The 54,799-nt window shown below is 59.8% G+C and carries 51 protein-coding genes and 1 pseudogene (1 of these 52 only partly in view); 28 read left to right on the forward strand and 24 right to left on the reverse strand.

Annotation, left to right across the window (positions count from 1 at the left end):
• The 6 genes from fadB to NTD89_RS02790 all read left to right on the forward strand — a co-directional run.
• Positions 1 to 766 carry the end of a fatty acid oxidation complex subunit alpha FadB gene (gene fadB, locus NTD89_RS02765; protein ID WP_124416715.1) on the forward strand. 1,382 nt of this gene lie to the left of the window's left edge, so only the last 766 of its 2,148 coding nucleotides appear in the window; its start codon lies beyond the left edge, outside the window; the stop codon is at positions 764 to 766.
• 29 nt (positions 767 to 795) lie between these two features.
• A complete protein-coding gene (gene fadA, locus NTD89_RS02770) occupies positions 796 to 1,971 on the forward strand; it encodes an acetyl-CoA C-acyltransferase FadA (protein WP_106576936.1) in 1,176 nt (391 codons plus the stop codon).
• Positions 1,972 to 2,067: 96 nt separating this feature from the next.
• Complete coding sequence (locus NTD89_RS02775) at positions 2,068 to 2,304, forward strand: DUF1653 domain-containing protein (protein ID WP_021490990.1); 237 nt, start codon at positions 2,068 to 2,070, stop codon at positions 2,302 to 2,304.
• Between the two features lie 114 nt (positions 2,305 to 2,418).
• Positions 2,419 to 5,040: a type I DNA topoisomerase gene (gene topA, locus NTD89_RS02780; RefSeq protein ID WP_119739192.1), complete on the forward strand. Its 2,622-nt coding sequence runs from the start codon at positions 2,419 to 2,421 to the stop codon at positions 5,038 to 5,040.
• 127 nt (positions 5,041 to 5,167) lie between these two features.
• A complete protein-coding gene (locus NTD89_RS02785; protein WP_145163040.1) occupies positions 5,168 to 5,689 on the forward strand; it encodes a DUF6586 family protein in 522 nt (173 codons plus the stop codon).
• A 262-nt stretch (positions 5,690 to 5,951) separates the two neighbouring features.
• Positions 5,952 to 6,185, forward strand: a complete 234-nt coding sequence (locus NTD89_RS02790; protein WP_053255041.1) for a hypothetical protein — start codon at positions 5,952 to 5,954, stop codon at positions 6,183 to 6,185.
• Between the two features lie 353 nt (positions 6,186 to 6,538).
• On the opposite strand, the gene sulA is transcribed toward NTD89_RS02790, so the two are convergent.
• Positions 6,539 to 7,012, reverse strand: coding sequence for an SOS-induced cell division inhibitor SulA (gene sulA, locus NTD89_RS02795; protein ID WP_106576933.1), 474 nt, complete (start codon positions 7,010 to 7,012; stop codon positions 6,539 to 6,541).
• 10 nt (positions 7,013 to 7,022) lie between these two features.
• Positions 7,023 to 7,631 carry a transcriptional repressor LexA gene (lexA, locus tag NTD89_RS02800; RefSeq protein ID WP_017137423.1) on the reverse strand — a complete coding sequence of 203 codons (609 nt, stop codon included), beginning with the start codon at positions 7,629 to 7,631 and terminating at the stop codon, positions 7,023 to 7,025.
• A gap of 263 nt (positions 7,632 to 7,894) precedes the next feature.
• Here lexA and NTD89_RS02805 point away from each other — a divergent pair, with 263 nt between their 5' ends.
• Together NTD89_RS02805 and nagZ are read left to right on the forward strand one after the other, a co-directional pair.
• Complete coding sequence (locus NTD89_RS02805) at positions 7,895 to 8,602, forward strand: TetR/AcrR family transcriptional regulator (RefSeq protein WP_053255043.1); 708 nt, start codon at positions 7,895 to 7,897, stop codon at positions 8,600 to 8,602.
• A gap of 144 nt (positions 8,603 to 8,746) precedes the next feature.
• Positions 8,747 to 9,757 carry a beta-N-acetylhexosaminidase gene (nagZ, locus tag NTD89_RS02810; protein WP_262206388.1) on the forward strand — a complete coding sequence of 337 codons (1,011 nt, stop codon included), beginning with the start codon at positions 8,747 to 8,749 and terminating at the stop codon, positions 9,755 to 9,757.
• Between the two features lie 101 nt (positions 9,758 to 9,858).
• Here the strand turns inward: nagZ and NTD89_RS02815 are convergent, their stop codons facing one another.
• The 3 genes from NTD89_RS02815 to mfd are packed head-to-tail and all read right to left on the reverse strand — an operon-like array spanning position 9,859 to position 16,589.
• The gene (locus tag NTD89_RS02815) at positions 9,859 to 12,549 is read right to left on the reverse strand and encodes a DEAD/DEAH box helicase (RefSeq protein WP_145163044.1); all 2,691 of its coding nucleotides are present in this window, start codon (positions 12,547 to 12,549) and stop codon (positions 9,859 to 9,861) included.
• Between the two features lie 9 nt (positions 12,550 to 12,558).
• Complete coding sequence (locus tag NTD89_RS02820) at positions 12,559 to 13,128, reverse strand: peptidoglycan binding protein CsiV (protein WP_262206389.1); 570 nt, start codon at positions 13,126 to 13,128, stop codon at positions 12,559 to 12,561.
• A gap of 11 nt (positions 13,129 to 13,139) precedes the next feature.
• On the reverse strand, positions 13,140 to 16,589 hold the full coding sequence (mfd, locus tag NTD89_RS02825) for a transcription-repair coupling factor (RefSeq protein ID WP_106576928.1): 3,450 nt from the start codon (positions 16,587 to 16,589) through the stop codon (positions 13,140 to 13,142).
• Positions 16,590 to 16,929: 340 nt separating this feature from the next.
• Between mfd and NTD89_RS02830 the strand changes: the two genes are divergently transcribed.
• Positions 16,930 to 18,393, forward strand: coding sequence for a glyceraldehyde-3-phosphate dehydrogenase (locus NTD89_RS02830; protein WP_023659083.1), 1,464 nt, complete (start codon positions 16,930 to 16,932; stop codon positions 18,391 to 18,393).
• Positions 18,394 to 18,557: 164 nt separating this feature from the next.
• Here NTD89_RS02830 and NTD89_RS02835 read toward each other — a convergent pair whose 3' ends face one another.
• Complete coding sequence (locus tag NTD89_RS02835) at positions 18,558 to 19,856, reverse strand: MFS transporter (RefSeq protein WP_262206391.1); 1,299 nt, start codon at positions 19,854 to 19,856, stop codon at positions 18,558 to 18,560.
• 307 nt (positions 19,857 to 20,163) lie between these two features.
• Positions 20,164 to 20,655, reverse strand: coding sequence for a chalcone isomerase family protein (locus NTD89_RS02840; RefSeq protein WP_262206392.1), 492 nt, complete (start codon positions 20,653 to 20,655; stop codon positions 20,164 to 20,166).
• Positions 20,656 to 20,890: 235 nt separating this feature from the next.
• Between NTD89_RS02840 and sthA the strand changes: the two genes are divergently transcribed.
• Positions 20,891 to 22,285, forward strand: coding sequence for a Si-specific NAD(P)(+) transhydrogenase (gene sthA / locus NTD89_RS02845; protein WP_005786183.1), 1,395 nt, complete (start codon positions 20,891 to 20,893; stop codon positions 22,283 to 22,285).
• A 42-nt stretch (positions 22,286 to 22,327) separates the two neighbouring features.
• Here the strand turns inward: sthA and NTD89_RS02850 are convergent, their stop codons facing one another.
• Positions 22,328 to 23,050, reverse strand: a complete 723-nt coding sequence (locus NTD89_RS02850) for a glycerophosphodiester phosphodiesterase (RefSeq protein ID WP_106576925.1) — start codon at positions 23,048 to 23,050, stop codon at positions 22,328 to 22,330.
• A gap of 44 nt (positions 23,051 to 23,094) precedes the next feature.
• Positions 23,095 to 23,679 (reverse strand): PilZ domain-containing protein, encoded by a 585-nt coding sequence (locus tag NTD89_RS02855; RefSeq protein ID WP_242193941.1) that lies wholly within the window; start codon positions 23,677 to 23,679, stop codon positions 23,095 to 23,097.
• Between the two features lie 94 nt (positions 23,680 to 23,773).
• On the opposite strand from NTD89_RS02855, the gene NTD89_RS02860 reads away from it, so the two are divergent.
• From NTD89_RS02860 to NTD89_RS02870, 3 genes are read left to right on the forward strand one after another with little or no spacing between them, the layout of a single operon-like run.
• Positions 23,774 to 25,024, forward strand: a complete 1,251-nt coding sequence (locus NTD89_RS02860) for a lipoprotein-releasing ABC transporter permease subunit (protein WP_145163052.1) — start codon at positions 23,774 to 23,776, stop codon at positions 25,022 to 25,024.
• 7 nt (positions 25,025 to 25,031) lie between these two features.
• Complete coding sequence (gene lolD, locus NTD89_RS02865) at positions 25,032 to 25,715, forward strand: lipoprotein-releasing ABC transporter ATP-binding protein LolD (RefSeq protein WP_017477213.1); 684 nt, start codon at positions 25,032 to 25,034, stop codon at positions 25,713 to 25,715.
• 60 nt (positions 25,716 to 25,775) lie between these two features.
• On the forward strand, positions 25,776 to 27,020 hold the full coding sequence (locus tag NTD89_RS02870; protein WP_262206393.1) for a lipoprotein-releasing ABC transporter permease subunit: 1,245 nt from the start codon (positions 25,776 to 25,778) through the stop codon (positions 27,018 to 27,020).
• Positions 27,021 to 27,126: 106 nt separating this feature from the next.
• Here NTD89_RS02870 and NTD89_RS02875 read toward each other — a convergent pair whose 3' ends face one another.
• Complete coding sequence (locus NTD89_RS02875; protein ID WP_262206407.1) at positions 27,127 to 28,482, reverse strand: heavy metal sensor histidine kinase; 1,356 nt, start codon at positions 28,480 to 28,482, stop codon at positions 27,127 to 27,129.
• A complete protein-coding gene (locus tag NTD89_RS02880; protein WP_262206394.1) occupies positions 28,479 to 29,159 on the reverse strand; it encodes a heavy metal response regulator transcription factor in 681 nt (226 codons plus the stop codon). The genes NTD89_RS02875 and NTD89_RS02880 overlap by 4 nt, the downstream gene beginning before the upstream one ends.
• 156 nt (positions 29,160 to 29,315) lie before the next feature.
• Here NTD89_RS02880 and NTD89_RS02885 point away from each other — a divergent pair, with 156 nt between their 5' ends.
• Both NTD89_RS02885 and queF read left to right on the forward strand, forming a co-directional pair.
• Complete coding sequence (locus NTD89_RS02885; protein WP_262206395.1) at positions 29,316 to 29,837, forward strand: cupredoxin family protein; 522 nt, start codon at positions 29,316 to 29,318, stop codon at positions 29,835 to 29,837.
• Positions 29,838 to 29,903: 66 nt separating this feature from the next.
• Positions 29,904 to 30,734 carry an NADPH-dependent 7-cyano-7-deazaguanine reductase QueF gene (queF, locus tag NTD89_RS02890; protein ID WP_262206396.1) on the forward strand — a complete coding sequence of 277 codons (831 nt, stop codon included), beginning with the start codon at positions 29,904 to 29,906 and terminating at the stop codon, positions 30,732 to 30,734.
• Positions 30,735 to 30,869: 135 nt separating this feature from the next.
• Here queF and NTD89_RS02895 read toward each other — a convergent pair whose 3' ends face one another.
• The gene (locus tag NTD89_RS02895) at positions 30,870 to 31,136 is read right to left on the reverse strand and encodes a DUF4404 family protein (RefSeq protein ID WP_106576917.1); all 267 of its coding nucleotides are present in this window, start codon (positions 31,134 to 31,136) and stop codon (positions 30,870 to 30,872) included.
• A 110-nt stretch (positions 31,137 to 31,246) separates the two neighbouring features.
• A complete protein-coding gene (locus NTD89_RS02900) occupies positions 31,247 to 31,855 on the reverse strand; it encodes an HAD family phosphatase (protein WP_262206397.1) in 609 nt (202 codons plus the stop codon).
• Positions 31,856 to 32,051: 196 nt separating this feature from the next.
• Between NTD89_RS02900 and NTD89_RS02905 the strand changes: the two genes are divergently transcribed.
• A complete protein-coding gene (locus tag NTD89_RS02905; protein ID WP_106576915.1) occupies positions 32,052 to 32,741 on the forward strand; it encodes a VacJ family lipoprotein in 690 nt (229 codons plus the stop codon).
• A 60-nt stretch (positions 32,742 to 32,801) separates the two neighbouring features.
• Here NTD89_RS02905 and NTD89_RS02910 read toward each other — a convergent pair whose 3' ends face one another.
• Positions 32,802 to 33,098, reverse strand: coding sequence for a PilZ domain-containing protein (locus tag NTD89_RS02910; RefSeq protein ID WP_145163063.1), 297 nt, complete (start codon positions 33,096 to 33,098; stop codon positions 32,802 to 32,804).
• A 276-nt stretch (positions 33,099 to 33,374) separates the two neighbouring features.
• Here NTD89_RS02910 and rssB point away from each other — a divergent pair, with 276 nt between their 5' ends.
• The gene (gene rssB, locus NTD89_RS02915) at positions 33,375 to 34,556 is read left to right on the forward strand and encodes a two-component system response regulator RssB (RefSeq protein ID WP_145163067.1); all 1,182 of its coding nucleotides are present in this window, start codon (positions 33,375 to 33,377) and stop codon (positions 34,554 to 34,556) included.
• Positions 34,556 to 35,038, forward strand: coding sequence for an anti-sigma factor antagonist RssC (rssC, locus tag NTD89_RS02920; protein ID WP_003172602.1), 483 nt, complete (start codon positions 34,556 to 34,558; stop codon positions 35,036 to 35,038). The genes rssB and rssC overlap by 1 nt, the downstream gene beginning before the upstream one ends.
• Before the next feature lie 196 nt (positions 35,039 to 35,234).
• Here the strand turns inward: rssC and tal are convergent, their stop codons facing one another.
• Positions 35,235 to 36,161: a transaldolase gene (gene tal / locus NTD89_RS02925; protein ID WP_145163069.1), complete on the reverse strand. Its 927-nt coding sequence runs from the start codon at positions 36,159 to 36,161 to the stop codon at positions 35,235 to 35,237.
• Between the two features lie 455 nt (positions 36,162 to 36,616).
• Complete coding sequence (dusA, locus tag NTD89_RS02930) at positions 36,617 to 37,603, reverse strand: tRNA dihydrouridine(20/20a) synthase DusA (RefSeq protein ID WP_262206398.1); 987 nt, start codon at positions 37,601 to 37,603, stop codon at positions 36,617 to 36,619.
• A 941-nt stretch (positions 37,604 to 38,544) separates the two neighbouring features.
• Between dusA and NTD89_RS02935 the strand changes: the two genes are divergently transcribed.
• The 4 genes from NTD89_RS02935 (at position 38,545) to NTD89_RS02950 (ending at position 41,772) form a co-directional block, all read left to right on the forward strand.
• On the forward strand, positions 38,545 to 40,089 hold the full coding sequence (locus NTD89_RS02935) for an S-type pyocin domain-containing protein (protein ID WP_410017200.1): 1,545 nt from the start codon (positions 38,545 to 38,547) through the stop codon (positions 40,087 to 40,089).
• A 1-nt stretch (position 40,090) separates the two neighbouring features.
• Entirely contained in the window at positions 40,091 to 40,366 is a 276-nt protein-coding gene (locus tag NTD89_RS02940) for a hypothetical protein (protein WP_242193924.1), read from the forward strand.
• A gap of 678 nt (positions 40,367 to 41,044) precedes the next feature.
• Complete coding sequence (locus NTD89_RS02945; protein WP_242193920.1) at positions 41,045 to 41,404, forward strand: DUF6124 family protein; 360 nt, start codon at positions 41,045 to 41,047, stop codon at positions 41,402 to 41,404.
• A 146-nt stretch (positions 41,405 to 41,550) separates the two neighbouring features.
• On the forward strand, positions 41,551 to 41,772 hold the full coding sequence (locus tag NTD89_RS02950; protein WP_262206400.1) for a hypothetical protein: 222 nt from the start codon (positions 41,551 to 41,553) through the stop codon (positions 41,770 to 41,772).
• A gap of 107 nt (positions 41,773 to 41,879) precedes the next feature.
• On the opposite strand, the gene NTD89_RS02955 is transcribed toward NTD89_RS02950, so the two are convergent.
• On the reverse strand, positions 41,880 to 43,067 hold the full coding sequence (locus NTD89_RS02955; RefSeq protein WP_242193917.1) for an MFS transporter: 1,188 nt from the start codon (positions 43,065 to 43,067) through the stop codon (positions 41,880 to 41,882).
• A gap of 493 nt (positions 43,068 to 43,560) precedes the next feature.
• On the opposite strand from NTD89_RS02955, the gene mqo reads away from it, so the two are divergent.
• Positions 43,561 to 45,216, forward strand: coding sequence for a malate dehydrogenase (quinone) (gene mqo / locus NTD89_RS02960; RefSeq protein WP_124416773.1), 1,656 nt, complete (start codon positions 43,561 to 43,563; stop codon positions 45,214 to 45,216).
• Between the two features lie 72 nt (positions 45,217 to 45,288).
• Here the strand turns inward: mqo and NTD89_RS02965 are convergent, their stop codons facing one another.
• The gene (locus tag NTD89_RS02965; RefSeq protein WP_262206401.1) at positions 45,289 to 45,954 is read right to left on the reverse strand and encodes an NADPH-dependent F420 reductase; all 666 of its coding nucleotides are present in this window, start codon (positions 45,952 to 45,954) and stop codon (positions 45,289 to 45,291) included.
• Between the two features lie 99 nt (positions 45,955 to 46,053).
• Here NTD89_RS02965 and NTD89_RS02970 point away from each other — a divergent pair, with 99 nt between their 5' ends.
• Positions 46,054 to 46,950, forward strand: coding sequence for a LysR family transcriptional regulator (locus NTD89_RS02970; protein ID WP_106576904.1), 897 nt, complete (start codon positions 46,054 to 46,056; stop codon positions 46,948 to 46,950).
• 4 nt (positions 46,951 to 46,954) lie between these two features.
• On the opposite strand, the pseudogene NTD89_RS29375 reads toward NTD89_RS02970, so the two are convergent.
• A pseudogene (locus NTD89_RS29375) lies at positions 46,955 to 47,803 on the reverse strand (LysR substrate-binding domain-containing protein).
• A gap of 98 nt (positions 47,804 to 47,901) precedes the next feature.
• Here NTD89_RS29375 and NTD89_RS02985 point away from each other — a divergent pair.
• Positions 47,902 to 48,801, forward strand: coding sequence for a DMT family transporter (locus tag NTD89_RS02985; protein WP_262206403.1), 900 nt, complete (start codon positions 47,902 to 47,904; stop codon positions 48,799 to 48,801).
• A gap of 131 nt (positions 48,802 to 48,932) precedes the next feature.
• On the forward strand, positions 48,933 to 49,262 hold the full coding sequence (locus NTD89_RS02990; protein WP_106576901.1) for a YXWGXW repeat-containing protein: 330 nt from the start codon (positions 48,933 to 48,935) through the stop codon (positions 49,260 to 49,262).
• A gap of 56 nt (positions 49,263 to 49,318) precedes the next feature.
• Here the strand turns inward: NTD89_RS02990 and NTD89_RS02995 are convergent, their stop codons facing one another.
• From NTD89_RS02995 to NTD89_RS03005, 3 genes are all read right to left on the reverse strand, one after another.
• Positions 49,319 to 49,693, reverse strand: a complete 375-nt coding sequence (locus NTD89_RS02995) for a hypothetical protein (RefSeq protein ID WP_145163093.1) — start codon at positions 49,691 to 49,693, stop codon at positions 49,319 to 49,321.
• A gap of 70 nt (positions 49,694 to 49,763) precedes the next feature.
• Positions 49,764 to 50,159: a PIN domain-containing protein gene (locus NTD89_RS03000; protein ID WP_242193902.1), complete on the reverse strand. Its 396-nt coding sequence runs from the start codon at positions 50,157 to 50,159 to the stop codon at positions 49,764 to 49,766.
• Entirely contained in the window at positions 50,156 to 50,413 is a 258-nt protein-coding gene (locus NTD89_RS03005) for an AbrB/MazE/SpoVT family DNA-binding domain-containing protein (RefSeq protein WP_262206404.1), read from the reverse strand. Before NTD89_RS03005 ends, NTD89_RS03000 begins: the two co-directional genes overlap by 4 nt.
• 154 nt (positions 50,414 to 50,567) lie before the next feature.
• Between NTD89_RS03005 and NTD89_RS03010 the strand changes: the two genes are divergently transcribed.
• The gene (locus NTD89_RS03010) at positions 50,568 to 50,960 is read left to right on the forward strand and encodes a RidA family protein (protein WP_262206405.1); all 393 of its coding nucleotides are present in this window, start codon (positions 50,568 to 50,570) and stop codon (positions 50,958 to 50,960) included.
• Position 50,961: 1 nt separating this feature from the next.
• Here NTD89_RS03010 and ppnN read toward each other — a convergent pair whose 3' ends face one another.
• Together ppnN and NTD89_RS03020 are read right to left on the reverse strand one after the other, a co-directional pair.
• Entirely contained in the window at positions 50,962 to 52,335 is a 1,374-nt protein-coding gene (ppnN, locus tag NTD89_RS03015) for a nucleotide 5'-monophosphate nucleosidase PpnN (protein ID WP_145163099.1), read from the reverse strand.
• A 149-nt stretch (positions 52,336 to 52,484) separates the two neighbouring features.
• Positions 52,485 to 53,309, reverse strand: a complete 825-nt coding sequence (locus NTD89_RS03020; RefSeq protein ID WP_145163100.1) for an aspartyl/asparaginyl beta-hydroxylase domain-containing protein — start codon at positions 53,307 to 53,309, stop codon at positions 52,485 to 52,487.
• A gap of 273 nt (positions 53,310 to 53,582) precedes the next feature.
• On the opposite strand from NTD89_RS03020, the gene fabV reads away from it, so the two are divergent.
• Positions 53,583 to 54,776 (forward strand): enoyl-ACP reductase FabV, encoded by a 1,194-nt coding sequence (gene fabV / locus NTD89_RS03025; RefSeq protein WP_262206406.1) that lies wholly within the window; start codon positions 53,583 to 53,585, stop codon positions 54,774 to 54,776.
• Positions 54,777 to 54,799: the final 23 nt, after the last annotated feature.

Raw genomic sequence — 54,799 nt, forward strand, 5'->3', positions numbered from 1 at the left:
GGTGGAAGTGATCCGTGGCGAGAAGTCCAGCGAGCTGGCGATTGCTACTACCGTTGCCTACGCGAAGAAAATGGGCAAGAACCCGATCGTCGTTAACGACTGCCCGGGCTTTTTGGTCAACCGCGTGCTGTTCCCGTACTTCGGCGGTTTCGCCAAGCTGGTCAGCGCCGGTGTGGACTTTGTGCGTATCGACAAGGTTATGGAAAAATTCGGCTGGCCAATGGGCCCGGCGTACCTGATGGACGTGGTCGGCATCGACACCGGCCACCACGGTCGTGACGTCATGGCTGAAGGCTTCCCGGACCGCATGAAAGACGACCGCCGTTCGGCGATCGACGCGCTCTACGAAGCCAAGCGCCTGGGCCAGAAGAACGGCAAGGGCTTCTACGCTTACGAGGCCGACAAGAAGGGCAAGCAGAAGAAAGTGGCCGACCCTTCGGTGCACGAAGTGCTCGCGCCGGTCATCTACGAGCAGCGTGAGGTGTCCGATGAGGACATCATCAACTGGATGATGATCGCCCTGTGCCTGGAAACCGTGCGTTGCCTGGAAGACGGCATCGTTGAAACCGCCGCCGAAGCCGATATGGGCCTGGTGTACGGTATTGGTTTCCCTCCATTCCGTGGTGGTGCGCTGCGTTACATCGATTCGATCGGTGTGGCCGAGTTCGTTGCCCTGGCTGACAAATACGCTGATCTTGGCCCGCTGTACCACCCGACCGCGAAGCTGCGTGAAATGGCCAAAAATGGCCAGAGCTTCTTCGGTTAAGCGCCCAGACGACTAGAGCGAGAATATTTATGAGCTTGAATCCAAGAGACGTGGTGATTGTCGACTTCGGTCGCACACCGATGGGCCGCTCCAAGGGCGGCATGCACCGCAACACCCGCGCCGAAGATATGTCGGCGCACCTGATCAGCAAATTGCTGGAACGTAACGTCAAGGTCGACCCGAACGAAGTCGAAGACGTGATCTGGGGCTGCGTCAACCAGACCCTGGAGCAGGGCTGGAACATTGCGCGCATGGCGTCGTTGATGACCCAGATCCCGCACACCGCCGCTGGCCAGACCGTCAGTCGCCTGTGTGGCTCCTCGATGAGCGCGCTGCACACCGCTGCCCAAGCGATCATGACCGGTAACGGCGATGTGTTCGTGGTCGGCGGCGTGGAGCACATGGGCCACGTCAGCATGATGCACGGCGTCGACCCTAACCCGCACATGTCGCTGTACGCGGCAAAAGCCTCGGGCATGATGGGCCTCACCGCAGAAATGCTCGGCAAAATGCACGGCATTACCCGCGAAGCCCAGGACGCGTTCGGCCTGCGCTCCCACCAACTCGCCCACAAGGCGACGGTGGAAGGCAAGTTCAAGGATGAAATCATCCCGATGAACGGCTATGACGAAAACGGTTTCCTGAAACTGTTCGACTATGACGAAACCATTCGTCCGGACACCACCCTGGAAAGCCTGGCGGCCTTGAAACCTGCCTTCAATCCAAAGGGCGGCACCGTGACAGCCGGTACTTCGTCGCAAATCACCGACGGTGCTTCGTGCATGATCGTGATGTCGGCGCAGCGTGCCCAGGACCTGGGTATCCAGCCGATGGCCGTGATCCGTTCGATGGCCGTGGCGGGTGTGGACCCGGCAATCATGGGCTATGGTCCAGTACCGGCCACACAAAAAGCCTTGAAGCGCGCGGGCCTGACCATCTCCGATATAGACTTCTTCGAGCTCAACGAAGCTTTCGCCGCACAGGCCCTGCCAGTGCTGAAAGATTTGAAAGTACTCGACAAGATGAACGAGAAGGTTAACCTGCACGGCGGTGCGATTGCCCTGGGCCACCCATTCGGTTGCTCCGGTGCACGTATTTCCGGCACTTTGCTTAACGTGATGAAGCAAAATGGCGGCAACCTTGGGGTTGCAACCATGTGCATTGGTCTCGGCCAAGGCATTTCCACCGTCTTCGAACGCGTCTAAGCGTTGCGTTGACGGAAGCCGGGGCCCAGTGCCCCGGTTTTTGTTTTTTGGAATTTTTAATATTTTTTTCAACAAATTTTACAAGAGGGCCAGAGCATGAAAGTCGAACCAGGGCTCTACCAACATTATAAGGGGCCGCAGTACCGCGTTTTTAACGTGGCGCGGCACTCCGAGACCGAAGAGGAAGTGGTGTTTTACCAAGCACTGTATGGCGATTACGGCTTTTGGGTGCGCCCATTGAGCATGTTCCTGGAGACTGTCGAAGTTGACGGCGAGCAGGTCCCGCGCTTTGCTTTGGTCCAGGCCGAACCCAGTCTTTTTTCAGGGCAATAACGGCAGGTCGCGCAGAATGCTGCGCTTGACCTCACCTTGTTGCCACTATATATAGCGTTGCCGCGACAGGCGCCAACTGCCTTTCACTTCTCGAATTCAGGAATTTTCCGATCCATGGGCAAATCGCTGGTCATTGTGGAATCCCCGGCTAAGGCCAAGACCATCAACAAGTACTTGGGCAACGAGTACGTGGTGAAGTCGAGTATCGGCCATATCCGAGACCTGCCCACCAGCGGTTCGGCTAGCGCCAGCAAGGAGCCTGCCGCCAAGCGCGGCAAGGCGGCTGCGGGCGAAGGTCCGGTGCTCACGCCTAAAGAGAAAGCGCGCAAGCAGCTGGTCTCGCGCATGGGTGTAGACCCGGAACATGGCTGGAAGGCCAAGTACGAGATCCTTCCCGGCAAGGAAAAGGTCATCGAAGAGCTGCGCCGGCTCGCCAAGGATGCTGACACCATCTATCTCGCAACCGACTTGGACCGCGAAGGGGAAGCCATTGCCTGGCACCTGCGCGAAGCCATCGGCGGTGATGACAGCCGCTACAAGCGTGTGGTGTTCAACGAAATCACCAAAAAAGCCATCCAGGAAGCCTTCTCCAAGCCGGGCGAACTGGACATCGACCGTGTAAACGCCCAGCAGGCCCGTCGTTTCCTCGACCGCGTCGTGGGTTACATGGTCTCGCCGCTGCTGTGGGCCAAGATCGCCCGTGGCCTGTCGGCCGGTCGTGTGCAATCGGTGGCGGTAAAGCTGGTGGTAGAGCGTGAGCGCGAGATTCGTGCGTTCAACCCCGAAGAATACTGGGAAGTCCACGCTGACCTCGGCACCGCCAAGGGCGCCAACGTGCGCTTTGAAGTGGCCCGCGAGAAAGGCGAGGCCTTCAAGCCGCTGAACGAAGCCCAGGCCATGGCCGCGCTGGAGAAGCTCAAGGCTTCCAGCTACAGCATCGTCAAGCGTGAAGACAAACCGACCAGCAGCAAGCCGTCGGCGCCGTTCATCACGTCTACCCTGCAACAGGCCGCGAGTAACCGCCTGGGCTTTGGTGTGAAGAAAACCATGATGATGGCTCAGCGTCTGTATGAAGCTGGCTACATCACGTATATGCGTACCGACTCCACCAACCTGTCGCAAGACGCGGTGGCGATGGCGCGTACTTATATTGAAACCGAATTCGGCAAGAAGTACCTGCCGGAGAAGCCGAACGTCTACAGCAGCAAGGAAGGCGCACAGGAGGCTCACGAAGCGATTCGTCCTTCCGATGCCAATACCGAGCCAAGCAAGCTGACCGGCATGGAGCGCGACGCTGAGCGCCTTTACGAGCTGATCTGGCGCCAGTTCCTGGCCTGCCAGATGCTGCCGGCGCAATACCTGTCCACCACCGTCAGTGTCGGTGCGGGCGACTTCGAGCTGCGTGCCAAGGGCCGTATCCTCAAGTTCGACGGCTACACCCGCGTGATGCCGCAAATCGCCAAGCCAGGCGATGACGATGTGCTGCCGGACATGGCCCAGGGCGACACGTTGAAGCTGATCAAGCTCGACCCGTCCCAGCACTTCACCAAGCCGCCGGCGCGTTATTCGGAAGCCAGCCTGGTAAAAGAGATGGAGAAACGCGGTATCGGTCGTCCTTCGACTTACGCGGCAATCATTTCGACCATCCAGGACCGTGGCTATGTCGCGCTGCACAACCGTCGCTTCTACTCGGAAAAGATGGGCGACATCGTTACCGAGCGCCTGTCCGAAAGCTTCTCCAACCTGATGGACTACGGCTTCACCGCCGGCATGGAAGAGAACCTCGATGACGTGGCCCAGGGCGAACGCGACTGGAAAAACGTACTGGATGAGTTCTACGGCGACTTCAAGAAGAAGCTCGAAGTAGCCGAAAGCCCTGAAAGTGGCATGCGTGCCAACCAGCCGGTGATGACCGACATCCCGTGCCTGACCTGCGGCCGTCCGATGCAGATTCGTACCGCGTCTACCGGCGTGTTCCTCGGTTGCTCGGGCTACAGCCTGCCGCCGAAAGAGCGCTGCAAGGCCACCGTCAACCTGGTGCCGGGCGATGAAATCGCCGCTGACGACGAGGGTGAATCCGAGTCGCTGGTATTGCGTGGCAAGCACCGCTGCCCGATCTGCAGCACGGCAATGGATGCCTACCTGCTCGACGAGAAGCACAAGTTGCACATCTGCGGTAACAACCCTGATTGCGACGGCTACGAGATCGAAGAGGGCAGCTACCGCATCAAGGGCTACGAAGGCCCGAGCCTGGAATGCGACAAGTGTGGCAGTGAGATGCAGCTCAAGACCGGCCGTTTCGGCAAGTTCTTCGGTTGCACCAACCCGACGTGCAAGAACACTCGCAAACTGCTGAAAAGCGGTGACGCGGCGCCGCCGAAGATGGACCCGGTGAAGATGCCTGAACTCAAATGCGAGAAGGTCAACGACACCTACATCCTGCGTGACGGCGCCTCGGGCTTGTTCCTGGCCGCCAGCCAGTTCCCGAAAAACCGCGAGACCCGTGCGCCGCTGGTGCTGGAAATCGTGCCGCACAAGGACGAGATCGATCCCAAGTACCACTTCCTGTGTGAAGCGCCGAAGAAGGATCCCGACGGTCGCCCGGCCGTGATCCGCTACAGCCGCAAAACCAAGGAGCAGTACGTGCAGACCGAAGTGGACGGCAAGCCTACGGGCTGGAAAGCGTTCTACGACGGCGGTAAGTGGAAGGTCGAGGACAAGCGCCAGGGCGCTTGATCGACTACGTTGCGAAATACAAAGGCCGCCTGCATAGGCGGCCTTTTTTTGCGCTTGCAGGAGTCTCGGCTGATCCGTGACACTGTTGAGCCAGCATCCGGCTTATTTCGTTGTGGAGACTGCCGTTATGGCCAACGAACTCTATACCCGTACCAATCAGAAAATTTACTTCGCGGGTTTGTCCCTGGAAGCCCTTGGTCGTGCCGAGGAAGGGAAGGAGATGAATGCCATCGCGCTGGTCCAGGCGGGGCGTGAGGCTGCATTGTTCCATCTCTACGGCGCCCTGTTGGGGCTGTGCCATGAAATCGCCGGGTTCTACCGTTTGCCCCAGGCCGGTTCGCCGCGTGCAGAACTGATCATGAACCGCGAAGTGCTGGAAAGCATGGCCATTCCTGAGCTGGCCGAGCTGGTGGAAATGGCCCAAAGCCCCGACAGCTGGGTCGCCCGCTTGCTCAAGGCGCATGCCGACATGTTCCAGCCGCCACGCGTGCCGCATGTGCCCAAGGGGGACGTGACGCAGCCGCTGATTGTCGCTGTTGCGGTGGAGGAGGATGAGCCCAAGCCGTTGAGCCGCGAAGAACTGGAGAGCTGGCGCCAAGAGCTGAAGAAGATGGCGTTGCGGTTTCGCGAAGGTTTGAACGAGTGCTGAGAAGTCGTCACTGACTGAGTGCGATCAAAAATGTGGGAGCGGGCTTGCTCGCGAAAGCGGTCTATCAGCCGGCCTATGCATCAACTGACAGATTGCTTTCGCGAGCAAGCCCGCTCCCACAGTTGAACCGAGTTGCACAGAAAGTCCAGCACGAGGCTCAATGAGCACCATTCATCAAACCGTAGAGAAACCTGTTCAGATCCTCTGCGAGGCTGGGTGGATGACTGATATAATCCCGGCCTTTCGTGGAGAACAGACTTTTATGCCAACGTCCTTTCTGGAAATTGTTGAATTGCCTGACGGCCGAATCGAGCTGCGTCGGGCTGAGGACGAGGGTTCTCTGGTTATCTTGGATTTTTCCGAAGACGCAAAAGCATTCCTGCAAGGCCAGCACGTGGAAGTGGCGAAAGCCATGTTGAGCGTCGGTGTGCAGATGGCGGGTCGCCTGGCAGAAGGCGAACCGGAGAAGGACGACGGGCCGCGGGTTCTGCACTGAGTTTTGCAGTTAAGTGCACTTTTCGTTGTAGGCGGGCTTGTTGTAGTGACCAGGGCTATGCAGTAAGCAGGCCTCTGAGGTGAGTAGGCTCGCTGTTGTGGGCGGGCTTGCTGTGGTAAGCGGGCTTGTTGTGGCGAGCGGGCTTGCCCCGCGTTGGGGCGCGAAGCGGCCCTGATGGATTAACGCGGTATATCAGGTATTCCACGGTGCTTGGTTTGGGGCTGCTTCGCAGCCCAACGCGGGGCAAGCCCGCTCGCCACAACAAGCCCGCTCGCTACATCAGTCCGTTTTGCCACAGAAGCAAGCTCTGCACAGATACCTGTCTGTCACCTACGCAATCAGCCAGCTCCCTGTTACCCCAATCGAATATTCAAGCTCTGCGCATCGCCCGTCCGTGCGGCGCTGATCAGTTGTTGCTTGGCCGCAGTGTTCAACGGGTTCAACCAACTCACCACCGTATGGCTACGGCCCAGACGCAAGGCTTCGCAGGTCAACTGTTGAGCACTTTGCGCGCCGCGCGGTTGCAGCAGCAGGATACGCTCGCGGTTGAGGCCGGCGTCTCGCAGCCAGGCCTGGGTCAGGCTGGCAGGTGGAGCGATCAGCGTCAGCCAGCGTGCGTCCTGCTCCTCGCTCAGTTCACGAAGGATCGGCGCCAGCAGGCTCAGGCAGCTTCCAGCTGCACCGCGCAACGACAATTCACTGAACGCCTCAGGTTCGGAGCCCCACGGGGCCTCGACCGTTTCCTTGAGGATAGGCGCAAGAGGTTGAGCCATGAAGGCCTCGAACAGCGACAGTTGTGTGTGTTGTGGGGTGTGCACGAGCTGCATGGTGCCTCCTTTAGCGGCGAATGACGCCGACGCTCAAGCCTTCGATCACCAGGTCCTGATCTTTCAGGTTCACTTCAATCGGGGCGAACTCAGGGTTTTCGGCCATCAGCCAGACCTTGCTGCCTTCGCGCTTGAAGCGTTTGACGGTGACTTCATCGCCGATACGCGCAACGACGATCTGGCCATTACGGGCTTCACGGGTGGTGTGGACGGCCAGCAGATCGCCGTCGAAAATGCCCACGTCCTTCATACTCATGCCGTGTACACGCAACAGGTAGTCGGCGCGCGGATGGAAGAAGGTCGGGTTGATGTTGCAGGATTCCTCGACGTGCTGTTGCGCCAGAATCGGCGCACCGGCGGCGACGCGGCCAATGATCGGCAGGGTCGATTCGTCGGCCTTGGCTTCAAAGCCAGGGATGCGAATACCGCGAGAAGCCCCTGGGGTCATCTCGATCGCGCCTTTGCGAGCGAGGGCCTTGAGGTGTTCTTCAGCGGCGTTTGGGGACTTGAACCCCAGCTCCAGCGCAATTTCTGCTCGTGTCGGCGGGTAGCCGTTGTCATCGAGGCAGCGCTTGATAAAAGCCAGAATCTCAGCTTGGCGTGGCGTCAGTTTTAGCATGTTGATCGCTCTGTCTTTTTATACAGTGACTGGGATTATATACAGTGAACTGCGCTTGGCAATCATCCTTTTTGAGCACACCGCTGGACGGTCATTCGTCACCCGTCCTACAAGGCAGAAACAGCGCTGCCTACAGACCAGGAAGGATGTGATTAAATAGCGGTTAAATAGATGACTGCCCGGCCGGAAAACGGACTCGCAGGCTTGACAAGACACACCCTGAAACGTATGTTTCAAACAAGTGTTTGTCAGGCGGAGTAGCCATGGCCCAGTCGGAAACCGTTGAACGCATTCTCGATGCTGCCGAGCAATTGTTCGCGGAAAAAGGATTTGCTGAAACTTCATTGCGGCTGATCACCAGCAAGGCTGGGGTTAACCTTGCCGCAGTGAATTACCATTTCGGCTCAAAGAAAGCCCTGATCCAGGCGGTGTTTTCGCGCTTTCTGGGGCCGTTCTGCGCCAGCCTCGACCGTGAGCTGGAGCGCCGCCAGACCAAGCCTGAGAACAAGCCGAGCCTGGAAGACCTGCTGGAAATTCTGGTTGAGCAAGCGCTGGTGGTTCAACCACGCAGCGGCAATGACCTGTCGATCTTCATGCGTTTGCTCGGCCTGGCGTTCAGCCAGAGCCAGGGCCACTTGCGGCGTTATCTGGAAGACATGTACGGCAAGGTGTTCCGCCGCTACATGTTGCTGGTCAACGAAGCCGCGCCGCGTATTCCGCCGATCGAACTGTTCTGGCGCGTGCACTTCATGCTCGGTGCTGCGGCGTTCAGCATGTCCGGGATCAAAGCCTTGCGCGCAATTGCCGAGACCGATTTCGGTGTGAACACCTCCATCGAACAAGTGATGCGCCTGATGGTGCCGTTCCTTGCCGCCGGCATGCGCGCCGAAACCGGTGTGACCGACCAGGCCATGGCGGCCGCGCAGTTGCGCCCACGCAGCAAATCCACGCCAGCCGTCGCCAAGGCGTGATTGCCCCGGGTGTGCGCGGCCGCTTGCATCCGCTAAGCTAGCCGCCATGCCGATTTCAGCTATTTACTCGCAACCCGTTGTGCTCACTGCGCTTATCGCGCCAGGTGAGGGCAACGGGTTGTGTGCGTTATTTAAGGAAGGTTTATGACTGCTGCCCTGCAAGGTTCTTTGATGGTTGATGTGGCCGGTACCTGGCTGACGGCCGAGGATCGTCACCTGTTGCGTCAGCCTGAAGTGGGCGGCCTGATCATTTTCGCGCGCAATATCGAGCACCCACGCCAGGTGCGCGAGTTGAGCGCGTCGATCCGTGCCGTGCGCCCCGACCTGCTGCTGGCCGTCGACCAGGAAGGCGGGCGCGTGCAGCGCCTGCGCCAGGGTTTTGTGCGTCTGCCGGCCATACGTTTGTTGGCGGATAAGCCGAATGCCGAATACCTGGCCGAGCAGTGCGGCTGGATCATGGCCACTGAAGTGCTTGCGGTTGGCCTTGACCTGAGCTTCGCCCCGGTACTGGACCTGGATTACCAGCGCAGCGCCGTGGTCGGCACCCGCTCGTTTGAAGGCGACCCCGAGCGCGCCGCCGTGCTTGCCGGTGCCTTCATTCGCGGCATGAACAGCGCGGGCATGGCCGCCACCGGTAAACACTTCCCGGGTCACGGCTGGGCTGAGGCCGATTCCCACGTCGCCATTCCCAATGACGAGCGTAGCCTGGAGCAGATTCGCGCAAATGACCTGGTGCCTTTCGCACGGCTGAGCAAGCAATTGGCCGCCGTCATGCCCGCACACGTCATCTATCCGCAGGTGGATGCCCAGCCGGCTGGTTTCTCGCGGCGCTGGCTGCAGGACATCCTGCGTGGCGAGTTGCAGTTCGATGGGGTGATTTTCAGTGATGACCTGTCCATGGCCGGGGCGCATGTGGTCGGTGATGCGGCCAGCCGGATCGAAGCGGCGCTGACCGCGGGTTGCGACATGGGCTTGGTGTGTAACGATCGTGCAGCTGCCGAGCTGGCACTGACGGCGGCGCAGCGCATGAAGGTTACGCCTTCGGCGCGGATTGCGCGGATGCGTGGGCAGGCGATTGCTTCGACGGACTATAAGCAGGACCCGCGTTGGCTGGCGGCACTTACCGCGTTGCGGGATGCTCAGTTGATCGGCTGAAAACCGTGGTGCGCCCATCGCAGGCAAGCCAGCTCCCACACTTGAATGTGTTTACACATCAAAATGTGGGAGCGGGCTTGCCCGCGATAGCAATCAGAAGGTCAGCGCTTCTCTTGCTTATTGGGCAACGGCGCAAACAACGCCTCGATATCCTCGTTGCCCAGCTGCCAATCTCCCGTCGTACGCCCATCCAGTACGCCCGCCGCCAGGTCGGACTTTTCCTTTTGCAGGTGTTGGATTTTCTCCTCCACCGTGCCCCGCGCAATCATTTTATAGACGAACACCGGCTTCTCTTGACCGATGCGATACGCGCGGTCAGTCGCCTGGTTCTCCGTGGCCGGGTTCCACCACGGGTCATAGTGGATCACCGTATCGGCTTCTGTAAGGTTCAAGCCCACACCGCCAGCCTTCAAGCTGATCAGAAAAATCTGCAACTTGCCGCTCTGGAAATCCTTCACCGGTGTGCGGCGGTCGCGGGTCTGGCCGGTCAGCAGTGCGTAGGCCACGCCGCGCTTTTTCAGTTCGACTTCGATCAGGCTCAGCATCGAAGTGAACTGCGAGAACAGCAGAATCCGGCGTCCTTCGGCAAACAGCTCTTCGAGCATTTCCATCAGGCTGTCGAGCTTGCCCGAGCTGCTGCCGCGCGCGGGCAGGGCGGCGTCGTTGACCAGGCGCAGGTCGCAGCACACCTGGCGCAACTTGAGCAGCGCTTCAAGAATAATGATCTGGCTACGCGCCACGCCCTTGCGGGTGATCTCGTCGCGCACCTTCTTGTCCATGGCCAGGCGCATGGTTTCGTACACATCACGCTGGGCTTCGTTGAGATCGACCCAGTGGATGATCTCGGTCTTGGGCGGCAATTCCGTGGCCACCTGTTCCTTGGTACGGCGCAGCAGAAAGGGTTTGATCCGACCGTTGAGGTGCTGCAGTCGTACATCACTGGCGCGCTTTTCGATGGGCACGCGGTAATCGCGGTTGAAGCTTTTTACGTCGCCCAGCCAGCCCGGCAGCAGGAAGTGGAACAGCGACCACAGCTCACCCAAGTGGTTTTCCAGCGGTGTACCACTCAGGCACAGGCGCTGGCGCGCATTGAGCTCGCGCGCGGCCTGAGCGGCCTTGCTGTTGGGGTTCTTGATGTACTGGGCTTCGTCGAGGATCAGCACGTGCAAGGGCAGGGCGGCGAGTTGCTCGATGTCTTTGGGCAGCAGCGCATAAGTCGTCAGCAGCAGGTCGTAGTCCTGCAGGTTGGCGAAGTGCTTTTTGCGTGTCGCGCCATACAGCGCCACTACCTTGAGTTGCGGCGTAAAATGCGCGGCTTCGTCGAGCCAGTTCGGGATCAGGCTGGTAGGCATCACCACCATGCACGGCCGATCCAGGCGCCCGGCGATTTTTTCACTGAGAATATGCGCCAGCGTCTGTAGGGTTTTGCCCAGGCCCATGTCATCCGCAAGAATCCCGCCCACGTCGAGTTGGCGCAGCGACTGCATCCAGCTCAAGCCTTCCAGTTGATACGGGCGCAGTGTCGCGTTCAAGCCTTCGGGCGCCACACAGGTGAAGTCCTTGATGTCGCGCAGGCGCTGGGCGAAGTTGCGGATCTTCTCGCCGCCTTCCCATTGCAGCGGCAGGTCTTCCAGCGGGTTGAGACGAATCGCATCGGCCTTGGCCAGGCGCAAGGTGGTGGTGCCCGATTCCTGCAGGTAAAACTCGCCAAGGGTGGCCAGCACCGGTTTCAAGCGGCCGTAGGGCAGCGCCACTTGCAGCGGCCCGTGGCCGTTGGGCAGGCCGGGGATGTTCACCAGGATCAGCTCGTCATCGCGGCGCCGGGCGAGCTTTTCCGGGTTGAGGATCTCGGTGTGCGAGCGCATCAGGTTCAACAGAATCGGCAGCAGGCTCAGGCGCTCGCCGTTGACGATGATGCCCAGCTCCAGGTCAAACCAATCGCGTTCCGGGCCTTCATCGACGGTGGCGTACCAGTCATCGACGGCGCTCAAGTCGAAACCGAAATCCTCATCGATCTGCAACTCCCAGCCCTCGGCGCGCAAGGTCGGCGAGGCGTTGAGGGTGAAGTTCAGCCACGCACTGTCGTTGACCATTTCGAACAATTCGCCGGCGCTCTCCGGCAACGCCTTGCTCTGGCGCGTGGCGATCTTGAAGCCGAGCAGGCGCAGTTGCTCGCGGTACGGTTGCTCCAGCTCCGGATGGCGCTTGATGCGCAGGCTCTGAGTTTCCTGGCGCACCACGATGTCGGCATTTTTTTGCCCGCTGACATAGTTGCCCAGGTAGTTGAACGACAACGCCGCACGGTGCTGGATGTAACGCTGCATTTTTCCATTGCGCGGTTCAAACGCGCTGAACTCGACACTCGCCAGCCACAGGCGCGGCACCGGCCGCACATCCTCCATCACCACCTGCGGCAGCACCACGCGGTTATCCAGCACGGCCTGAAGTTTTTCCAGCAGCTCGGCATCTTGCGCAGCCGCCGGGTAAGCCAGGGTTTCCTGGACCTTGAGCAGCACCGCCGCGATATGTTTGCAGTTGGTGTGCACCGGGCACGTGCAGCGGCTGTCCACCAGAATCAGCATGCCCTTGGCTGATTCGCGCAGTGAGATGGTCTGCCGGTAAACGTTGCCGCCCGAGCCTTCGCAGCTGGCAACAATGGTGCTGTCGCCGGACTCGACGATGCGCACGCGGTTTTCCAGGGCGTAGCGGCGCCCGCGCTCAAGGCTTTGCTCTTTAAAGCGATTGGCCCACGACGGGGCCAGGGGTTTGGTCAGTGACGATGTCAGGGGCATGGCGCTGGATCAGTCCTGAGCGTCGGGCGGTGGTGCGCTGGGTGGTTTGGCGGTCAGCGAGGTGATCTTGATCAGCAGGGCCAAGTGGCCGCCGTCCAGGTAGTTGAGCTGGTTGTTCTTGGTGCGCACGCCTTGCTGGCTCAGGTGTTCGCTGGCGATGACGCTGCCGTTGGCGTCGAACTGGTTGATCCAGAAGTCTGCGTCGATATCGGTAAAGCGCCCCAGTTGCAGGTTCAGCGTGCCTTCGATGGGAAACTGGCCAAACTGCTCCTGGCCATCGCTGATGGCCAGCTTCACCGGCTGTTCGCCCAGGTTCTGGTCCCAGGCCCGGTGCAGCAGCACCGTGTAACCGGTGTCGGCACTGAGCTTGTCGACGATGTTGCCCAGCCGCGGCGGGCTGATTTTGTCCGCCGGCAGCCGTGGTGCCCCGGCGTCCCAATTTTCTGGCGCCGCGCGGCTATTGATCACCGGCTCGGCGTTCTGGCGCACCAGAATCATTTCCACCAGATGGGGGCTGTCGGCAAACGCCGAAGGAGCAACGACCACCAACAACAAGCTCAAAATGCGGAACAGGCGCATTGGGGCGTCCTTCAAGCAGATTTCGGGATGAGGCGCTCAAACAGCGCCTCTAATGTATTAAAGCGTTCTTCGGCACGTTCCATTGGCACCATGAACTTGAACAGCGTAGCCCCTTCGAACTTGTAGCGGTTGGGCTGGCCCTGAATCAGCTTGATCAGCACCAGTGGGTCCACCGGCGTTTGCGCTTCGAACTCGATACGCCCGCCTTGCGGCCCGGCGTCGACCTTCTTGATGCCCAATTGCTCGGCCTGCAATTTGAGCAGGGTCAGGCGCACCAGGTTTTTGGTCGGCTCCGGCAACAGGCCGAAGCGGTCGATCATCTCCACCTGCAGGTCCTTGAGACCTTCTTCGTCGGTGGCCGAGGCGATGCGCTTGTACAGAATCAGCCGCGCGTGCACATCCGGCAGGTAGTCTTCGGGAATCAATGCCGGCAAGCGCAGGTTGATTTCCGGGCCGCCACCCAAGGGTTGATCGAGGTTCGGTTGTTCGCCTTTGCGGATGGCTTTCACCGCGCGCTCGAGCATCTCCATATACAGGGTGAAGCCCACGGCCTGGATCTGCCCGCTCTGGCCGTCGCCGAGCAGTTCGCCGGCGCCACGGATTTCCAGGTCGTTGGTGGCCAGCACAAAACCGGCACCCAGGTCCTGGGTGTTGGCGATGGCTTCCAGGCGCTTCTCGGCGTCGGAGGTAATCTGCTGGCGCGGCGGCGTCAGCAAGTAGGCATAGGCCTGGTGGTGACTACGCCCGACGCGGCCGCGCAACTGGTGCAGCTGCGCCAGGCCGAACTTGTCTGCGCGTTCGATGATGATGGTGTTGGCGCTCGGCACGTCGATGCCGGTCTCGATGATGGTCGAGGCGATCAGCACGTTGAAGCGCTTGTGGTAGAAGTCGCTCATCACCTGTTCGAGTTCGCGCTCGCGCATCTGCCCGTGGCCGATGGCGATGCGGGCTTCCGGCACCAGTTCGGCGAGGTCGGCGGCGCATTTCTCGATGGTCTTGACGTCATTGTGCAGGTAGTACACCTGGCCACCGCGCAGCAGTTCACGCAACAGCGCTTCCTTGACCGTGCTTTTGTTCTGTTCCATCACGAAGGTGCGCACCGACAGGCGACGTGCCGGCGGCGTGGCGATGATCGACAGGTCACGCATGCCCGACACGGCCATGTTCAGCGTGCGCGGAATCGGCGTGGCGGTGAGGGTGAGGATGTCGACTTCGCTGCGCAGGTTCTTCAGCTGTTCTTTCTGACGCACACCGAAGCGATGCTCTTCGTCGATGATCACCAAACCGAGGTTTTTGATCTTTACATCGTCCGACAGCAGCTTGTGGGTGCCGATCACGATATCGATCTTGCCTTCGGCCAAGTCGGCGACGGCGGCATTCACTTCCTTGGCGGACTTGAAGCGGCTCATCACTTCCACGCTCACCGGCCAGTCGGCAAAGCGGTCGCGAAAGCTGTTGTAGTGTTGTTGGGCGAGCAGGGTGGTCGGCACCAGAATCGCCACCTGCTTGCCGCCATGCACGGCAATAAAGGCGGCGCGCATGGCCACTTCGGTTTTGCCGAAGCCCACGTCGCCGCACACCAGGCGGTCCATCGGCTTGGGTGCAAGCATGTCGGCGCGCACGGCTTCGATGGTGGTTTGCTGGTCCGGGGTTTCTTCAAACGCAAAGCCGGCGCTGAAGGTGGCGTAGTCGGCTTTCGGGTCGGCAAACGCGTAGCCTTCGCGGGCTGCGCGGCGTGCATAAATGTCGAGCAGTTCGGCGGCGACGTCGCGCACCTGTTCGGCGGCTTTGCGCTTGGCTTTCTGCCAGGTCTCGGAGCCCAGGCGGTGCAACGGCGCCAGTGCGTCGTCGCTGCCGGTGTAGCGCGCGATCAGGTGCAGGCTGGCCACCGGCACGTAAAGCTTGGCGCCCTCGGCGTATTCCATGGTGAGGAATTCGGCGGCCTGGTTATCGATCTCCAGGGTTTGCAGCCCGAGGTAGCGGCCTACGCCGTGGTCGATATGCACCACCGGCGCGCCTTCGCGCAGCTCGGTCAGGTTCTTGATCACTGCGTCGTTGTTGATGTCGGCGCGTTTTTCACGGCGGCGGCGCTGCATCACGCGCTGGCCGAACAGCGGGCTCTCGGCGATCAGCGCCAAGGCTGGGTCATCCAGCAACAAACCTTCATCCAGCGGCGCGATGGTGATCGCCAGGCGGTCTTTGCTCTTAACAAAGTCCGGCCAGCTGTCGACGGTCTTCGGGCGCAGCTTCAGGCGTTCCAACAGTTCCAGCAGCACTTCGCGACGGCCGGCGGATTCGGCGGTAAACAGCACGCGGCCGGGGAAGTCGCCGAGGAAGTTGGATAACGCTTCCAGCGGCTGCGTGGCTTTGGCCTGGATCGCCAGGTCCGGCAGCGTGCTCGCCGGGAAGCGCTCGCGGCCGCTGCCGGCGTCCACGTCCTGTTGGCTGGCGACGACGCGCGGCCAGTTTTTCAAGCGGGCGAAGCAGTCTTCCACCGGCAGAAACAGCTCGGCTGGCGGCAATAAAGGCCGTGATGGATCGACGCGGCGCTCTTCATAGCGATTGCGCACATCGTTCCAGAAGTTTTCCGCCGCCTGCTCGATCCCCGGCAGCGAGAACACCTGAGTGTCCTGAGGCAGGTAGTCGAACAGGGTGGAGGTTTCGTCAAAGAACAGCGGCAGGTAGTACTCGATACCGGCCGGTGTAATCCCGCTGCTCAGGTCCTGAAAGATCGGGCAGCGCCGGAAGTCCACGTCGAAACGTTCGCGAAAGCGGGCCTTGAAGCGTGTGACGGCGTCTTTTTGCAGCGGGAATTCCCGCGCCGGCAGCAGCTTGATCGACTCGACTTTATCAATCGAGCGCTGGTTCTCCGGGTCGAAGGTGCGCAGTGTCTCGATTTCGTCGTCGAACAGGTCGATGCGGTACGGCAGTTTGCTGCCCATCGGGAACAGGTCGATCAGCGCGCCGCGCACGGCGAACTCGCCGTGTTCGTACACCGTGTCGACGCAGCGGTAGCCGCTGGCTTCCAGGCGCGTGCGCATCTGTTCCACGTCGAGCTTCTGGCCGATATCCAGCACCAGGCTGCTGCCCAGCAGAAACTTGGTCGGCGCCAGGCGATGCAGGGCCGTGGTGATCGGCACCACCAGCACACCGTGGGCCAGTTCCGGCAAGCGGTAGAGGCTGGCGATGCGCTGGGAAATGATGTCCTGGTGCGGCGAGAACAGGTCGTAGGGCAGGGTTTCCCAGTCGGGAAAGTGCAGCACCGGCAAATCGGGGGCGAAGAAGCTCAGCTCCTGCTCCAGTCGCTCGGCGCTTTGGCTGTCGGCGGTGAGCAGCAGGGTAAAGCGCTTGGCTGCGCTGGCAGCCTCGGCGATGGCCAGGCTCAGGGCGGCACCGGGCAGGTTGCCCCAGTGCTGTTTACCTGCCGCGGCAGGGAGAATCGGTAGACGCAGAACGGGCACGGAAGGTTGAGCTCCAAGCGTTGCGACAAAGTCGGTAATTGTAACGGCCCGAGGTGCCGCCTGTCAGTTGCTGACTGAGCCTATTACGGTTTGCAGGAAATGTAGTGGCTAAGACAAACAATGGTGGGTTTTGACTCAATATGTAGTGCCAAAAAGCGCGGATGTTTCGGAGGGTTACGGACAAGTTGGCGGTGCGGCGCCATTGGTGGCCTTCTGGAACCCGCGTATTTACTGGGCTGTAGCGGGGTGGTGTTTTTTTGCAAGCGCTTTTTGTTGTGGTTGGCGCATTGCTCAACGGCCAGTCGGACGACATAATGTAGCCCCTTTTTTCTGCCCCTACATGTGGAAGGTTCCCGTGACTCAGAAGCCCGACCAGTGTCTTGGTGAATGGATCGACCGTGAAGCACTCGCTGAAGCGATGATTCCGCTTATCGGTCAGCTGTACCGCAATAACAATGTGGTGAGCTCGATCTATGGCCGCAGCCTGATCAACCAATCAGTCATCGCGATTCTCAAGGCGCATCGCTTTGCTCGCCATCGTTCCGCCGACGACAGCGAACTCTCCGTCCACGAAACATTCCCTCTGCTTAAAGCCATGAGCGAGCTCAAGCTCGGCGCGGCCTCGGTAGACCTGGGCAAGTTGGCTTACAAATTCCGCAAAGAAGGCGCTGGCCGTACCGCCGAGCAGTTCGTGCGTGAAGAAATGGCCGATGTGGTTGGCCAGCAAAACGCCGCTGCCCGCAAAGGCACCGACGTTGTGCTGTACGGCTTTGGCCGTATCGGCCGCCTGCTGGCGCGCATCCTGATCGAAAAAACCGGTGGCGGCGACGGCCTGCGCCTGCGCGCTATCGTTGTGCGCAAAGGCGCCGAGAACGACCTGACCAAACGCGCCAGCCTGCTGCGCCGCGACTCGGTACACGGTCCGTTCAACGGCACCATCGTCATCGACGAAGAAAACAACACCATCACCGCCAACGGTAACCTGATCCAGGTGATCTACGCGAAGAACCCGTCTGAGGTGGATTACACCCAGTACGGCATCAAGGACGCCCTGCTGGTAGACAACACCGGCGTATGGCGTGATGCCGAGGGCCTGGGCCAACACTTGGCCTGCCCGGGTATCGACCGCGTTGTGCTGACTGCGCCTGGCAAAGGCAAGCTGAAGAACATCGTTCACGGTATCAACCACGGCGAAATCACCGCTGACGACAAGATCGTGTCGGCCGCTTCCTGCACCACCAACGCCATCGTGCCGGTGCTGAAGGCTGTGAATGACAAGTTCGGCATCGTTAACGGTCACGTTGAAACCGTTCACTCGTACACCAACGACCAGAACCTGATCGACAACTTCCACAAAGGCGATCGCCGTGGCCGTAGCGCCGCGTTGAACATGGTTATTACCGAGACCGGTGCTGCCACCGCTGCTGCCAAGGCCCTGCCTGAGCTGGCCGGCAAGCTGACCGGTAACGCGATCCGCGTGCCGACGCCGAACGTGTCGATGGCCATTCTCAACCTGAACCTTGAGAAAGCTGCCACCCGTGAAGAAATGAACGAGTACCTGCGCTACATGGCGCTGCACTCGGACCTGCATAAGCAGATCGACTTCGTTAATTCGCAGGAAGTGGTGTCGACCGACTTCGTGGGCTCGCGCCACGCCGGTGTGGTGGATGCCGAGGCGACCATCACCCAGGACAACCGCGTTGTGCTGTACGTCTGGTACGACAACGAGTTCGGTTACAGCTGCCAAGTGGTTCGCGTGATGGAAGACATGGCTGGGGTTAACCCGCCTGCGTTCCCGCGTTAAGCATTAGCGGTCAATGAAAAAGCCCCGACTGGTTCGGGGCTTTTTTATGGCTGCTGTTTTTGTGGTGAATGTTCGGGCCTCATCGCGGGCAAGCCTGGCTCCCACAGTGTTGACGTGTGAATACAGTCAAAGGTGGGACCTGGCTTGCCTGCGATAGCGGTCTATCAGGCGCCGCCAACCACCGAAGCCTGCGCAGTGCGCAGTTCATGCCGATTGCCCTTGAACAGTATCAATGTAGCGATCAAGCCGAGTATCGCCGCACCACTGAGCCAGATCCCAGGCGCCGCCTTGTTGTCCAGCACATGGATCAAGTAGGTGCACGCCGCTGGCGTAAACCCACCAAAGGTCGCCGTCGCCAGGCTGTAGGCCAGGGAAAACCCGGTAGTGCGCACTTCCACCGGCATGATCTCGGTAAGCGCCACCACCATCGCCCCGTTGTACGAGCCATACAGGAACGACAGCCACAGCAGCACGATCAGCAGATGGCTGAAGCTCGGATTGGCCACCAGCCACGACAACGCCGGATACGCGGTAAGAATCGCCAGAATCGTCGCGCCCAGCAGCAGGGGTTTGCGTCCGATCTTGTCGGACACCGCGCCCATCACCGGCAGCCAGATGAAATTGGAGATGCCCACGCACACGGTCACCAGCAATGCGTCGAAGTCCGACAGGTGCAGCTCGGCCTTGCCAAAGGTCGGGGTGTAGGCGGTGATCAGGTAGAACGACACGGTGGTCATCACCACCAGCGCCATGCCGGCGATGACGATGCCGAAGTTCTGACCGATCGAGCGCACAATTTCCTGCAGGGTAGGGCGGTGCTTACGTGCCTGGAACTCAGGGGTTTCTTCCAGCGAGCGGCGAATCACGAAGATCACAGGCACGATCAGGCAGCCGATCAGGAACGGCACGCGCCAGCCCCAGTCACCCATCTCCTGCGGGCTGAGCCAGTGGTTCAGGCCCACGCCGAGCAACCCGGCGAACACCACCGCGGCTTGCTGGCTGGCGGATTGCCAACTGACGAAGAAGCCTTTGCGCCCGGGTGTGGCGATTTCTGCCAGGTACACCGACACACCGCCCAGCTCGACGCCGGCGGAGAAACCTTGCAGCAAGCGACCCAGCAGCACCAGCAACGGCGCCGCCACGCCCAGGGTGGCATAGCCAGGGACGCAAGCGATGAGGACGGTGCCGGCGGCCATCATGGCCAGGGTGATGACCAGGCCTTTCTTACGGCCGTGGCGGTCGATGTAGGCGCCGAGGAAGATCGCGCCCAAAGGCCGCATCAGGAAGCCGGCGCCGAAGGTCGCCAGGGACAGCATCAGCGAGGCGAAGGCGCTGTCGGTGGGAAAGAAGGTTTTGGCAATGGCCGTGGCGTAGAAGCCGTAGACCATGAAGTCGAACATCTCGAGGAAGTTGCCGCTGACAACGCGAAAAATCGCCCTGCCTTTGCCCGTTGTGGTGGACATGTCATGCACTCATTTTGGCTATCTTATTAGTGATCCCTGGTCATCACTCGTCCTTGCTGCGCTTTTGTAACCATATGTGTATTAGCCACTACCGGCAATAGAAAGCGATAGCAAGCTGACTAAATGCGCAGGTGTCTTGGCGGGTAAAAATCACTGTGTGAGCTGGCTTGCCTGCGATAGCGGTGTGTCAGTCAGCAAATGACGGGCTGATCCAACGCTATCGCAGGCAAGCCAGCTCCAACAGGATTTGTGTTGATCAGTTGAGGAGGGAGTTGCGCAAGCTGTCGGACAAGCCCTTCGGCGCCAGCTAAATGCCGAGATAGGCTTTTGCCAATTCCTCATCGCGGCTGCTGAACACCACCTTGTCGTTGATCTCCAGATTCAACCCACGCCCAGGCCGAACGTCGAGGGCATACCGATCGCCACTGCGGATATCGCGGAAGCTCGCGTGCAGCCGATCCAGTTCGGGCTTCAAGCGGGCGAGGGTGGCGCTGCTGTGCTGGCGCTCCAGGGTCGTGGTGGCCGCTTTGATCACGTCGTTACGGTCGATGTCGCGAAAGTAATACAGCGCCAGGCGCAGATTCTTTTGCTGATCCCAGGCGGCTTTCGCGCTGGTGTCGGCGGGGGCATACACCGCTGCCGCATACACATCCACCCAGAGATACACCAGCACTGCCTGGTTTTTCAGCACCATGTCATGAGATTGCGCAGCAAAACCGGCCTGCTTCAGGCGCTCCGCCTCACTGGCCTGCACTGCCACGCAGAAAATCAGCAATAAACAGAAAACGACATGCCGCATAATGGCTCTTCCTGCAAACGGTGCGTGTCAGCAGTCTAATTGCAATTTGCGGGTTCTGTAGTTAAGGCAAGACTGGCCTACGACGCGACCAAGGGTTAATGTTCGCGGCGTTGAGCCTTCTATAGACTGTGCCCCGGCTCACACACTTGAGCCAAATTGTCCTTCATGCCCGCTGGCCGCGGCATGATTTAGCCAGGCGTCCAACCGTACGCCTGGCCTGTTCTGAGGAGTACGCATGGCTGTCTACAACTACGACGTGGTGGTACTGGGTTCCGGCCCGGCTGGAGAAGGTGCGGCGATGAACGCCGCCAAAGCTGGGCGCAAGGTGGCGATGGTCGATAGCCGTCGCCAGGTCGGCGGTAACTGCACCCACTTGGGTACCATCCCGTCCAAGGCCTTGCGTCACTCGGTGCGCCAGATCATGCAGTTCAACACCAACCCGATGTTCCGGGCCATTGGTGAGCCGCGCTGGTTCTCGTTCCCGGACGTATTGAAAAGCGCCGAAAAAGTCATCTCCAAGCAAGTCGCGTCGCGCACCGGCTACTACGCCCGTAACCGCGTCGACCTGTTCTTCGGCACTGGCAGTTTTGCCGACGAGCAAACCGTCGAAGTGGTCTGCGCCAACGGCGTGGTCGAGAAGCTGGTGGCCAAGCACATCATCATCGCCACCGGTTCGCGCCCGTATCGCCCGGCCGATATCGATTTCCACCACCCGCGTATCTACGATAGCGACACCATCCTGAGCCTGGGCCACACCCCGCGCAAATTGATCATCTACGGCGCCGGCGTGATCGGCTGTGAATACGCCTCGATCTTCAGCGGCCTGGGTGTATTGGTGGAGCTGGTGGATAACCGCGACCAGTTGCTGAGCTTCCTCGACTCGGAAATTTCCCAGGCGTTGAGTTACCACTTCAGCAACAACAACATCACCGTGCGCCACAACGAAGAGTACGAGCGGGTCGAAGGCCTGGACAACGGTGTGATCCTGCACCTCAAGTCCGGCAAGAAGATCAAGGCCGACGCCTTGCTGTGGTGCAACGGCCGTACCGGCAACACCGACAAGCTGGGCATGGAAAACATCGGCGTGAAGGTCAACAGCCGTGGCCAGATCGAAGTCGACGAGAACTACCGCACCTGCGTGACCAATATCTATGGCGCAGGTGACGTGATCGGCTGGCCAAGCCTGGCCAGTGCCGCGCATGACCAGGGCCGTTCAGCCGCCGGCAGCATTGTCGACAACGGCAGCTGGCGCTATGTGAACGACGTGCCGACCGGTATCTACACGATTCCGGAGATCAGCTCGATCGGCAAGAACGAGCACGAACTGACCAAGGCCAAGGTGCCTTACGAAGTCGGCAAGGCGTTCTTCAAGAGCATGGCGCGTGCGCAGATCGCCGGTGAGCCGCAAGGCATGCTCAAGATCCTGTTCCACCGCGAGACCCTGGAAGTCCTCGGCGTGCATTGCTTCGGCTACCAGGCCTCGGAGATCGTGCACATCGGCCAGGCGATCATGAACCAGCCGGGTGAGCAAAATACCCTCAAGTATTTTGTAAACACCACGTTCAACTACCCGACCATGGCCGAAGCCTATCGGGTAGCAGCCTACGACGGCCTCAACCGGCTTTTTTGAGCGGCTCCGGCCGGTGGCCTGAGCCGGCCGGGGAGACCGATTTCAGTAATTCTCGAGGGTGGCAGTGGCCAAACCGGGAAAGTCTGTAATCAGGCTATCTACGCCGAAGTCAGCGAGCCTGCGCATCAGCGCCGGTTCGTTGACCGTCCACACGGACACGTGCAGACCCTGGCGCTGGGCTTTTTCCAGACGCTCGGGGGTGCACAGCGTCCAGTTCAATGCCAGGTATTCACAGCCGTAGTTTTGCGCGACCTTCAGCGGGTCGAGCCAGGCGTATTCGGCGACCAGGCCGCGTGACAGGTCCGGGGTGAGTTCAACCGCCGCTTTCAAGACTTCCCTCGAACTTGAGGTCACGGTGACCTTGTCCATCAGGCCATGACGCACAGCCATCTCGCGGATTGCCAGTACGGTCGTCGCGGCGCGGGTGCGCGAAGCGCTTTTGACTTCGAGCTGCCAGTGATCGAAGTCGCATTTTTCGAACAACTCTTCAAGGCGTGGGATCGGGCAGGGGCTGACCCAGCCCGGGCCGCCTTTGCGCGCGTCCATCTTCACAAGGTCGGCTGCCGAATACTCGACGACTTTTCCGCGCCGGTCGGTGGTGCGTTTGAGGGTCGGGTCGTGGATGACCATCAACTCGCCGTCCATGGACAGGTGCAAATCCAGTTCGCAGCGGCGTACGCCGTGCTTGAGGCACTCCTGAAAGCTGGTCAGGGTGTTTTCCGGTGCTTCGCCTTTGGCACCGCGGTGGCCATAAATCAGGGTCACAGTTGCTCCTTTGCGCCAGATAGCCCGGCGGGGTCATACGAAATTCAGGTGTCTTGGGCGTCGCTTTGTTCCCGCGCCAGGCGTCGTTCCTGGGCTTGTTTCTGCAGGATGTAGCGCGCCAGCAATTGGCGTTGGGCATCGGTCATCGATTCGAATTCCGTGCCCACGTCAAAGCCGTCGCCCTTGGCGTCGCAATGCGTCACGCGGGCACGCAGCAGCAAGCCGAGCGCCTGGGGCATCAATACCAGCTTGACCGCCAGGTGCGTGTCGGGCGCCAGCGGCGTTGGGTGCTGGAAGTCGATACCGCCTTCGGAAAGGATCACCGGCTGCGGCGCGCCCACCTCATCTAACAGGCCGCGCGCCATGATCTGGCTGAGCAGGTCCACGCGTTTGTTCTGGACTTTGAGGAAGGCGGCCAGGCTGCGATCTTTCTCGCTGATCTGGCGCAGCAGGTGCTGGGCTTCGAATTCGCTGAGGTGCAATTCGCTGAGCAGGTTGAACAGCGGCGAATCATCCAGCAACACTTCCTTGCTCGCCGCTTCGGGGGCAGAGAGGGTGCTGATTTGAAGTGCGATCATGTCGTCGATACGGTAGTATTCGCGGCGCTCTTCTTCATCTAATGTCGACATGGCGAACCCAAAGTAGCGGTAATGGTCTGAGTGTAAAGCTGCTTACCTGACCCCGCCACCGGGACGTCTTCTTTTCCTCCGAACAAGCCCCGACATGTTCAGACCTCTCTTCGTATTTATCGGCACGCGTTATACCCGTGCAAAGCGTCGCAATCATTTTGTGTCGTTCATTTCCCTGACCTCGATGATCGGGCTCGCCTTGGGCGTGGTCGTGATGATCGTGGTGCTGTCGGTGATGAACGGCTTCGATCATGAGATGCGCACCCGCGTGCTGGGCATGGTGCCCCACGCGACCATCGAGGGCGATTCGCCCATCAGCGACTGGCCGAGCCTTGCCGACAAGGTCAAGCAGAACCCCAAGGTGGTGGCCGTTGCGCCGTTTACCCAGATGCAGGGGTTGCTGACCAACGACGGCAAGGTGCAGAAAATCCTGCTCAATGGCATCGACCCGGCCCAGGAACGTAACGTGTCGATCATCGACAAGTTCATGTTGCAGGGCAAACTCGACGACCTGGCGCCCGGCAGCTTCGGCATCGTGATCGGCGATAAGGCGGCGGCCAAGCTCGGCGTGAACATCGGCGACAAGCTGACCTTCGTCGCCCCGGAAGTCACCGTGACCCCGGCCGGCATGTTCCCGCGCATGAAGCGCTTCACCGTGGTCGGCACCTTCCACGTCGGCGCCGGCGAGATCGATGGCTACCTCGGCCTGACCAACCTCACCGACCTGGCGCGCCTGCATCGCTGGAAGCCGGATCAGGTGCAGGGCCTGCGCCTCAAATTCAACGACCTGTTCGACGCCCCGCGCGGCGCCTGGGAAATCGCCCAGCACTTGGGTGAATCCCAGTATTACGCCCGCGACTGGACCCGCACCCACGGCAACCTCTACCAGGCCATCCGCATGGAAAAAGCCATGATCGGCCTGCTGTTGCTGCTGATCGTCGCCGTGGCCGCGTTCAACATCATTTCCACGCTGGTGATGGTGGTGAACGACAAGAAAGGCGACATCGCCATTCTGCGTACCCTGGGCGCCACGCCGGGGCAGATCATGGCGATCTTCATGGTGCAGGGCACCGTGATCGGCGTGGTCGGCACCTTGATCGGCACCGCGGTCGGCATCCTGGCCGCGCTGAACGTCAGCGCCGCCATCGCCGCGCTGGAAAAAGTCATCGGTCACAAGTTTCTCAACGCCGACGTCTACTTCATCGACTACTTGCCGTCCCAGGTTCAGGCCCAGGACGTGTTGATGGTAGGCGGCGCCGCGTTGGTATTGAGCTTCCTTGCCACCCTGTATCCAGCCTGGCGCGCGGCACGTACCCAGCCAGCACAGGCCTTACGTTATGAGTGAATCGGGCATGAGTGAAAAAGCAATCCTGAGCTGCCGCAACCTGGGCAAATCCTACGAGGAAGGTCCGGAATCGGTGGTGGTGTTGTCCAACCTGCAACTTGAGCTGCACCCGGGCGAACGCGTGGCGATCGTCGGCAGTTCCGGCTCCGGCAAAAGTACCTTGCTCAACCTGTTGGGCGGCCTGGATACGCCGTCCCAGGGCAGCGTGTGGCTGGCTGGCGAAGAGCTGTCGGCCCTGGGGGAGAAGGCGCGTGGCCAACTGCGTAATCGCTCGTTGGGTTTCGTGTACCAGTTCCACCACCTGCTGCCGGAGTTCACCGCGCTGGAAAACGTGTGCATGCCGCTGCTGATCGGCAAGACCGCGATCCCGGAAGCCCGCCAGCGCGCCAAGGCATTGCTGGAGCGCGTCGGCCTCGGTCATCGCCTGGAGCACAAGCCGGCCGAGTTGTCCGGTGGCGAGCGCCAGCGTGTGGCGATTGCCCGTGCCCTGGTCAACAACCCAGGCCTGGTGATGCTCGATGAGCCAACCGGCAACCTCGACTCCCACACCGCCCAGGGCATCAAGGATTTGATGCTCGAACTGAGCACCCAGATGCGCACCGCGTTCCTGGTGGTGACCCATGACATGAGCATGGCCCGCCAGATGGACCGCGTGCTGCACCTGCAGGAAGGTCACTTGGTCGCCATCTGACCCGTTTCAAGCCCGGCGCCTGGCGCTGGGCTTTTTCATTTTTTTAAACGGTGCCCGCGAATGTTCAGACCGTTATCGATTTTCATCGGCACGCGCTATACCCGCGCCAAGCGCCGCAACCGTTTTGTATCGTTTATCTCGATGACCTCGATGATCGGCCTCGCCCTGGGCGTGCTGGCGATGATCGTGGTGTTGTCGGTGATGAACGGCTTCCAGCGCGAAATGAGCTCACGCATCCTCGGCATGGTGCCCCACGCGACCATCGTCGGCGTGAACCCGATTGATGACTGGCAGCCGGTGGCCGCCGCCGCCATGCAGAACCCGCAAGTGACTGCCGCTGTACCATTCACGCAGATGGACGGGATGTTCTCCTACAAGGGCGCGATGCAGCCGATCGAGATCAGCGGCGTCGACCCGGCCCAGGAAGGCAAAGTCTCGATCGTGGCCCAGCACATCGTGCGCGGCAAACTGGACGACCTGAAGGCCGGCGAGTTCGGTGTGGTCATCGGCGACATCACTGCACGGCGCTTCCGCCTGAACGTGGGTGACAAGCTGACCCTGATCGTGCCCGAAATCAGCACGGCGCCGGGTGGCATCACCCCACGCATGCAGCGGCTCAACGTGGTCGGTATCTTCAAGGTCGGCGCCGAGCTGGATGGCTCCATGGCCCTGATCAACATGGCCGACGCCGCCGAAATCCAGCATTGGCAGCCGAACCAGGTGCAAAGCGTGCGCCTGGCGGTGAAAGACCTGTACGCGGCACCGAAGGTCTCGGCGGACATCGCCGCCAGCCTCGGCGCGGCCTACAAGCCGGATGACTGGACCCACACCCAGGGCAGCCTGTTCAGCGCGATGAAGATGGAAAAGACCATGATCGGCCTGTTGCTGCTGATGATCGTCGCCGTCGCCGCGTTCAACATCATCGCCACCTTGATCATGGTGGTGAACGACAAGGGCGCCGACATCGCGATCCTGCGCACCATTGGCGCCACGCCACGGCAGATCATGGCGATCTTCATGGTGCAGGGCACCGTGATCGGCATCGTCGGCACCTTGATCGGCGGCGTGCTGGGCGTGATTGCAGCGCTCAACGTGAGCGAACTGGTGGGTTGGCTGGAGCGCGTGACCGGGCAACATATCTTCAGTTCGGACGTGTATTTCGTCAGCAACCTGCCTTCGCAACTGCAGGGCGGCGACGTGCTGCTGATTTGCACGGCCGGGTTTGTGTTGAGCTTTTTGGCGACGATTTACCCGGCGTATCGGGCGGCGAAGATTGAGCCGGCGCATGCGCTCAGGTATTCGTAAGGGCTGAGACCGCTATCGCAGGCAAGCCAGCTCCCACATTTGAATGTATTCACACATCAAAAATGTGGGAGCGGGCTTGCCCGCGATAGGGCCAGAGCAGCTTGCATCAATCCCCCTTGGGCAACTCAATCACAAACCGCGTCCACCCAGCTTCAGACTCACAATAAATCCTCCCCCCATGCGCCCGCACAATCGACTGGGTAATCGCCAGCCCCAGCCCCGCATGCTCACTGCTGCCTTCACGGCGCGCCGGGTCCGCCCGATAAAACCGATCAAACAACCGCGGTAACAACGCCTCCGGAATACCTTCGCCCGTATTCTCCACGCTCAGCGTCACACCCCGCGCGGTTTCAGCCACCCGCACCCGCACCTCGCCACCGGCCGGGGTAAACCTGAGCGCGTTATCGAGCAAATTCGACAACGCCCGGCGCAACATGCCGCGATCACCCGCCGTATGCGCCGTGCCCTCGCGCACCAGGCTGACGTGCGCGTCCTCGGCCAGCAACGCGAAGAACTCGATCAACGCTTCCACTTCATCGTCCAGCACCAAGGCCTCGCGCTTGGGCATGAGCAAGCCGTGGTCGGCCTTGGCCAGGTACAACATGTCATTCACCAGCTGGGCCATCCACTGCAACTCTTCCAGGTTGCTGTGCAGCGCCTCGCGGTAGTCCTCCAGCGGGCGCGGCTGGGTGAGGATCACTTGAGTGTGGGTGAGCAGGTTGGAGAGGGGCGTGCGCAGTTCGTGGGCGATATCGGCGGAGAAGGCCGAGAGGCGCTGGAAGGCGTCGTCCAGGCGCCCGAGCATGGCGTTGAAGGCCTGGGCCAGTTCGGCCAACTCCATCGGCATGTGCTGTTGTGGCAGGCGTTGGGTCAGGGAGTGCGCCGACACGCTGGCGGCCACTTCGCCCATGCGCCTTAGCGGCCGCAACCCGCTGCGCGCAGCCCAGGCGCCGAGCAGCGCGGTGGCCAGGGCCGAGAGGCCGACGGTCAGCCAGATCAGGTGCTGCATGCGTTGCAGGAAGTGCTGGTGATGGGTGATGTCGAGCATCAGCGTCAATTGCGGCGAGCCGGGTTGGCCGGCGATCAGCGGCGCGTTGTACACGCGATACTCAGTCCCGGCATTTTGCAGGCTGTGCAAGCCCGGCGCTTCAGGCAGGCTGATGCCGGGCGCGCCGTCAAACCAGCGCTGGCCTTGGGCGGTAACGCGCAGCGCCAGTTCGGGTTGGCGATTGAGCTCGGCGCGCAGTTGCGCCTCGCGTTGCGCAAATAATTGTGGCGAGTCGACCCCCTGCAAAGTGCTGCGCAGCGCCACCAGCTGGCTGTCGAGTTGTTGCTGGTCCAGCTCGATAAAGTGCGCCTCGCTGGCGTGGTTGAACAGCACCCCGGCGAGCAACGAAACCACGGCGGTGCACGCCGCAAACAGCAGCGCCAGACGGCTGGCCAGGGACAGGCGCTTGATCAATTGCACCGCTCCTCCAGCACATACCCCATACCGCGCACGGTGTGGATCAGCTTGTTGGGGAAGTGGTCGTCGACTTTCAGGCGCAAACGGCGGATCGCCACTTCGATGATGTTGGTGTCGCTGTCGAAGTTCATGTCCCACACCTGCGAGGCGATCAACGACTTGGGCAGTACTTCGCCCTGGCGGCGCAGCAGCAGTTCCAGCAGGGAAAACTCCTTGGCGGTGAGGTCGATGCGCTGGCCGTCGCGTTCGACGCGGCGGCGGATCAGGTCCAGGCGCAGGTCGGCCAGTTGCAGCGCGGTTTCCTGTGGCGTGCTGCTGCCACGGCGTAACAGGCTGCGCACGCGGGCCAGCAGTTCGGAAAAGGCAAAAGGCTTGACCAGGTAATCGTCGGCGCCCAGTTCCAGGCCGTGCACGCGGTCTTCCACGGCATCGCGGGCGGTGAGGAACAGCACCGGAATGTCCAGGCCGGCGCTGCGTACCGCTTGCAGGATTTGCCAGCCGTCGCGGCCCGGCAGCATCACGTCGAGGATCAGCAAGTCGTAATCACCGGTCAGTGCCAAGTGTTGCCCGGTGGTGCCGTCGGCCACCAGCTCGGTGGTAAAGCCCGCCTCGCTCAGGCCCTGGCGCAGGTAATGGCCGGTTTTCGGTTGGTCTTCGACGATCAGCAGTTTCATGGGCGACTCTTGGCAGCGGTGAGCAACGGGCTTTATACCGTGGGTGCCAGGGCAGGGGCGCAACCTGACAAAGTTGTAATCTAGCAGTCAGCTGGCTGGCAGCGGCGCCATCTTAGAGTGCTGACAGAGCTGTTCACACACTTTTGGAGAATCGAGATGGCGCTGCGTACACCTCTGATATTGGCGGGTTGCCTGTTGGCATTGAGTTTTGATGCGCTGGCGGACGCGGCCCACACCTTCGCGTTCGGCCAGCCGGCAGCCGCCGATAAAGCCACGCGCACGGTGGAAGTGGTGCTGCAGGACATTTCCTTTTCGCCCAAGGCGTTGGACGTAAAAGCCGGTGAGACCGTGCGCTTTGTGCTGGTGAACAAAGGCCAATTGCTTCACGAATTCAACCTGGGCGACGCGGCGATGCACGCCGAACACCAGAAAGAAATGCTCAAGATGCAAGCCAGCGGCATGCTTACCGCCACCGGCATGGGCAAGATGGACCACAGCGCGATGGGGCACGGCGATATGGCGGGCATGCGGCATGACGATCCCAACAGCGTGCTGGTCGAGCCGGGCAAGACCGCTGAGCTGACCTGGACCTTCACCAAGACCACGGGCCTGGAGTTTGCCTGCAATATTCCGGGGCATTATCAGGCGGGCATGGTCGGCACGCTGACCGTTGAGTGAGGCGATTCTTAAGGGCGGGAGCAAAGGCTGGTAGACTGGCGCGGTTTATTTAGCCAGGTTTCCGCCATGCATCCCGCAGCCGAACATTCGCCGCTGGGCAAGTCCAGTGAATACATCTCCACTTACACCCCATCGTTGCTGTTCCCGATCCCTCGCGCCGCCAAATGGGCCGAGCTGGGCCTGAGCGCCGACACCCTGCCTTACAAGGGTGTGGATTTCTGGAACTGCTTCGAGCTGTCCTGGCTGCTGCCGTCGGGCAAGCCGGTGGTGGCCATCGGTGAGTTCAGCATCCCGGCCGACTCGCCGAACATCATCGAGTCCAAGTCTTTCAAGCTGTACCTCAATTCGCTGAACCAGACCGCGTTTGCCGACACGGCAAGCCTGGAAGCGACACTGCGCACCGACCTCAGCGCTGCCGCTGGCAAGCCGGTCAGCGTGCGCATCCGCAGCCTGGCCGAGGTTGAGGCCGAAGGCGTGCAAGCCCTGCCGGGCGCGTGCATTGACGACCTCGATATCAGCGTCAGCAACTACGAACACCCGCGCCCGGAACTGCTGCGTTGCGATGACTCGCGCATCGTCGAGGAGAGCGTGCACAGCCACTTGCTCAAATCCAACTGCCCGGTTACCAGCCAGCCCGATTGGGGCAGTGTGGTGGTCGAGTACCGTGGCCACGCGCTGGATCACGCCAGCCTGCTGGAATATATCGTCAGCTTTCGCCAGCACTCGGACTTCCATGAGCAATGTGTGGAGCGGATCTTTCTCGACCTGCAGCGCTTGCTCAAGCCGCAGAAGCTGACCGTGTATGCGCGCTATGTGCGCCGCGGCGGGTTGGATATCAACCCGTATCGCAGCACTGAGGCCATGCAGTTCCAGAACCTGCGCCTGGCCCGCCAGTAGCCTTCACGCAAAACAACTGTGGGAGCGGGCGTGCCTGCGATAGCGGTCTTTCAGTCATACATCTGGCGACTGATACACCGTCATCGCAGGCAAGCCAGCTCCCACATTTTGGTCTGTGTTCGGCTTGGGCTCGGGTTAGATCCCGATATTGCCCAAGGTCACCACAATATTGCGCAAGGTCCCGGCAATGCCCGGGTGGTCCAGCTCGAAGCGTTCCACCGCCAGGTTCACGCCATCGGCAATGCTGGGGTCCTGAATCGCGCCTTCCAAAGGCTCTTGAACTTCAAGTTCGGCAATCAATGCTTCGAGTTCGTCGCGTTTCTCCGCCGACATCAGCGGGTCGCTATTCAATTGCTCGCGCAATTCTCTGACTTGGTCTTTCAGCTGTTCGCGGGCAGGCATGGCGTTCTTCCTTTTATCGATAGGCACTGGCATAGACCGCGGCATGCCGGGAAAGGTCTACGGGCTGACCAGTAGATTAATCCACCGGCGCCGACCGTGCATGATCTCGATCAGGGCTTCTCGCCTTTGAGCTGGCGCAGGCTGATGTCCGCCAGGCAGGTGCCGAGCTCGCCGAGGTGATCGATCACCGAATGCACGCCCAGCCCATACAGCGCCACCGTGGCCTTGCCGCGCTTGTGCTCGCGTTGCTGCTCGGTCAGCGCCTGCCATTGTTCGGGCGCCAGGCCGCACAGTGAGCCGCAGGACGCCAGGCCGATGGTCCACAACCCGGCATTCAGGCCCGATTGCAGCAGGCGCGGTTCGCCGCTGACCAGCACGCAGCCTTCAAGGCGTTCGATGTTCAATTCCATCAAGGCCTGCCAGCACGCATGCGGCGCCGGCCAGCGAATCGAGGAGGGCGATGCTGCTTTGAGCCAATCAGGCAGCACGGCGGCCAGAGGGGGGGTGACCGCGGCAGGCAGTTCATCCAGCCAGGCGCAGGGCACGCCCTGGTCTTTGAGGCTGCGCAGAATCTTCAGCGCGCCAGGTGTGGCGTGAGAATCGGGGCAAGGGCTATCGGTGCGCGCCTGGGAACCAAAATCCACCAGGCAGCCACTAAGGCCAAACAGTACGGCAGTCAAGGCGGGTGCGCTGGCGACGGCAATCTCGGCGTGAGGCATTTTCGACATCCCTGAAATAGCTGTGACGCTATCGGGGCTGGATGACAAGCGCGTGACATCGGCCGTAATTGTAGGAAATTTGTGCATTTCCTATGAGAGCGATCCTACTGGATGCCTTATTCGACACTTCCGTCATATACTGACGGCCTTATTCAGGGCATAGCGCCCATGACAGACCATTCAAGGAGCAAAAGCTATGCGCTGGAGCCACTATTTCGCTCAGCTATCTGTGTGTGCCACTGTTCTTTTGGCCCCTTTCGCCGCTAACGCAGCGTCGGAAGACGATCCATGGGAAGCCGTTAACCGTCCGATCTTCACCTTCAACGACACCGTTGACACTTACGCGCTCAAGCCATTGGCCCAGGGCTATCAGTTTGTCACCCCGCAATTCGTCCAGACCGGCATCCATAACTTTTTCCGCAACATCGGTGATGTCGGCAACTTTGCCAACGACGTTTTCCAGCTCAAGCCACACGCGGCCGGTGTCGACACTGCCCGTTTGCTGATGAACACCACCTTTGGCGTGTTGGGCTTTATTGATGTCGGCACCAAAATGGGGCTGCAACGCAACGATGAAGACTTCGGCCAGACCCTCGGTTACTGGGGCGTCGGCAGCGGTCCTTACGTGATGCTGCCGCTGCTCGGCCCAAGCACCTTGCGTGATGCGCCGTCCAAATACGTCGACAGCTACACCCAACCGTATCGCTACATGAACGACATCGGCTGGCGCAACAGCACCTTCGGCCTGAACATCGTCGATACCCGTGCCAGCCTGCTCGACAGCGAGAAGCTGATCACCGGTGACAAGTACACCTTCATCCGTAACGCTTACCTGCAAAACCGCGAGTTCAAGGTCAAAGACGGCAAGGTCGTCGACGATTTTTAAGCCGTGACGTTTTGAAATGAAAAAGGCGACCCGAGTGGTCGCCTTTTTTGTGCGCAGCTTTTAGTGCATTTTCAGGATCTTGAGGCCCAGGTGCTGACGCTCGCCCTCGTTTTTGGCCCACACCACTTCGGTATCTGCCTCCAGGCCCGCAAGGGCGGCGTGCTCTGAGTCAATGCGCACGGTCAGCCGGTCGCCTACCTGAAACTGGCGGGGTGCCTCAACCTGCATGCCGGAGCTGGAAAGGTCCACGCAGACCCCGGCAATCTCCTGCCCAGCGTGGATCAGCGACACATCGGCATCTACTCGCATGCGGATGAAATCGCGTTTTTCGGCGTAGTCGCGCTCGTGTTCGCTCACGGGTTCCATCCTTACTTTGTGTTGTGGTCGTGGGTGTTCTTATAACTCCCGGTGATTTGCGGTGTAAAGACGCCCGGCGACCATCGGCATGAGCTTGAAACCCCTGACGGATGGGAGTACCGTCTGCGCCTTAGAAGGGCACCTCTGCTTTACCGTTGTGCATGGGCAAATTCCCAATGCTTTGTAGGACAGAGTGGCTAGAAAGCGAATCCAGTACGTGAGCCCGGCCATTGCCGAGCCACCTACGCCAACCTAATTCTGGCGCCGTTTGCCCACATGCAAAAAACCAGTGCCACGCTGCTGATAATCGATGACGACGAAGTAGTGCGCGCGAGCCTCGCGGCCTATTTGGAAGACAGTGGCTTCAGCGTCCTGCAGGCCAGCAATGGCCAACAGGGTCTCCAGGTATTCGAGCGCGACAAGCCCGACCTTGTGATCTGCGACCTGCGCATGCCCCAGATGGGCGGCCTCGAGCTGATTCGCCAGGTGACTGAGCTCGCCCCGCAGACGCCGGTGATTGTCGTGTCCGGTGCCGGCGTGATGAACGATGCCGTCGAGGCCCTGCGCCTGGGCGCCGCCGATTACCTGATCAAGCCCCTGGAAGACCTGGCCGTGCTGGAGCACTCGGTGCGCCGCGCACTCGACCGTGCCCGCCTGCTGCTGGAAAACCAGCGCTACCGCGAAAAGCTCGAAACCGCCAACCGCGAACTCGAAGCCAGCCTCAACCTGCTTCAGGAAGACCAGAACGCCGGTCGCCAGGTGCAGATGAACATGCTGCCGGTGAGCCCCTGGACCATTGATGAGTTCAAGTTCGCGCACCAGATCATCCCGTCGTTGTACCTGTCGGGTGATTTTGTCGATTATTTCCGTGTGGATGAGCGGCGCGTGGCGTTCTACCTGGCCGACGTTTCCGGCCACGGTGCATCCTCAGCTTTTGTGACCGTGTTGTTGAAGTTCATGACCACACGGCTGTTGTTCGAATCCAAGCGCAATGGCACCTTGCCGGAGTTCACCCCCTCCGAGGTGCTGGGCCACATCAACCGAGGCCTGATCAGCTGCAAGCTGGGCAAGCACGTGACGATGGTCGGCGGCGTTATAGATGAAGAAACCGGTCTTTTGACCTACAGCATCGGCGGTCACCTGCCGATGCCGGTTTTATACACTCCAGACAGTGTGCGTTACCTGGAAGGCCGTGGTCTGCCGGTGGGCTTGTTCAATGAAGCCACCTACGAAGACCACATCCTGGAACTGCCGCCGACCTTCAGCCTGACGCTGATGTCCGACGGCATCCTGGACCTGCTTCCAGAGCCTACACTCAAAGAGAAAGAAGCCGCCTTGCCTGAAAAGGTCAGGTCGGCGGGCGGCAGCCTGGATGGCCTGCGGCAGGTTTTTGGATTGGCCACGCTAGGGGAGATGCCGGATGATATCGCCCTATTGGTGTTGAGCAGGAATCTTTGATGAGTACCGGAAGAATCCAATTCGCCGAGCAAGACGGGACCTTCGTCCTGAAGTTTGTCGGTGAAGTGCGCCTGACCTTGTGTTCGGCGCTGGATGCAACGATTGAGCGGATTTTCACTGCCCTGAATTTCTCGGCGATCGTGATCGATCTGACCGAAACCCGCAGCATCGACAGCACCACCCTGGGCCTGCTGGCCAAGTTGTCCATTCTGTCTCGGCAGAAGGTCGGCCTGTTGCCGACTGTGGTCACCACCCACGAAGACATCACCCGGCTGCTGCAGTCCATGGGTTTTGACCAGGTGTTCAACATCGTTGACCGCCCGATCCCGTGCCCGGAATGCCTGACCGACCTGCCGTCGCAAGACCAGTCCGAAGAAGTGGTACGGGTCAAGGTGCTCGAAGCGCACAAGATCCTGATGGGCCTGAACGAGTCCAACCGCGAAGCCTTCCACGACCTCGTGAACGCCCTGGAGCGCCACTAGCCTCCAGTCGACACCGGTCAAATGTGGGAGCGGGCTTGCCCGCGATAGCGGTGTATCAGCCACCTATTCATTACTGACCCACCGCTATCGCAGGCAAGCCAGCTCCCACAGTTTGAATGGAGTTTGGTTTGAGAACTGCGAGCCACAAAAAAGGGCGGCACCCGCGAGGGTGCCGCCCTTTTTGCTACTGCCGCTTTTACAGCTTGGCAGTCAACAACGCTTCAAGCTTCTCCTGATCCCGAGCAAACTGACGAATCCCCTCCGCCAGCTTCTCAGTCGCCATCGCGTCCTCGTTGGACTCCCAACGGAACTGCGCTTCAGTCAAATGCACGCGCGCTTCACCGGCATGGCCTGGCGCCAACTTGCGCTCCAGCTTGCCTTCATCGGCCGCCAGCTTCTCCAGCAGGTCCGGGCTGATGGTCAGGCGATCACAGCCGGCCAGCTCTTCAATCTGGCTCAGGTTACGGAAGCTCGCACCCATCACCACGGTCTTGTAGCCGTTGGCCTTGTAGTAGTTGTAGATGCGCGTCACCGACTGCACGCCCGGATCATCGGAACCGGTGTAGTCGTTGCCGTTGGCCTTCTTGTACCAGTCGTAGATACGGCCCACGAACGGCGAAATCAGGAACACCCCAGCCTCGGCACAGGCCACGGCCTGGGCAAACGAGAACAGCAGCGTCAGGTTGGTTTGAATGCCTTCTTTTTCCAGCTTCTCCGCCGCGCGGATGCCTTCCCAGGTGGAGGCGATCTTGATCAGCACACGGTCACGGCTGACGCCGGCCTTGTCGTACAGGTCGATCAGACGGTGCGCACGCTTGAGAATGGCGGCTTCGTCGAACGACAGGCGCGCATCCACCTCAGTGGAAATACGGCCCGGTACGACTTTCAGAATCTCTTGACCTACCGCCACCGCAAAACGGTCGCTGGCCAGGCCCACGTCGCCGTTGCAGTCCTTCACGCACTCATCCAGCAGCTTGGCATAGCCGGCGATCGACGCGGCCTTGAGCAGTAGGGAAGGGTTAGTAGTGGCGTCTTGCGGCTTGAGCTTGGCGAGGGTGGAAAAGTCGCCGGTATCGGCTACAACGGTGGTGAATTGCTTGAGTTGTTCCAGCTTGGAAGTCATGGGCGTGCTCTGTCCTGTGGGTCTGATGACATTACCCGAGCGCCGGCAGGCGCTCAAGGGCGCAAATGCGTTCGATCGTTTGCGAGGGCAACAACCTGAAAACAGCCGTTTGAATCACCGGCCGTACTGCTAACTAGGAGACCAAAACCGCCGACAGGTTCAACCCAACTGCCCGATGACCACCCCGGTTCTATGAGAGCTTGCCTCCTGTGGCGAGCAGGCTTGCCCTGCGTTGGGTCGCGCAGCGGCCCTAAAACCTAAGAACGCGTTCTAACAGAAAAATCGCATCAGCCTTACTGGGGCCGCTCCGCAGCCCAACGCAGGGCAAGCCTGCTCGCCACAACAGCCCAGCCACCAAACATCCCCCTGAAACACATCACCCAAAACTGTGGGAGCGGGCTTGCTCGCGAAAGCGGCCTATCAGCCAGCAACTAAACCCACTGACACCCAACCCCTCACCGCCCCTCCAACAACTCCCCAGCCTGATCCAACAACGCCAACGGATCACTCGCCTTATGAATATCCACCGACAACATCTGCCGAAATTTCCGAGCCCCCGGAAACCCAGTCCCCAACCCCAACACATGCCGAGTGATGTGATGCATCACCCCACCACTGGCCAAATGCTCCGCAATATAAGGCCGCAACTGCGCCAACGCCTGCGCCCGACTAATCACCGGCGCCTCACTGCCAAACAACCGCTGATCCACCTCCGCCAGCACATACGGATTGTGATAAGCCTCCCGCCCCAACATCACCCCATCAAACACCTGCAAATGCGCCTGGCACTGCTCCAGCGTCTTGATGCCGCCGTTGAGATTAATCTCCAACTCCGGGAAATCCTGCTTCAACTGCGCTGCCACGTCATAGCGCAACGGCGGAATGTCGCGATTCTCCTTCGGCGATAACCCCTCCAGAATCGCAATCCGCGCATGCACCGTAAAACTGGTACATCCCGCATCCCTCACCGTCCCAACGAAATCACACAGCTGGGCATAACTGTCGCGCCCATTGATCCCTATCCGATGCTTCACCGTCACCGGAATCGACACCGCATCACGCATCGCCTTCACGCAATCCGCCACCAGGGCAGGGTGCGCCATCAAGATCGCGCCGATCATATTGTTCTGCACCCGATCACTCGGGCAGCCGACGTTCAAGTTCACTTCATCGTAACCGGCAGCCTCAGCCATACGCGCGCAGGCGGCCAGGTCCGCGGGGACGCTGCCGCCCAGCTGCAGTGCAAGCGGATGCTCGGCTTCGTTGTGACGCAGGAAGCGGTCGTGGTCGCCGTGCAGGATCGCGCCGGTGGTGACCATCTCGGTGTAGAGCAGGGCGTGCTTGGAGAGCAGGCGCAGGAAGTACCGGCAGTGGCGGTCGGTCCAATCCATCATCGGGGCGACGGAGAAGCGGCGGGAGAGGGGAGCGGTTTGTAGGGGCATGGGGGGTCTGAGTCAGCGGGGTGAATGGGGCGCAGTTTATCAGGGATGGGTCTTGGGTGTGGGGGAGGCGTGTCTTGCGTCACGCCGTTTGGAAAAAGCCGAGGGTCTCAAGATGCTCACTGCGTCGGGTATTGTGGTCTGACCCCGATATCCCTCTTTGTCCGCTGTAGGGAAAGTAGAGCGTAATCGCATAGATACTGATTGTTTGATGCGTGGGCCGTCCTGAATGAGCATCATCGGGGCGACGGAGAAGCGGCGGGAGAGGGGAGCGGTTTGTAGGGGTATTGGGGTGTCTGAGTCAGCGAGGCGAATGGGGCGCAGTTTATCAGGGATGTGTCTAGGGTGTGGGAGGGGCTTGTGCGCTTCTCACCACCTCGCGTTGCACATTGCGTCGTGTGGAATGTGTCGGGATCGGAGGGAGGCCAGTACGTTAGATATCGTGGTCTGACCCCGATATCCCCCGTTTGTCAGTCTGGATATGCATAAATGCATTTTTTGTTGCGGTGTTTGCTGTGTATGCATACAGTATGTGTGCGGCATGATGAAGAGTGCAGCAGACGGGGATTTTTGTTCGTTGAGCTTCTCAGAAACAGAGAGCTTCAGAGCCGAAGCCGTTCGTCAGAGGGTAGTAAGGTGATGGGGTAATCAGCCGTTCACTTTACTGAAATATGAGAGCTATCGTACTTAATATAGCGAAAAGGAAATTCACTATGCCTATGATTGGCGACACGCTTTATCTTCCAGAAATTGAAATCAACGCTATTAATAAATATGAGCCACAGACATTCGGAGGCGGAGGTGGTGACAGTGATTTCTCACATAGTCACACTGGACAGCTAATTAACGTTGCAACGCGTACTTATATACTTAGCACATACCCCCCCATTATTTCCCAAAATGTTAAGGATCAAGAGGCGAGCTTTGCAACGAATCTTCAGTCGATGCCCGAATCTATTGCAAAAAGCATTACTGCAATAGAACAAAATGAAGGCAGTCCCGCGAGCGAAGTCGAGAAAATCGAACAGCATATTCGTTCGGTAGATACGCTAATCACTCAAAAATCTCAGGCTGCTGCTGCTCAAAAGGCGATTGCTGATAAGTACTACTATGGAGACTTCTTTCGTTTCCCGACTATGCAATTTATTAAAGATGCAATCAGCGGGAGCAAGACAAACTACCCTCCAGATAAAAATTATAAAGAATGGTACACTTCACTTGAGGCTGCGTATGCTGCAAAATATATCAATCGGGAGATCGATTATTTAAATGTCCTGAAGCAGAATCTTCAAGCACAGGCTAACCAAGCACGTGCAGACGCTGAGGCCAAACGTATTGCCGATGAGGCGGCAGCAGCTGAGGCTGCTAGGGTAGCTGCTGAAGCCGCAGCACTTAAAGCAGCTCACACGTTCAGGCTTCCCGCAGCCGGTGCTATGCAGCTGAGTACGGCTGCAGGCTCTATTGCCGTCACGGCAGGTTCAGGCGTTACGTTGGAGGCGGCGATTCAAGCGGCTAAGGTAGCGCTGAGTACAGTTGTGAGTGCGGCCACGGCAGTCGGTATTGGAGCTTTGACGTATTCAGAGTCCCTTGGCAACGGGGAGCTGCCCGCGACAATGCTGGATCTGCCCGCTAAGGAACTGGCGCCTAGCCTGCCTGATAATCTTCTCGAGGTAGCGGCGGCTGGTGGGACGGTTGATGTGCGATATCGGCTTTATGGTGATCAATCGAAGTATTCGGTAGTGGCCACCCAGGTCACTGGTGGACTAGCCCCCACTGTTCCGGTAAGGGCATTGGTGCTTGATCCTGTGGCCAACGCCTATACGTTTACTACAACCGATACACCGCCGATTACCCTGGCATTCCCTATTGCAGTACCAGGAAATAGCTCAACGGCAACTCCGGCACAGCCCGTGGAGACTCCGGTATACACAGGCATCACTCTGACCCCAATTGACGTCAAAGCTGAGCCGTTTCCGATTGCCAGCCAATTGAGCATCCGAGACGCTATTTACGTTTACCCCGCGGATTCGGGTTTGCCGCCGATTTATGCGGTATTTAGTAGTCCGTACGAAGGTGCTACCACTAAAGGTGTACACAGCGGACGGATGTACAATCCTGATAAAGCCGGAGGTCCAACCCAAGATCTTGATTGGGCAACGGCAACGGTGACTCAGGAAGGTATTGATCTGGTTAAATTGCATACGTCACGATTCGTACCTTCTGATGCTAATCAGATTATGATTGAACGGCTAGAAAAGATACTAAGTGGTCAGATCCCTGTTACGGATGTTGATAAACGATTTTACACCCATGAAATGCGAGAGTTAGAACGTTACAGGGCGCTCGGGGTAGCTGATGGAGTAGAAGGAAATGTTTGGAATAATGCTCATGCTGCAACCTTAGAAGACTATAAGCTGAGGGATGCTGACGATTTATTCTATACGCCTGAAGCCATTGCTGCAGAAATTAAACAAGTATATGGAGAGTAAAATGGGTAACATTAATGACGTGGTAGTCGCTGAAGCACCAAGGGATGTAGTTCTTTTTATTGTAAGAAACAAACCAATTTCGTATCCAATGCTGGATCGACTCTACAGCAGGAATGGGTGGGCCAATATTTCAAATAACTTAGAGCTTTTGAAGCTTATTGAAAATATGGAGCTCGAAGGGGTGGTTGAACATGTTGATGGAGGAATAAGAAAAGGCCCAAACTGGAATGCGCCAGCATTCATGGTTGAGAATAAGTACACGTTGAGTGATATTTAGGTCTGCAAAAAAACCCAGCTCAAGCTGGGTTTTTTTTGCTTGGACTTTGAAAAGTTATTCCTCTCCGTATTCTGGATACTCTTGATGCTGGTGCTTTTAGGTATACCCAATTGGGTCATGGATACCCACACAGCGTCAGATGTTGACGTTTGAAGGGGATGTTGGGATTGGAGCGACAGGCATTGGCGATAAGCACCGTGCCTTAAGGATGTGGTTTTGTCGGCCAGGCGAGGGCTATTTCAGGAGGGGAGTGGTACGAAAGTGGTACGGGGTTTTTATCGTGCGCTACAGGGCACGTATTACAATGTCTGTAGAATTAGCAGTTCCAATCCATCATCGAGACGACTAACACAGCATGGATTGTTCTGGGCAACGGGCTAAAATCCAAGGGGAAATTTCCCACACTTTTCTCAGCTTGCCCCTCAGACCACCCCTAGCTAACCTCCCCAAACCGCTGCAAACCCAGCGGCCGGATGTGGAAGTCCGTACCAAGCTAAGACGCAATCGTCACAAACACCTACCGGCGTTTTTTTACGCCTGTATCATGTGTTGCGGCGGCTGTGCGCGGGGCACTTCGGTGCGCCGGGTCCTTAGCCCTGGTCTTCCACACCTGCGTACGGCTGCCACCCTCATGTGGAAGTGAGATTGGCAGTTCCTGAACAGTTAAGGAGCTTCGCCATGCACAAGGTCACACCTAATCCGCCTCATGCCTCAAACGCTGAACCCATTGATGCCAAGCTTCAAGCTGCGGCTCAACGCGCAATCAATCATTACCTGCCGCCATCTGACGACAACGCCACCCCTGCCGACCATCCAACCACCAACCTATTCCACGTCAGCCCCAACATCGACACCGAAACCCTCCTAGCCAACGCATCCGAAAACCTCGACTCCGCCAACCAAATGGCCGCCACCCTGGCCTTCGACCTCGAAGACCCGCACCGCGCCATCATCCTCGGCATCCAACAACTAATCGACCTAAGCGCTTTACTCGTCGCCCGAGCCCAAGACCAAGTCGCGCCTGCCGCCATTGCCTGACCCCTAACCCCGCCGCCTCACCCCAAGGCGGCAACCTGAACCCACGCTGTCCCCCAGCAAAGTTTCATAATTCCCTGCACCGTTGAGGACTACGCTCCCACTTAAGAGAGGACCCCCGCGCCTCCAGCCCATAGGGAACTGAAAACATGATCTCGAACCTGGTTAAAGTCGTGATGATTGCTGGCACGTTGCTGTTGGGCGCTTGTTCGACGGGGTCGTCGGGCGGGAGTGGTGACCCTTGTTTCTCTGGCGGATGTCAGGCGTTTGGGGACCATAGCCCGAGCAAGGCGGCCAAGATGAATTTTGGCGGCAGCGGGTTGGGGAGTAGTTATGGGGAGTATGGGTCGGGGTTGTTGCACGATGATTGATGGGGTGGTGGGGCAGTCAGAGGTGTGTTGACTGGCCCACCGCTATCGGGGGCAAGCCCCCTCCCACCTTTAGAATGCCCACCTTAGGGGTGTTGGTCTGGGACGTGTCAGTGGCCGCCTTTCATGCGGCGGGCGATGAGGTAGATGCCCAGGCCGACGAGTGCGGTGGCGGCGCCGATGTAGCCGGTGCTGGTCCAGCCATAACCCGCCGTGATCGCCATGCCGCCAAACCATGGGCCCAGCGCGTTCGCCAGGTTGAATGCCGCGTGGTTGGACGCCGCCGCCAAGCTTGGGGCTTCGTGGGCGATGTCCATCAGGCGGATTTGCAGCGGCGCGGCCATGGCAATCATGGTGCCGACCAGGCCGATGCCCAGCAGTACGCTCCACAGCGCACTGGCGGCGAAGGTGAAGAAGATCAGCACGGCCATCGACCACACCATAATCCAGCCCACGGCGCGAAATTGCAGGCGGTCGAACAGTTTGCCACCGGCGATGTTGCCGATGATGCCGCCGACGCCAAACGCGGCGAGGCCGAAGGGGATCCATTGGGGTGACACTTTGGTGACTTCGAGCATGGTCGGGGCGAGGTAGCTGAAGACGCAGAACATGCCGGCAAAGCCAATCGCGCCGATGGACAGGGCCATCCACACTTGGGGTTTGGTGAAGGCGCGCAGTTCTTTGCGCGGGTCGCTGCGTGGTTCGTCGTGGCGGTCCGGTACGAATTGCCAGACCAGGGCGATGGTGCACAGGGCGATGGCGCTGACCAGCGCGAACGCCGAGCGCCAGCCCAGGTGTTGACCCAGGAAGGTGGCGATGGGGTTGCCGAGCAGCATCGCCAGGGTGAGGCCCATCATCACACGGGCCACGGCGCCGGCGCGTTTGTCGTTGGGCACCATGCTGGAGGCGACGACGGCGGCGATGCCGAAGTAGGCACCGTGGGGCAGGCCGCTGATAAAGCGGAAGGCCACCAGCGAGCCGAAGGTTGGGGTGAAGGCGGTGGCGAGGTTGCCCAGCGCGTACAGGCCCATCAGCAATAAGAGCATGTGTTTGCGCAGCAATTTGGCGCCGAGGATGGCCAGCAGTGGCGCGCCGACCATGACGCCAAGGGCGTAGGCGCTGATGGCGTGGCCGACCTGCGGTTCGCTCAAATTCAAATTGTGGGCGATGTCGGGCATCAACCCCATGATGGCGAATTCGCCGGTGCCGATCGCGAAGGCGCCCACGGCCATGGCAGCTTCCATTTTGGCGGCGCTGCGCGCGGGCAGAACGTGCCCGGGTGTTTGCTGGATAGTCATGGGTAACTCTGTTTGGAAGGATTGCACGAAGGACAGCCGCCGATGCTACGCAAGCAGCGGCGAAGGTGTCTAGAACAGCCGTTTGCAGCAGAGTTCAGTTTCATCTAGCCACCTGTGACGCCACGTCGCGCCTGCCTGGCTTGACAGCGGCGCGTTAAAAGCCGCGATTTAGAGCTGTCAATTGGCCAAACGGCGCATAAACGCTCTTTGGCGTGATATTCTGCGCGCCGTCTTGGTCTGGTCTTTCCCGGCACGTACACCCGTATACGTCCCGGCGATTGGCTGTCGCCCAGGTAGCTGAAGCCAATAATGATAAAAAGTCAGCGCAGAAGGGACATAAACAGTGAGGTCGATACGTCGGCCTTGTGTGCCCACCCTGCGGCTCTCTCGTGAATGTGCAAACCCCGCGGCGCGCTGCCTGGCGTGGCGTGATAGAGGGTTGCCCATGCTCAGGGGCGGTAGGGCGGATGGCGTTTTATCATAGGTGCTACTGATGTTTAAAAAAGTAAACACTGCCCTGCTGGGGCTGGCTTTGTCGATGGGGATCACCTCCGTTCACGCGGAAGAGGCAAAGAAAGTCGATGTGCTGCTGATCGGCGGCGGCATCATGAGTGCGACCCTGGGTGTTTGGCTCAACGAGCTGCAGCCGGACTGGTCGATGGAGATGGTCGAGCGCCTGGACGGCGTGGCCGAAGAAAGCTCCAACGGCTGGAACAACGCCGGTACCGGTCACTCGGCTTTGGCTGAGCTGAACTACACCCCGGAAAACAAGGACGGCACCGTTGAGATCCCGAAAGCGGTCGAGATCAACGAAGCGTTCCAGATCTCCCGTCAGTTCTGGTCCTGGCAGGTCCAGCAGGGCGTGTTGAAGAACCCACGTTCGTTCATCAACTCCACACCGCACATGAGCTTCGTGTGGGGCGATGACAACATCAAGTTCCTGAAAAAACGCTACGAAGCCCTGCAAGCGAGCCCGCTGTTCGCTGGCATGCAGTACTCCGAAGACCCGGCGCAGATCGCCAAGTGGGTTCCGCTGATGATGGAAGGGCGTGACCCGAACCAGAAAATCGCGGCCACCTGGACCCCGATCGGCACCGACGTGAACTTCGGCGAGATCACCCGCCAGTTCGTTGCCCACCTGCAAACCACCCCTAAGTTCGACCTGAAACTGTCGAGCGAAGTGCAGGACATCACCAAAAACGCCGACGGTTCGTGGCGTGTGAGCTACAAAAACCTGAAAGACGGCACCAAGACTGAAACCGACGCCAAGTTCGTGTTCATCGGCGCCGGCGGCGGTGCACTGCACCTGCTGCAGAAGTCGGGCATTCCTGAAGCCAAGGAATACGCGGGCTTCCCGGTGGGCGGTTCGTTCCTGGTGACCGATAACCCAACGATTGCCGAGCAGCACCTGGCCAAGGCCTACGGTAAGGCTTCGGTTGGCGCGCCACCGATGTCGGTTCCGCACCTGGACACCCGCGTGCTGGATGGCAAGCGTGTGATTCTGTTTGGCCCATTCGCGACCTTCTCGACCAAGTTCCTGAAAGAAGGCTCGTACCTGGACCTGCTGACCAGCACCACCACCCACAACATCTGGCCAATGACCAAAGTCGGTATTCGTGAATACCCACTGGTCGAGTACCTTGCCGGCCAACTGATGCTGTCGGATGACGACCGCTACAACGCCCTGAAAGAGTACTTTCCGAACGCCAAGAAAGAAGACTGGCGCCTGTGGCAAGCCGGTCAGCGCGTGCAGATCATCAAGCGTGACGAAGAGCAGGGCGGCGTCCTGAAACTCGGCACCGAAGTGGTCAGCTCCGCCGACAACACCATCGCAGGCCTGTTGGGTGCATCGCCAGGCGCGTCGACCGCGGCTCCGATCATGCTGACCGTGCTGCAAAAAGTGTTCAAGGACAAGGTCGCGACCCCTGAGTGGCAGGCCAAACTGCACCAGATCGTGCCGAGCTACGGCACCAAGCTGAATGACAGCCCTGAGGCTGTTGCGAAGGAGTGGGCTTACACTGCCGGCATCCTGCAACTGACCCCACCGCCTGCGATTCCGCAGTTGAACGCGCCAAAGGCGACCGAAGCCACCGAGGCTGCCAAGCCTGCGGCTGAGCCGAGCAAGCCGGCGTCTGACCTGGCGCTGTAAGCCAAAGGTCAAACCGCTGTAAGAAGCCCGCTGAACCGGTCACGGTCAGCGGGTTTTTTTGTGCGCGCGTGTTCAGCCGCGCACGCGTTCGACCGGCGGCAGTTCCACCGTGCGTTCGGCAGCTGCCAGCGCCGCAGTTAAACCCGCTTGGTCCAGCGGCACGCAGTACGCAGGTTTTGCCCGCTCAAAACGCCAGCTTTCATCCAGCCCGCCTGCGTCTACGGCGTCGAAACCGAGCTCGTCGAGCAGCTTGATTACCTGCGCCTTCGCTGCGGCGTCATCGGCGGCCACCGGCAGTGCACGGCGGGCGGGCGCGCCGTGGGGGCGGGCGTCTTGCGTCAGGTCGGGGGCAAAAATCGCATTGAACACCTTGACCACGTTGGAATGCGGTAGATGCTCGGCCAGCAGCCGGCTGGTGGTGGTTTCAAAGCGGTCCAGCACGGCGATATGCCCGTCGCGGTTGGGGTAGTAATTGTTGGCGTCCAGCACCGTTTTGCCTTCCAGCCATTGCGCGGGCACGCTGCGGTAGTGTTCAAACGGAATGGCCACCAGCACGACGTCGCCAAACCGGGCGGCATCCTCGGCACTGCCCACCTCAACGCCGAGTAGGCCACTGAGCACGCTGCTCATGGTCTGCGGGCCACGGGAGTTGCTTAACATCACCTCATGCCCGGCGGCCAGCGCCAGCTGTGCCACGGCTCGCCCGATGAAACCTGCTCCAATCACGCCGATCTTCATGGTCTTGCTCCTCGTAAGTCATCGAGCAGTTATGATGATTGGCAACTAGCTGGCGATAAATGAGCGTTTTGGCGTGGGTGTTGTTACTGGGAGTAGGGAATGATGGACCGTCTTTCAAGCATGCATGCCTTTGTGATGGCCGCCGAGTTGGGCTCCTACGCCCGCGCCGCCGAGCGCTTGAACATGTCCGCGCAAATGGTTGCCAAGCATGTTGCCGCCCTGGAGCAACGCCTCGGCGCGCGCTTGCTTAACCGCACCACGCGTCGGCAAAGCCTGACGGAACTGGGGCACGCGTACTACGAACGCTGCAAACATATCCTGACGGAGGCTGAGGCTGCCGATTCGCTCGCCCAGATCATGAATGACACGCCGCGCGGCAAGCTGAGAGTCACCGCCCCGGTCACCTTCGGTTCCTACAGCCTGATGCCGCTGATTACCGCGTTTTTGCGTGACAACCCGGACGTAGAAATTGACCTGCACCTCACGGATCGCTTCGTCGACTTGGTGGAGGAAGGCTATGAGGCGGCGTTCCGTATCGGCCCTTTGGCCACCACCGGTTTAACGGCCCGGCCCTTGGCACCTTATCGCTTGGTGGTGTGCGCGGCGCCGGCGTATCTGGCGGTGCGAGGGACGCCACAGTGCCCGGCAGACCTGGCGCAACATGAATGCCTGGGCTACGCCTTTTGGTCACGCCCGGCGGACCGTGAATGGGTCTTCCACCAAGGCGCAACGCCCTACACGGTGCAGGTCGCCAGCCGCCTTCAAATCAACGAAAGCCGGGCGTTGATGTCGGCGGCACTGGATGGCTTCGGCATCGTGCTGGGCGCCGAAGACTTCCTGCGTCCGGCCTTGGCTCGGGGCGAGTTGGTGCGGGTACTGCCGGCATTTGAGGCGCCCAGCCGCCCCATGCACTTGGTTTACACCGCCAACCGGCAGCGCACCGCCAAGTTGCGGCGGTTTGTCGAGGCGGTGCTGGCGCGCTTCGGCCAGGCGTGAGGGCTCAAATGTGGAAACCCTGTTTTACCTGCGCATACAGATGCAGGGCCAGCGCATTGCTGCTGTCGCACAGCAGGTACAGATGATGCACCGGCAGTGGGGGTAACTCGAACCCTGCAATCTTTTGCGTCAGCCCGCTGCCCATGCGGCTTTCTTCGATCAACCCCACCGCCACGCCGCTGCGGATACAGGCCTCGACCGCCGTGGAATTGGGGCTCTCCAGCAATACCCGGTGGTAAATCCCGTGATCCTTCAGCGCCTGCAACGCCGCCGTACGGTACGGGCAGCCGGCAACCGGCACGGTGATCGGCAGCGCCGCATTCGGCGCGCAACTGAAGCCCTCGGCCGCCACCCACAGCGGCTGCACCGGCCCCAGGCGTTCGCCCTGGGCCAGCGGTTGTGCGCTGACGGTGATGGCTAGGTCGAGTTGGTTGGCCATAAACATATTCAGCAGCTCACCGCTGGTGCGCGCTTCGACTTACAGTTCCAGCAAGGGGTTATCGGCGATCAAGCGCGGCAAAAATGCCTGCATGAACGCCGGCGCATAGGTATCGGGAATGCCCAGGCGAATCTTGCCCTGCATGCGCTGTGGCATCAGCGCGATCAGCAGGCGGTCATGGCTCTTGAGAAACTCGGTGGTTTCGCCGAGCAGCTTCTGGCCATACAGCGTCAGCTCCACGCCCTGGTTGCTGCGGCTGAACAGGCGCTGGCCGATTTGCTCCTCGAGCTTTTGAATTTGTGTGGTCACTGTCGATGCGCTGCGGTGCACATGCTCGGCCGCCTCGTTGAAGCGCCGAAAGCGCGCCACGGCGTGAAAAGTGCGTAACAAGTCGATGTTCAGTTGCTTGGTCATGATTCCACAATTACGAATTTGTGGTGCAAGTAATTCAAATATACAGAAGCATGCGCGGCCCTTAGCCTTTCAGTCAACGTGCACTGACGGGAGGATTCATGACGCGATCAACCTTGAAACGGCTGCTGCTGCAGGTGGCGTTTGTGCTGTCCTGGAGCTCCGGCTACATCGGCGCCAAGTTGGGTACGCAAGGCAGCGGGGCATTCAACTTGCTGTTCTGGCGCTTCCTGCTGGTGTCGGTGTGCCTGGGGCTGTTTTTGAACGTGAAGCTGTTGAAGGTGAGCTGGGCTCAGATTCGCCACTACGCCGTGATCGGCTTTCTGTCGCAGTTCCTCTACCTGAGTTGCCTGTATGTGGCGATCCAAAATGGTTTGCCGCCCGGCATTGCCGCCATCATCGCGGCGCTGCAGCCATTGATGACGGCGGCATTGTCGACCGGCAGCGCTGCCGAGCGCAGCGGTGGCTGGCAGTGGATCGGGTTGATGATCAGCTTTATCGGCGTCTCCATCGTGATTGCCGGGCAGTACAGCAGTGGCGGGCAGAGCGTCGGCTTTGTCATGTACTTGTTGCCACTGGCCGCAGCGCTGGGGCTGACGCTGGCGACCTTGTATGAGCGCCGTACCGCTCAGCGCCAGCACGCGGGGTTGGTGTTGCCGCTGTTCATCCAGTCGCTGCTGACGCTGATCGGCTTTTCCGGCGCCGTGCTCTATACCGGCACCTTCAGTGTTCCTCATGACTCGGACGTGTTGATCTCTATCGTCTGGCTGACGGTGTTTTCCACATTCGTCGCCTATTTGAGCTTGTGGATGTTGTTGCGGGTAATGACAGCGACCCACGTGGCAGCGCTGGTCTATCTGGAGCCACCGGTCACCCTGGTGTGGGCGGCGTTGATGTTTGGCGATGCGATCCAGGGCTCAACCTACGCCGGTATTGCGGTGGTGGTGACGGGGTTGGTGCTGGTGCGTCTGAAACAACCGACCGTCGCCTGTGCTTCCTGAGGTCTGCAGGTTCAGCAAGCCGACAGACATCACCTGTTAAAAAGATCCCATAGCCAAGCAGGAGCGCGGCTGAAACATGGGGGCATTTTTTATTGGTGCAGGTGCTGGGCGTACGCGCCCGAGGGTTTTGTATGTTGCTACGTTATGCGGCATTGGCGGCGGTTGTCGTCGCAGCGTCCGGGTGTGTGCAAGAGCGTGTGGTGCATGAGCGCGGGCCGGTACAGCGTGAGTATGTCGAAGTGGTCGCGCCGCAACCGCCGCCGGTTCAAGTGATCGAGGTGGAACCTGCGCCGCGCTACGGTTATGTCTGGTCACGCGGCTACTGGCGCTGGGCAGGCGGGCGATACGTCGCGGTGCACGGCCATTGGGAGCAAGTGCGCGAAGGCTATCGTTATGTGCATCCGCACTGGGTGCAGCGCAATGACGGTTACCACTGGCAGGGCGGTGGCTGGGTTCGCTGAACCCTGGCCGAACGCCTGGCCGCAGGCGTGAGCGGGTTCGCGCCTGCAAAAAACCGCTAGGTCGGCTTTTGGGTACCCAGCAGCCGAACCTCCCGCAGCAACGCGGCACCGAGCTGATCGGTGCCCAATTCCTTGTAGCCCACGGCCTTGATCTCGCCGTTTTCTTCGGCCTGGATGATGATCACCGGCGTTTCCTTGCCCGTAGCTTCGTCCACATGCAGGGCGTACTGGGGAATATCCAGCTTGATCGGCGTGCCCGCCGCCTTGCCTTGTACATTGATCAGGAACGCCGCGCAGCCAGTGTCGACATCCACACTGGTGGCGGGCCGGCCGCTGACGAAGCAGGTTTTCGGCAGGTCGGGCCAGGCGATGGTGTCGGCCAGGGTAAAGGTCGGCGTCAGGGCCAAGGCTGCGAGCAAAAGCGTGCGCACGTTGGGTGTCTCTCGATCAAGGGTAGGGGCGGTTTTTACCAAAGCCCGCAATTCGCTGCAACGCTGCCGGTCAGGCCAAGCGCTTCATCCCGGTGGCCTTGGCCGCGTTGACGTCAAAGGTGGCGGTGTATTCACAGCCTGCCGCATGGGCACAGCGCTCTATCAGGTAGTCGGCAAACTCGGCTTTGCCCGCCGTGAATCGTCGCAGTGCCTGCCAGATGATCTCGGCATGTTCGACGGTCAATTCACGTGTACGCAGCAGCGTTTCCAGAACCGTCACCACATCACTCTTGGCCGATTGGTAACAGCTTTGTAACACCCATACCAGTTCCACCACGCACACCAGGCTGACGAAACCCGGCGAAAGCGTGGTGAGCGATTCGATCAGCTCGGACGCCTTGGGGGACTGAACGGGATCATCCTGGGTGACATAACGCACCAGCACATTGGTATCCAGGCCGATCATTGCGCTCTTGCTCCCTGCGCAGCGATGGCGCGGTTCATATCGTCAATCGACACGGCCTGGGCGGGCTTGCGGATCAACCCTTTGAGGTCCTGAACGGTTTTGCTCGCGGCAATGATGGAAAACTTGCCGTCTTCCGTTTCGACAAACTCAACCCGGTCGCCGGTTTCCAGACCCAGTGCGGTCCTGACTTGGACCGGGATGGTGATTTGCCCTTTTGAAGTCAGTGTGGCGGTCGCCATAGTGAAGATCTCCATCGTAATGTTCCTTACCCTAAGGTAAGGATTGATGAAGGACAAGATCCGTTGGTCCATAGGTCGCTCGCTGGTAGACGTGGGTGGGAACAGGTAAAACCCTAGCTCGACGTTTTCACGTTCACACGCTTTTCAGAGACCCTAAGAGATACAAGCTATGACCGACCGCCACCGCATCATCCCGCCCGCCATGCAACCCATCGTAGAGCGCGCGGGCTACGTGCCTGCCGTAAAAGTTGGCAACACTTTGTATTGTGCAGGCCAGGTCGGCCGTACGCCGAAGTTGGCCGTAATAGAAGACCCCGAGGCGCAATTCATCGCCGCCTGGGAGAACCTGCGGCACGTATTGGAGGAGGGCGGCTGCCGTTTTGAAGACGTGGTCGACATGACCACGTATCACGTTGATATGAGCCAGCACATGGCGGTTTTTCGCGAGGTGAAAAACCGCCTGTTCCCACGCGGGCATTGCGCCTGGACGACCATTGGCGTGTCAGAACTGGCGCATCCCGGGTTACTGGTGGAAATCAAATGTGTGGCGGTACAGCGCTAATTCATTGCACCACGCGATAACACGGCACATACGCGGCACCGCCCGGCAGCTTCATGCGGTGCTGGGCGACAAACGCCTGTAGCAGCTCGTCCAGCGGTTTCATGATGGCCGGGTCGCCGTGGATTTCGTACGGGCCGTGTTGCTCGATCAGGCGAATGCCCTTGTCCTTGACGTTACCGGCCACGATCCCCGAGAACGCGCGGCGCAGGTTGGCGGCCAGTTCGTGGGGCGGCAGGGCGTGGCTCAGTTGCAGGCCTGCCATGTTTTCGTGGGTCGGGTCGAACGGGCGCTGGAAGCCTTCGTCGATCTTCAGCAGCCAGTTGAAGTGGAACGCGTCATTGCGCTCGCGGCGGAACTGCTTCACGGCCTTGAGCCCGGCCGTCATCTGGCGCGCCACTTCGGCCGGGTCGTCGATGATGATCTGGTAGTGCGCCTGCGCCGCTTCGCCGAGGGTGGCACCGACGAAGGCATGCAGTTGTTGCAGGTACGGCGCCGCGTGTTTCGGCCCGGTGAGGATGACCGGGAACGGCACGTCGCGGTTGTCCGGGTGCATCAGGATGCCCAGCAGGTACAGGAACTCTTCAGCCGTGCCGGCGCCGCCCGGGAAGATGATGATGCCGTGGCCTACGCGCACGAAGGCTTCCAGGCGTTTTTCGATGTCCGGCAGGATCACCAGCTCGTTAACGATCGGGTTTGGCGCTTCGGCAGCGATGATCCCCGGCTCGGTCAGGCCCAGGTAGCGGCCGCCGGTGATGCGCTGTTTGGCGTGGGAAATGGTCGCGCCTTTCATCGGACCTTTCATCACGCCGGGGCCGCAACCGGTGCACACGTCGAGGCTGCGCAGGCCCAGTTCGTGGCCGACTTTCTTGGTGTATTTGTATTCTTCGGTATTGATCGAGTGGCCGCCCCAGCACACCACGATTTTCGGCTCGACACCCGGACGCAACGTACGGGCGTTGCGCAGCAGGTGGAACACGTAGTCGGTGATGCCCTGGGAATTGCTCAGGTCGATGCGCTGGCTGTCCAGCTCGTTCTCGGTGTAGACGATGTCGCGCAGGGCGCTGAACAGCATTTCGCGGGTGCTGGCGATCATTTCGCCATCGACGAAGGCGTCGGCCGGCGCATTCAACAGTTCCAGGCGTACGCCGCGATCCTGTTGATGGATACGCACTTCAAAGTCTTTATAGGCGTCGAGGATGGTCTTGGCGTTGTCGATGTGCGCGCCAGTGTTAAGGATGGCCAAAGCGCACTGGCGGAACAACGTGTAGATGCTGCCGGTACCGGCTTCGCTCAGTTGCTGGACTTCACGCTGGGACAGGGTTTCGAGGCTGCCCTTGGGGCTGACGGAGGCATTGATGACTTGACGTTGGGGCATTCTGATTCCTTGAAAGCACAGCCACCGCACCCGCCAGGGGTGGCGATGGCTGGAGAATGATGAGCGCCGAACTCGGTCGCACGAGACGCACAGTTTGGCAGGCATGAGGCCGTGCGCAAACTCCGTCCAGCACCATCATGCCGCAGAACTTACTGAATCAGCTTCCAGTTTTTGTAGAAAACCCGACGCAGGGTAAACACCAGCCCGGCAAAGCCCGAGATCACGGCGTTGAGCACGGAGGGCAGCAAGGTCGGCCGCACGATATCGATGAACAGGCAGTAACGCTTTGCGTCGTTCTTGTTGAAGGACGCGTGCATCAGCGTGTCATCGAAGATAAACAGCGGGTCGTCGTGCCAATAATGCTTGTGTTTGCCCACCTGGATGTAAACACCCTCGTGGTGCGGCGCCGGCGCCATGTTGTAGAGCACTCGGAACATCATGCGCAGCGGGCCGAAGTGGAACGACGTCGAGCGGTTTTCGTTGAACACCGACACCCCGATGGTCTTCACGAACGGCAGTTTTTTGCGCAGCTGCGGGATGTCCAGCGTGGTTTCGATCGGGCGGCCGTACCATTGGAAAAACAACATGCCGCGCTTTTTCTCGGCCATGCGTTCGTCCAGGTAACCGATGATTTCGTCCTTGTGGGCCATGGCGTCGTCGATTACCTGTTGCAGGTCTTCACGCCAGGCGGGCGGCAGGTCGTTCATGGTGTAGACGTGGCGGTTGCGCAGGCTGAAGAGGTCGAACAGGGTATTGAACGGCGCCAATATCCAAGTGTTGCGGCCGTTGCCAACGAAGTATTTCTTGATCGTGTCGCGGTCGTACAGGCCGTTGCGCAGGAAGTCATAAATGCCGCAGAACAGCACCAGCAACAGAAATACCAGGCTGGTGCGCGGGAAGCAGTACATGAACAACAGAACGCCCAGCACCCAGGCGGCTGAGACCAGCTTTTTTTGAACAGCACTTTTACTCATGAAGCGTGGCTCCGAACCTGAAACAAAGCGAAACAATGTTGCCATGATAGTGGGTTCCGGCGGCGCTGGGCGTTTTAAATATTGCGAAATTGTGAAGGCCTGGCACAGTTTTTAACCCGCGCAGTGGCGTATCCGGCCTTTTGTTGATTGGATTTTGTAAACAGAAGATTTGCGACTATCGTGACGCTTCGGTTTTTTGGACGTCATAGACCGGTACGATTAAGTTGAATGGCCACCATTGGCCTTCGGCACCTTGGAAGAGGCAGAAATTTTATGATCATCAAACCGCGGGTTCGTGGCTTTATCTGTGTGACCGCTCACCCTGTTGGCTGTGAAGCGAACGTCAAAGAGCAGATCGACTACGTCACCCAGCATGGCGTCATCGAAGGCGGCCCGAAGAAGGTGCTGGTCCTTGGCGCCTCCACCGGTTACGGCCTGGCCGCGCGCATCAGTGCTGCGTTTGGCTGCGGCGCCGATACCTTGGGTGTGTTTTTTGAGAAAGAAGGCGAAGAAGGCAAGCTGAGCTCCGCCGGCTGGTACAACAGCGCAGCGTTCGAGAAGTTTGCCGTTGAAAAAGGCATGTACGCCAAGAGCATCAACGGCGACGCGTTCTCCGACGAGATCAAGCGCCTGACCATCGAAACCATCAAGAAAGACCTCGGCAAAATCGACCTGGTGGTGTACAGCCTGGCCGCGCCACGCCGTACCGACCCGCAAGGCGTGGTGCACACCTCCACCCTCAAGCCGATCGGCAAGGCCGTGACGTTGCGCGGTATCAACACCGACAAAGGCGTTGTGGTCGATACCACGCTTGAGCCTGCGACCCAGGAAGAAATCGACGGCACCGTGAAAGTCATGGGCGGCGAAGACTGGCAGCTGTGGATCGACGCGCTGCGTGACGCCGACGTGCTGGCGGAAGGCGCCAAGACCACCGCCTTCACCTACCTCGGTGAAAAGCTGACCCAGGATATCTACTGGAACGGCTCCATCGGCGAAGCCAAGAAAGACCTCGACAAGAAAGTCCTGACCCTGCGCGACAACCTCGCCGCACTCAAGGGCGACGCCCGTGTGTCGGTGCTCAAGGCTGTGGTCACCCAGGCCAGTTCGGCGATCCCGATCATGCCGCTGTACCTGTCGCTGCTGTTCAAAGTGATGAAAGAGCAGGGCACCCACGAAGGCTGCATCGAGCAGGTCTACGGCCTGTTCAAGGACAGCCTGTACGGCAAAGAGCCGAAGCTGGATGCCGACGGCCGCCTGCGTGCCGACCTGGCTGAGCTGGAGCCCAAAGTCCAGGACGCCGTGGCGGCGCTGTGGAACCAGGTGACTGACGACAACGTTAACGAAATCAGCGACTTTGCCGGTTACAAGGCTGAGTTTCTGCGTTTGTTCGGTTTTGAAATCGACGGCGTGGACTACGACGCTGACGTGAACCCGACCGTGAAGATCAACGGCCTGATTCAAGCCTAAAAAACGGTCAAAAAAGGTGGGAG

This window comes from Pseudomonas sp. 14P_5.3_Bac1 (assembly GCF_025466135.1).
Lineage (GTDB): Bacteria > Pseudomonadota > Gammaproteobacteria > Pseudomonadales > Pseudomonadaceae > Aquipseudomonas.

Coding starts and splice junctions, on each gene's coding strand:
- NTD89_RS02935 (WP_410017200.1), top strand. CDS start 38,545: ATGCCCGAATCTATTGCAAAAAGCATTACTGCAATAGAACAAAATGAA.
- NTD89_RS02900 (WP_262206397.1), bottom strand. CDS start 31,855: ATGCCTCACGCCGAGATTGCCGTCGCCAGCGCACCCGCCTTGACTGCC.
- ppnN (WP_145163099.1), bottom strand. CDS start 52,335: ATGCCCCAACGTCAAGTCATCAATGCCTCCGTCAGCCCCAAGGGCAGC.
- queF (WP_262206396.1), top strand. CDS start 29,904: ATGCATCCCGCAGCCGAACATTCGCCGCTGGGCAAGTCCAGTGAATAC.
- nagZ (WP_262206388.1), top strand. CDS start 8,747: ATGACTGCTGCCCTGCAAGGTTCTTTGATGGTTGATGTGGCCGGTACC.
- tal (WP_145163069.1), bottom strand. CDS start 36,161: ATGACTTCCAAGCTGGAACAACTCAAGCAATTCACCACCGTTGTAGCC.
- NTD89_RS02985 (WP_262206403.1), top strand. CDS start 47,902: ATGACGCGATCAACCTTGAAACGGCTGCTGCTGCAGGTGGCGTTTGTG.
- NTD89_RS02840 (WP_262206392.1), bottom strand. CDS start 20,655: ATGCGGCATGTCGTTTTCTGTTTATTGCTGATTTTCTGCGTGGCAGTG.
- NTD89_RS02790 (WP_053255041.1), top strand. CDS start 5,952: ATGCCAACGTCCTTTCTGGAAATTGTTGAATTGCCTGACGGCCGAATC.
- NTD89_RS02870 (WP_262206393.1), top strand. CDS start 25,776: ATGTTCAGACCGTTATCGATTTTCATCGGCACGCGCTATACCCGCGCC.
- dusA (WP_262206398.1), bottom strand. CDS start 37,603: ATGCCCCTACAAACCGCTCCCCTCTCCCGCCGCTTCTCCGTCGCCCCG.
- NTD89_RS02955 (WP_242193917.1), bottom strand. CDS start 43,067: ATGACTATCCAGCAAACACCCGGGCACGTTCTGCCCGCGCGCAGCGCC.
- sulA (WP_106576933.1), bottom strand. CDS start 7,012: ATGCAGCTCGTGCACACCCCACAACACACACAACTGTCGCTGTTCGAG.
- lexA (WP_017137423.1), bottom strand. CDS start 7,631: ATGCTAAAACTGACGCCACGCCAAGCTGAGATTCTGGCTTTTATCAAG.
- NTD89_RS02965 (WP_262206401.1), bottom strand. CDS start 45,954: ATGAAGATCGGCGTGATTGGAGCAGGTTTCATCGGGCGAGCCGTGGCA.
- NTD89_RS02775 (WP_021490990.1), top strand. CDS start 2,068: ATGAAAGTCGAACCAGGGCTCTACCAACATTATAAGGGGCCGCAGTAC.
- NTD89_RS02820 (WP_262206389.1), bottom strand. CDS start 13,128: ATGCGCCTGTTCCGCATTTTGAGCTTGTTGTTGGTGGTCGTTGCTCCT.
- fabV (WP_262206406.1), top strand. CDS start 53,583: ATGATCATCAAACCGCGGGTTCGTGGCTTTATCTGTGTGACCGCTCAC.
- rssC (WP_003172602.1), top strand. CDS start 34,556: ATGAGTACCGGAAGAATCCAATTCGCCGAGCAAGACGGGACCTTCGTC.
- lolD (WP_017477213.1), top strand. CDS start 25,032: ATGAGTGAAAAAGCAATCCTGAGCTGCCGCAACCTGGGCAAATCCTAC.
- NTD89_RS02830 (WP_023659083.1), top strand. CDS start 16,930: ATGTGGAAGGTTCCCGTGACTCAGAAGCCCGACCAGTGTCTTGGTGAA.
- NTD89_RS03000 (WP_242193902.1), bottom strand. CDS start 50,159: ATGATCGGCCTGGATACCAATGTGCTGGTGCGTTATGTCACCCAGGAT.
- NTD89_RS02855 (WP_242193941.1), bottom strand. CDS start 23,679: ATGTCGACATTAGATGAAGAAGAGCGCCGCGAATACTACCGTATCGAC.
- NTD89_RS03010 (WP_262206405.1), top strand. CDS start 50,568: ATGACCGACCGCCACCGCATCATCCCGCCCGCCATGCAACCCATCGTA.
- NTD89_RS02885 (WP_262206395.1), top strand. CDS start 29,316: ATGGCGCTGCGTACACCTCTGATATTGGCGGGTTGCCTGTTGGCATTG.
- NTD89_RS03005 (WP_262206404.1), bottom strand. CDS start 50,413: ATGGAGATCTTCACTATGGCGACCGCCACACTGACTTCAAAAGGGCAA.
- sthA (WP_005786183.1), top strand. CDS start 20,891: ATGGCTGTCTACAACTACGACGTGGTGGTACTGGGTTCCGGCCCGGCT.
- NTD89_RS02950 (WP_262206400.1), top strand. CDS start 41,551: ATGATCTCGAACCTGGTTAAAGTCGTGATGATTGCTGGCACGTTGCTG.
- rssB (WP_145163067.1), top strand. CDS start 33,375: ATGCAAAAAACCAGTGCCACGCTGCTGATAATCGATGACGACGAAGTA.
- NTD89_RS03020 (WP_145163100.1), bottom strand. CDS start 53,309: ATGAGTAAAAGTGCTGTTCAAAAAAAGCTGGTCTCAGCCGCCTGGGTG.
- NTD89_RS02905 (WP_106576915.1), top strand. CDS start 32,052: ATGCGCTGGAGCCACTATTTCGCTCAGCTATCTGTGTGTGCCACTGTT.
- topA (WP_119739192.1), top strand. CDS start 2,419: ATGGGCAAATCGCTGGTCATTGTGGAATCCCCGGCTAAGGCCAAGACC.
- NTD89_RS02805 (WP_053255043.1), top strand. CDS start 7,895: ATGGCCCAGTCGGAAACCGTTGAACGCATTCTCGATGCTGCCGAGCAA.
- NTD89_RS02880 (WP_262206394.1), bottom strand. CDS start 29,159: ATGAAACTGCTGATCGTCGAAGACCAACCGAAAACCGGCCATTACCTG.
- NTD89_RS02835 (WP_262206391.1), bottom strand. CDS start 19,856: ATGTCCACCACAACGGGCAAAGGCAGGGCGATTTTTCGCGTTGTCAGC.
- NTD89_RS02860 (WP_145163052.1), top strand. CDS start 23,774: ATGTTCAGACCTCTCTTCGTATTTATCGGCACGCGTTATACCCGTGCA.
- NTD89_RS02970 (WP_106576904.1), top strand. CDS start 46,054: ATGATGGACCGTCTTTCAAGCATGCATGCCTTTGTGATGGCCGCCGAG.
- NTD89_RS02895 (WP_106576917.1), bottom strand. CDS start 31,136: ATGCCTGCCCGCGAACAGCTGAAAGACCAAGTCAGAGAATTGCGCGAG.
- fadA (WP_106576936.1), top strand. CDS start 796: ATGAGCTTGAATCCAAGAGACGTGGTGATTGTCGACTTCGGTCGCACA.
- NTD89_RS02940 (WP_242193924.1), top strand. CDS start 40,091: ATGGGTAACATTAATGACGTGGTAGTCGCTGAAGCACCAAGGGATGTA.
- NTD89_RS02945 (WP_242193920.1), top strand. CDS start 41,045: ATGCACAAGGTCACACCTAATCCGCCTCATGCCTCAAACGCTGAACCC.
- NTD89_RS02785 (WP_145163040.1), top strand. CDS start 5,168: ATGGCCAACGAACTCTATACCCGTACCAATCAGAAAATTTACTTCGCG.
- NTD89_RS02815 (WP_145163044.1), bottom strand. CDS start 12,549: ATGCCCCTGACATCGTCACTGACCAAACCCCTGGCCCCGTCGTGGGCC.
- mqo (WP_124416773.1), top strand. CDS start 43,561: ATGTTTAAAAAAGTAAACACTGCCCTGCTGGGGCTGGCTTTGTCGATG.
- NTD89_RS02990 (WP_106576901.1), top strand. CDS start 48,933: ATGTTGCTACGTTATGCGGCATTGGCGGCGGTTGTCGTCGCAGCGTCC.